The organism is Pseudomonas sp. UBA3149 (assembly GCF_002364655.1).
GTDB lineage: Bacteria > Pseudomonadota > Gammaproteobacteria > Pseudomonadales > Pseudomonadaceae > Chryseomonas > Chryseomonas luteola.
Window position 1 is genome coordinate 57,407 of the sequence record NZ_DEYV01000013.1, and the last position, 57,671, is coordinate 115,077.

Consider the following 57,671-nt stretch of genomic DNA (forward strand, 5'->3'; position numbering starts at 1 on the left):
GGCCGAGCGCTCCCGGGAACAGATCGGTCAACTGTCCCTGGAGCAGCCAGAGATCACTATTGAAGATGCCTATGCCATCCAGCGCGCCTGGGTCGAAAAAAAGATCGCGGATGGTCGCAAACTGGTTGGCCACAAGATAGGCCTCACCTCCCGCGCCATGCAGGTGTCATCCAATATCACAGAGCCGGACTATGGCGCTCTGCTCGACGACATGTTTTTCGAAGAAGGAACCGACATTCCCTTCAATCGATTTATCGTGCCACGCGTGGAAGTCGAGCTGGCCTTCGTCCTGGGCAAGCCACTGAAGGGTCCGAATTGCTCGATTTTCGATGTGCTCGATGCCACCGAGTATGTCATTCCGGCGCTTGAGATCATCGATGCGCGTATCCAACAGATCGACCCCCATACTAAGGCTACGCGCAAGGTCTTCGACACCATCTCCGACAATGCCGCCAATGCCGGCGTCGTCATGGGCGGCAAGCCGATTCGCCCTCACGCTATCGATCTGCGGCGCGTACCGGCCATTCTTTACCGCAACGGGGTGATCGAAGAATCGGGTGTCTCCGCAGCGGTGCTTAATCACCCGGCCAAGGGCGTTGCCTGGCTGGCCAATAAACTGGCCGCCTATGACGTCACGCTGGAGGCGGGCCAAATCATCCTGGGCGGCTCATTTACACGCCCCGTGCACGCAAGCCCGGGCGATACTTTCCATGTGGATTACGACCAGCTCGGCAGCATCGCCTGCCGCTTCGTCTAAGACCGGTTTGGCCTGCGGCAGCGTGCTCATGCCCAGGCCAACCTCCCGCCGTGAGGATTTACCATGCAGCTTCCTATCAACACCTTCAAACAGCGCCTCAAAGGCGGTGACCCGCTGATTGGCCTCTGGATTGGCCTCGCCAATGCCTACAGCGCTGAATTAGCCGCCAACGCCGGTTTCGACTGGCTGCTGCTTGATGGCGAGCATGCGCCCAATGATGTCCGCAGCCTACTCGCTCAACTACAGGCCGTTGCGCCGTATGCCACCCACCCGATTATACGGCCGCCCATTGGCGATCCTGTGCTTATCAAACAGCTTCTGGATATTGGCGCCCAGACACTGCTTGTGCCGATGGTCGAATCCGCTGATCAGGCCAGAGAATTGGTAAAGGCCATGCGCTATCCGCCGGAGGGTATTCGCGGTGTAGGCAGCGCCCTGGCACGCGCCTCACGCTGGAACACGATCCCCGGCTACCTGGATCATGCTGATGAACAGATGTGTCTTCTAGTCCAGATCGAGAACCGAACCGGCCTGGATAATCTGGATGCCATTCTGGAGGTCAATGGAGTGGACGGAGTGTTCATCGGTCCTGCTGACCTGTCTGCCGCACTGGGGCATCGTGGCAATCCAGGCCACCCAGAGGTTCAAGCCGTAATTGAAGAGGCGATTGTTCGTATTGCTAAAGCCGGCAAGGCGGCAGGTATTCTTTCAGCCGATCAGAAGCTCGCCCAGCGTTATATCGAGCTGGGCGCAGTCTTTGTAGCGGTGGGGGTCGACACGACGGTGCTGATGAAAGGCCTTCAAACGCTGCTAGGCCATTTCAAGCACAACACTCCAAAGCCCACACATGGTGGCGGTGTCTATTAAGGTATGAGGCACCGAGCCTGAACTGAACCAGCGGCCCTTGGGCCGCTTTACCTGCCCAGCTGATCAACTGTCATCCCGATCGGGATAGACAAGGCGCTCTTCGTCGTCATCCTCCGAGCCAGGCCGCACCTGTTTGAGCTCTTCCAGCAAGGCGATTAGCGTCTTGAGCTTTTCCTCACCAAATTGCTCCTGGATGCGCTGGTAGTTGGTCTCCATACCCGTGGCCATGGATTCGAAGCACGCCCGGCCACGATCCGTCAGGCTCACGTAAACACGTCGCTGATCCTTGGGTGTTTTCCAGCGCTGCACGTACCCGTCACGCTCCATGCGAGACAATACACCGGTCATGCTGGGCTTGAGAATGCAGGCCTGCTTTGCCAGCTGATGGCTCTCCATCTCGCCCCGCTGCCAGAGTATCCGAATGATGCGCCATTGCTGTTCGGTAAGGCCGTGCTCATTCAACAACGGACGGAAAAACCCCATGGCCGCTTCGCGGGCCTGCAACAAGGTAAGCGTAAGAGAAGGACGCGGTTTCAGCATGACAATTAGTCACCAGGAGCCATGAAAGATATCGTTGCACGGGCCGGACGCCAGCCCAATGAATAGATTGGCAGATATACCGCCATTTACCAACGGAGCGGGACCATCGCATATAATTAACATATTAATCAACCATTCTGAATTCCTCTTCGTCCCTCACCCTATTCAAATCGATTGGTGCGTTCACGGCAGCGCAAGCCGCCTTGCCTCATCACACCGGGTGATGCCTTGCGGGTGGCAGAGAAGATCAAACCCTGCGGCAGCGACATGCAAGCTCTCTTGATTGACGACTCCTAAGCTCTGGACATGAAGCCTCACCGCTTGCCTTAGAGCCTTGAGAATAGCCAGGAATCCCTTATGTCTACTGCCGAACTCATTACGCCCCTCGAGACTGTTACCCGTTTTCTGTCGCTTACGCATTCCAGCTTCGTGGATGGCCAGCCCAGCACCGCTTCTCGCGGCGATGTCATTGCGGTAAACGATCCCGCTTCGGCCCAGGCCATTTCACAGGTAAGGCTGGCCGAGCGGGAGGAAGTAGACCGTATCGTCGAGTCCGCCCGCGCTGCGTTTGTCGCGGGCATCTGGAGCAGGGCTCGACCGGCTGATCGTGAGCGCATCCTCCTGCGCTTTGCTGATCTCGTCGAAGCCCACGGCGAGGAACTGGCGCAACTGGAAACGCTGGAACAAGGTAAATCGATCCATATTGCCCGCGCGATTGAAGTCGGCGGCGCAGTTGAATACATGCGTTACATGGCCGGGTGGGCCACCAAGCTCGAAGGGCAGACGCTCGACGTCTCGATACCTGTTCCAACCGGCGCCCGTTACAACGCTTATACGCGCCGTGAGGCAGTTGGCGTAGTGGCAGGCATCGTCCCCTGGAATTTCCCGCTCATGATCGCCCTGTGGAAAATCATGCCGGCCCTGGCCTGTGGCTGCTCCATCATCATCAAGCCCTCGGAAGAAACACCTCTTACCGTGCTGCGGGTAGCCGAGCTGGCCATAGAGGCCGGCGTTCCGCCCGGTGTATTCAACGTACTGATCGGCCGCGGCTCGGTAGCGGGTGCCGCACTGGTGGCGCACCCCAACGTCAGCAAGGTGTCCTTTACCGGCTCTACGGCCATCGGCAAGCAGATCGGGACTGCCGCCCTGCAAAACATGACACGATTCTCTCTGGAGCTCGGTGGCAAGAACCCTATGGTGCTGCTACAAGACGCCAACCTTGAAAAAGCAGTTGCAGGCGCGCTCATGGGCGGCCTACTCAATCAGGGTCAGGTGTGCGCCGCCGCTTCGCGCATCTACGTGCCGCATGCGCTAAAAGCGGACTATGTCGAAGCGCTTAGCGCCGCGGTAAACGGCATGAAGATCGGGCCGGGGCTGGACCCAACCACACAAATCAACCCGGTCGTTTCACGCCGGCACCAGGGCAGTGTTCTTCAGCATCTAGAGCTGGCACGCCAGCAAGGGGCTACTGTCATGACGGGAGGCAATGCACCCGACCTTCCCGGCTATTACGTTCAGCCTACTGTGCTGGCCAACGTTGAGCACCACATGGCGGCGGCACGCGAAGAGATTTTCGGACCGGTATTGTCCGTTATCGCTTACGACTCACTGGATGAAGCCATCCATATGGTCAACGACAGCCAATACGGTCTCACGGCCAGTCTCTGGACCAATGATCTGACCCGTGCCATGGACCTCATTCCCCGCATCGAGGCGGGCACGGTCTGGGTCAACAGCCACGTACCGGTCGACCCGAACCTGCCTTTTGGGGGCTACAAGCAATCCGGTATCGGACGGGAGTTCGGCCGCGGCGCTGTCGAAGCCTTTACCGAACTCAAATCCGTGTGTATTGCCTACTGAGCCTGATGAACGCGGCCTGAGCGTGCTCAGGCCGTCATCGACTGGCTACGGTAGTCCCGCGGGGACCTTTCGAAATGCTTCTTGAACGTCCGGCTGAAGTGAGCCGAGTCGGTAAAACCCCATTTGAAAGCAATGTCTGTGATCGACTCGTTGACCAGACGCTGATCGAGCAGATCGGCAGCGCTGCGTGCAAGTCGGGCACGCTGGATATAACGGCAGACGCTATCGCCCTCTTCTTCGAATAGCCGATACAGCTGGCGGATGGAAATGCCCAGCTGCGCCGCCAGTTTGGCAGGGCTCAAGGACGCATCGGCCAGCTGGTCGTGGATCAGTTGTTCCACTCCGCTTCGCAGTACGCCGCCCTTGGCCTGGAGCTCAACGGCCATTGTGGGCGCACTGGCTGTCAAGGCGGGTTTCAACAGGCTGATCAGCGAATCCTGGAGCGCCTCCCCTTCATCATCCTGCCATTCCTGTGCCGGCATACCCTCGGCCAGCTGGGTACAGATCAGCCGAAGCAACCGGCCGCTGGCACTGCCTGAATTAAGTTTGCCAAAAATATGCTGTTGATCGGCCAGATGCCTGGACACCGCCTCGCGGGGAAGATGAATCGAGCAATGCTCCATCAAACCAAGCGGAGTGATTTCGCAGGTGCCTGCAGAATCAACCAGCGCCATCTCACCGGGCACCAGATCGATGGTATGCCCATGCTGCGTGATCTGTGCTCGCCCGGATCGCTGCATGACCAGAAAGCAGTATCGATCACCATCTTGATCATGCCCTCGTTTGCGAGCCAGACAGGCCGCGTTGGTCTTGACCATGGCCAGTTCAAGCCCGGCTATACGCCGTTGGGTAAGCTCGCCGATAAACAGCGAACCGGTCAACGAGGGCTGCGCGGTAAAACGGCGGCCACAAAAAGCGCGAATCGTTTCTAGCCAGATCGAAAACGCATCGAGACTTTGGACTTGCATGGCATTTCACCTCGGCTGTCATTCAGCCTGTTGTTCTTGTAGATAGTTAACATGTTACCAATTTACTACGAAACTACAGAGGTGCAAGCCCTGATTCCATATGAGCTGATGACCGACCTCCCATTTCACTATGCCATGTTTCCTGCCACTCGCGGCAGTTTGCGCCCGCCAAAACAGACTAAATGGCGATAACCCGTTAAACTACGCCTTTTTTTGTTTGGATTTTGAAAGTCGAGGGGTGATTTCGAAGGCGAAATACTACTCATGCCAATGAGCACACGCTGCCCTGAGGCCAACGCCCCGAGGCCGTCCTGAATCCACTGCAATACCTCGTCGCATTGCGAAGCGGCGACTGTTTTAGCTTGTACTGAAAGGAAGTAATACCATGGTAATGCACTACTCCACCGGCACTGATCAAGTCGCTTGCGGCCGCAGCAGTCCTAATGTCTCTACCCAGCCTGATCAGGTTACCTGCAAGACATGCCTGCGCTCGGCGGCTTATGCAGCGGCAACAGTAACCGACACTCAGGTTCAGGAGATTGCTGCTCCCGTACCGGCTGCCAAGACACAGCCTGTTGAGCAGTCCGTAACCTACCGTACCCGTAGCGTTGCGTTTGCCGAGTGGCAAAACAAGCTGGCCGATGGCAGCCGCCTGCCTCGCGGTCAGCATTTCAAGGGGCCGCAAAAGAAAACCGCGCTTTAATGCATTGCAGGGCGCCAGCGTAAGGCATGACCTTACCCTGGCGCCTGTATCAGGTGATCGATCCCGGATAACTACTGCCGCCGATAGGCCAAGCCTGCCTGGGTCGTTACACTTGCCATCCTATCCGTTACGAACAGAACACATGACCCATCGCCTCTTCACTGGTTTTATGCTCATGGCAGTCCTGCTACTAAGTGGATGCCAGAGCCGCTCGCTGACACCCGTTGAAACCACCTTGCAGGCGCGTCCCCTCCCGCTTGACCAGGTCAGCCGCCAGTCGGAATGCCGCTCCCTTGCCGAGCTCTACTCCAGTTGCTACGTCGCCCTGGCAACCTGGACATACGCCAAGACCGAGCAGAAGGCCACCCCGGAGGAACTCGAAGCGGCCATGCACGCTGCCAAAGCCCGCGCATTGAAACTAAACTGCCCGACGTTTTGGGAAGAAGACTGACGCCCTGCCTAAAGGCGATTGATCGGAATTTTCAGGAAGGTCGCACCAGACTCATCTGCAGGTGGCATCTCACCCGCCCGGATATTGATCTGGATCGACGGCAGAATAAGCGTCGGCATCGATAGCGTTGCGTCCCGACGGCTGCGCATCTCGACAAAAGCATCTTCGGCAATACCGTCGTGCACGTGGATATTGCTGGACCTTTGCTCAGCGACCGTCGTCTTCCAGCATACCTCTCGCCCAGCGGGTGGATAGTCGTGGCACAGGTACAATATCGTCTCGGCTGGTAGCGCCAGTATCCGCTTGATAGAACGGTACAATTGACGGGCACTGCCTCCGGGAAAATCGCACCGTGCGGTTCCTACGTCAGGCATGAACAATGTGTCGCCTACGAATACCGAATGCTCCGCTACCTGATAGGCCATATCCGCAGGTGTATGCCCTGGAACATGCAGCGCACGCGCCGCTATACGGCCAATGTGAAACAACTCGTCCGGCTCGAAAAGATAATCGAATTGTGAGCCATCCAACCGGAACTCAGGTTCCAGGTTGAAAACATCACGGAAAACGCCCTGAACCTGGCGGATGGGAGCGCCAATGGCAATCTTGCCTCCCAGCATACGTTTCAGGTAAGCCGATGCAGAAAGATGATCGGCGTGGGCATGGGTCTCAAGCAACCATTGCACCTTGAGACTATGCTCCTGAATAAATGCAATGATCCGGTCAGCCCCATGTGTGCTGGTTCGCCCGGCCTTGGCATCGTAATTCAATACCGAATCGATGATGGCGCATTCCGAACCATCCGCCTCGAATACCACATAGCTGATGGTAGCCGTGTCGGCATCGAAAAATGCCTGTACTAAAGGAGTCATGTCTATTACCTCTCCATCGATCTACCTTTTTACAATATATTGAATTATATATTGTATGAAAATAGACTGATTGGACGCATGACGAGGAAGGGACCAATGGCAACTCAGCTTTCTACTACCGAAGTCGCTCTGCTCAGGGCCTCTGCTTCAAAAGCCTGCACGCTGCTGAAAGCGCTGGCCAACGAAGACCGCCTCCTGCTGCTCTGTCAGCTGACCCAGGGTGAGCGCAATGTGGGCGAGCTGGAAGACCTGACGGGTATCCGCCAACCGACGCTTTCTCAACAGCTGAGTGTCCTTCGGGAAGAAGGACTGGTCAATACGCGTCGCGAAGGCAAGTACATCTATTACGCCCTTGCCAGTTTCGAGGTCGTTTCCGTCATGCAGACACTGTCCAGCCTGTACTGCGGTCAGGCCCTGAAAAGCATGCAGTAAAGAGTCATCTCTACGTTCAACCTGTCTGCAATAGCGCCATAGACTTTTTGTTGTTTCCTACGCTGTCTGGAGTTGCCCATGGACTACCCCATCAACCGACTCGATGAAACGTTCGCTACGTGCGGACAGCTACAGCTCGATGACTTGCCTGGCATCGCTCAGCAAGGCTACCGCAGCATCATCTGCAATCGACCGGATCATGAAGGTGGACCAGAACAGCCTCTTAGCGAACAACTTCGGCGCCAGGCCGAAGCATTGGGCCTGAGCTTTGTCTATCTCCCTGTCATACCCAGCACCATTCATGAGGGGCAGGCCCAGCAGTTACAGGCGTTACTCAGCACGCTCCCCCATCCGATTCTGGCGTTCTGTCGCACAGGTAACCGCTCTACTCAGCTGTACCGAATGGCGTGCGAGAACGAAGCGGCAAGTAGCCAATACGACGTCGTCATCATGGGCGGTGGGTCAGCTGGTATCGGCGTCGCTGCAAGCCTGCTGCGCCGTGCCCCTGAGCTGAAACTCGCCGTGGTCGAGCCCAGCGATCATCATTACTATCAGCCCGCCTGGACGCTTGTAGGGGGTGGAGCCTACGACGCAGCGGACACGGTTCGCCCGATGGCCAGCGTCATGCCGCACGGTGTCACTTGGATTCAGGCATCGGTCAGCGCGTTCGCCCCGGAGCGCCAGAGCGTGCTGCTCAGCAACGGTAAGCAACTGGGTTATCAGCAACTGATCATCTGTCCCGGTCTGCAACTGGCGTGGGAGCGCATCACTGGGCTGGAAGACACGCTGGGCCAACATGGTGTGACGTCCAATTACCGGTATGACCTGGCCCCTTACACCTGGGAGCTGGTCCGAAACCTGAGGCATGGGAAGGCGCTATTCACTCAACCGGGGATGCCGATCAAATGTGCCGGTGCGCCCCAAAAAGCCATGTACCTATCCTGCGATCACTGGCTGCGACAAGGGGTGCTGAAGAACATCCAGGTCGAATTCAACCTGGCAGGCGCAGCGCTGTTTGGCGTACCGGCCTTTGTCCCACCTCTGATGGCGTATGTAGAGAAATATCAGGCATCACTGGCTTTTCAGTCCAATCTGGTCGCTGTCGACGGCCCTGGCAAAACCGCCTGGTTCGAAGTTACCGCCGATGACGGTAGCGTGAGCCGTCAAGCCAAAGCGTTCGACCTGCTGCATGTGGTGCCACCGCAACAGGCCCCTGATGTAGTTCGGCGTAGTACGCTGGCCGATGCGGCGGGCTGGCTTGAGGTCGATCCGGCCACCCTTCAGCATCCTCGTCATCCAGACATATTTGCCTTGGGTGATGTGTGCGGTACCAGCAACGCCAAGACGGCGGCAGCGGCACGCAAGCAGATCGTAGTCGTAGCAGAAAATCTGCTGGCCTTGCGCAAGGGGCACCCCTTGCCAAGCCGATATGATGGTTACGGCTCCTGCCCACTTACCGTCGAAAAAGGCAAGGTGATCCTGGCCGAGTTTGGTTATGGTGGAAAGCTTTTGCCGACCTTTCCCTTTGATCCCAAGGTGCCGCGTAAATCCGCCTGGTTGCTGAAGGCCAGCGTACTGCCCCGCTTCTACTGGAACGGCATGCTCAAGGGCCGCGAGTGGCTTACCCGCTGCGCCCAGAATTAAGGGAACCCGCTTCGTGCTGCTGGCCTCTCTTCTCGGAATCGGTATCGGCCTTGTGTTAGGCCTGACAGGCGCAGGCGGAGGTATCCTGGCGATCCCGGCATTGACGCTTGGTCTGGGCTGGGCCCTCTCTCAGGCTGCTCCCGTTGCGCTGCTTGCAATCGGCACCGCGGCGACCCTGGGTGCGGTGGACGGGCTGCGCAAAGGTCTGGTGCGATATCGGGCGGCGCTACTCATGGCCGCGTTGGGACTTTGCTTTTCGCCCCTTGGAAGTCAGCTGGCGCATCACTTGCCCAATCGTACCCTCATGCTTTGCTTCTGCCTGATCATGTTGTTTGTTGCCATCCGCATGCTGCTTCAGAGTCGGGCTACGGTAGATCAAGCCTGTACGACTCACGGCCCGCTTCAAAAAAATTGCATGCTGGATCCAACGACCGGACGCCTGCATTGGAATGGCCGATGCCTGGCTACGCTTTCGATCATCGGAAGCCTGTCGGGCCTGTTGACCGGTATGCTCGGTGTGGGGGGCGGCTTTCTGATCGTCCCGGCCTTGCGCCAATGCAGCGATATCCGCATGCAGGGCATCGTGGCCACTTCGCTGATGATGGTGGCGCTGATTTCCCTGGGTACCGCAGCCGGTGCGCTTTATCGCGGCGTCACGCTTGGCTTGCAGGCAGAGCTTTTCATAGGTGCCACGCTTGTAGGCATGCTTGCCGGGCGCCTGCTGTGCAAGCATTTACCGGCCCACCTCTTGCAGCGGTCGTTTGCGGTGCTTTGCCTGGGTGTCTGCGTTTACCTGTTCATGACTGTTTTCTAATCAGCTCCGATTAATCTGGTCCTTTAACCGCAAGAGAGGATTCAGTCGATCAAACTGATCTGGGTTTCAGACAGACCCTTACTACCGTAAGACTACGGGAACGCTTAGTACAGCAGACGACTATCTTAGCCAGCACACTTCCACGCTTCACCCATCATTGAGAGCAATAGTTGGCACCAGTAGGATCGATTTCACGCATAGTAGGCGTGTGCGATTCAATGACCTCATCGAAACCAACCACCCCATCGAAGAGGTCATTATCATGAAATACGCCATTGCTACTGCCCTGCTTGCCTCAGCCTTCGCTACCGGCGCGTTTGCTGCAGACTCTCGTTCAGCACAGGACAATATTCCGGTGGAACAGTATCACTACGGCATGAAGATTGATGTCGCCAAAGTCATTTCGATCGAAAAGGCCGACACGAACGACCTCAACAACGCCGAACCTGCCACCATGGTGTATCAGGATCATCAAGGCAACGTGCATAAATTGCAGTACCTGGAAAGCGTTGAACGGCAAAATACGAATGGTTGATACGACTAGTACAAAGCCCCGGCCACGCGGGGCTTTGAGACTTGGCCTGCACCAGCAGCACTCCCCGCTCCCGACTAAGCGCAACGTCCCTATCACACCTCCAGAGCAGATTTTCGGGCGGCTCTGACCTCTCGATCCGGCCATCGGACATCCGATGCTCATCCGCATGGCATAGCGCTGCGCCCCTTGCGAGTACACACCGCAGCACGATCAACTTGACAGACCTCCCCACCACACCAAAGATTACACAGAACGTAATCGATTTACGATTTCGACTGATATTTTGATTGATCTCCAGAACTGCCTTTCTCTGACCGCTAGTTGATCCGCGCGCCCATTTTGCCTGCACAAATAAAAACAAAAGGTATTGGCAATGCAGAACCAAATAACCAGCTTTCGCGATGCTCTCGATTCACATCCCGTATCACGCTATCAATGGCAGATACTGGCGCTGCTGGCGCTCTTGCTCATCAGTGACGGTTATGACGCTCAGCTACTGGGCTACGTGGTGCCATCTATCGCCCAGGAATGGGGACTGGAGAAATCGGCCTTTGGACCGGTCTTCAGTGCAAACCTGATCGGCCTGACCGTTGGCTCTCTGCTCGTTACACCACTTGCGGACCGCGTAGGTATCCGGCGAGTGCTCATGAGCTGCGTTCTGCTGTATGCCTGCCTTACCTTCGTCACCGTCTATATCGACTCGTTGCAGGGCCTGGCGATACTGCGCTTTTTTTGTGGCCTGGGGATGGGCGGCGCTATGCCCAGCGCAATGGCACTGATGTCGGACTACTCACCACCCAGGTTGCGTACCCTAATGGTCACATTGGCCGCCTGTGGGTTCTCGTTTGGCGGCGCAGCGGGCGGCTTCGTAGCAGTGGCGTTCATGGATCGTTTCGGCTGGCATGCCGTATTCGTCATAGGAAGTGTAGCCCCGCTGCTGCTCTTACCTTTCCTGCTCATGCTGCTACCTGAGTCTCTGCCACGTCTGCTAAGGGATGCCCCGCCCTACGCCCGGCTGACCGCTGTCACGTCCCGCATGGTTGCCGGCTGGCAGCCGCCAGCACCAACCGTTGATAGTCAACAGGAGCCTGCCTCTGCCATAGCCGTGGTGGATCTCTTTCGCAACGGATACGCGAGACCTACCCTGTTTCTCTGGGCGACGTTTTTTGTCAGCCTGATCCTGCTGTATTTCATGATCAGCTGGTTGCCCTCTCTCCTTCAGGAAAGCGGTATGCAGCGAAACTCGGCAAACCTTGCCACGTCGATGTTTTTGTTTGCCGGTACATTGGGTGCCATGCTCCTGGCATACTTCATGGACCGGGTGGCCAGCAAGGTTCGCTTGCTGAGCTGTATTCTGGCGGGCGCAGCCGCATTTACCGTACTGCTTGGGCTGACCCATCAGTATCAGGCACTGCTGTTGGTATTCGTATTTGCCGCAGGCTTTTGCACCATAGGCGGTCAACTGACCTTGAATGCCTTCGCAAGCAATTTCTACCCCGCGCAGGTACGCGCAACTGGCGCAGGTTGGGCGTTGGGCATTGGCCGCTTTGGCTCGATTCTCGGGCCTCTCCTGGGTAGTCTGCTGCTCGGCCTGCATTTGCCAGCCCAAACCATCATTGTGCTGGCTGCTATTCCGGCCATCCTGGCCGCCTTGCTGATTCTCAACGTTAAAACCCCCTCACATAACGCGACGCCCATTAGGCAACATGACCATGGTTCCTCACACGGGCCCATCCAGCGCTCCAGTGATCAACCGCCGGCGCTCAAAGGTGAGGCGCCTCTGTAATCGATCACCTCAAGTTCCGCTGGGGCAGACGACCAACGTCCTGCCCCGCCTGACTTCAGAAAGGCCTTCTCCCCTTAATCCTTGAGTAAAAATCAAAAGTATTCTGAGGATTAAGGGCTTATTCAGATGATATCAACCGATCACACTGAGCTCCGAACCCTTTGCTTGGGACGCAGCCGTGTCCCTCCAATCCTTTCGGAGAGCCCGTTATGAGTATTCCTTCCTTTGGCCTTGGCACCTTCCGCCTCACAGGACAGACCGTCATCAACTCGGTACGCCACGCTCTTGACTTGGGCTATCGTGCAATCGATACCGCACAGATCTACAACAACGAAGCAGACATTGGGCAAGCGATTGCCGAAAGCGGTATCGCACGCGACCAACTCTTTATCACGACGAAAATCTGGGTAGACCACTACGCCAAGGACAAACTGATTCCCAGCCTGCAGGAAAGCCTGAAAAAACTCCGGACCGACTTCGTGGATCTGACGTTGATCCACTGGCCCGCACCGGGTAATGGTGTGGGGCTACCCGAATTTATGGAGGCATTGGCCCAGGCGCAGCACCAGGGCCTGACACGCCAGATCGGTATCTCCAACTTCAACATCGAACTGACCCGACAAGCCATCGACATTGTTGGTACAGATGCCATTGCCACCAACCAGATTGAGCTTAGCCCTTACCTGCAGAACCGTAAGCTTGTTCAATATTTGCAGGAGCAGAATATTCCAGTGACCTCCTATATGACTCTGGCCTACGGGAAGGTACTCAAGGACCCTGTCATTAAGGCCATTGCCCATAAGCATCAGGCAACGCCAGCGCAGGTTACCCTCTCTTGGGCGTTACAGCAGGGATATGCAGTCATCCCTTCCTCGACCAAGTTAGAGAATCTGGCCAGCAATCTGTTAGCCCAAGAGCTGCGTCTGGATCAGGAGGACATGGCAAAAATCGCCTTACTTGAGCGAAACGCTCGTGAGGTCAGCCCTGAAGGGCTTGCACCCGCTTGGGATTAATCACCTGCATGACCGTAACGTACGGTACTCTTCGAATGCCGTTCTATTGTCTTCAGGCCGTATGCTGACCTGCCCTGTTTCTTTCATGCTAGGAGAATCGCTGTGACCAACGCCTATGCTTCGATCGAGATCAATGTGGATGCTGAGCAGATATGGCAACTTATGGGAGGCTTCGGCTCCCTGCCTGACTGGCTGCCGTTTGTAGTCGAAAGTCAGCTGAGTGAAGGGGGTCGGGTCCGGCATCTGAAGGATATCGAAGGTAACGTCATCATTGAGCGGCTGTTAAGCTTTAACGAGGCTGAAAAAAGCTACCGTTACACCATCATCGAAGGACCTGCCCCGATCAAGGACTACGACTCTACGCTGCGTGTACTCACGGATGTATCAGGAAAGAGCGCCAAGGTTGAATGGTTCTGTACCTTTACAGCGACCCATATCAGCCAGGCGGAGGCTGAAAGTCTATTCACGCAGTTCTACCAAGATGGGCTGACGGCGCTCAAGCAGGCAGTCGAGGCTCGGTAGCCGCTTGAAAACATAAAAGCAACGATACGCCTGCTTTTGCAACCTCACGGCGGCCCTTCGAGGCCTGCCGTGATAAACCTAAACGGCCCGCTACTCCGCTTCGCTGAACTGCATTTCCGGCGGCTGAGTACGAAACCCGTGCGTGAGTTTGCCCAGGTAGATAACTCCGAGTGCGAGCCAGCTCAACCCTAATAGAATGGCCATCGAGTCCAGGCTGATCATGAGATAGAGATCTGCGCTGAGCCCCAGCAACGGGCAGATGAGAAACAACAGGATTTCACGTATACCGCGCTGAGTCGCACCGAGATAAAAGTGAAAGATTACCGCAAGGTTCACCAGGCTGAACGCTAGAAATGCGCCGAAGTTGATGAACGAGGTCGATGTCGCTACATCCAGCTTCAATGCCAGTAACGCAACAACGCCACACAGGAACAGATTGTTGACTGGCGTACCGAAACGCCTTGAAAGCTGACCGAAAAACGACTGGGGAAGCACACCGTCACGGCCCATGGCAAACAGTAGCCGTGAGACGCTGGCCTGCGCAGCCATACCAGACGTGAACTGCCCCACAATCAGCCCCATCAGAAACAGCGAAACAAAGATATCGCCGCCAATGTTACGGGCAATCTCATAAGCTGCAGAGTCGACATTGGCGAACGCCATGCCTGGGTGTACCCGCTGGACCCAGTAAGATGCCAGGATAAACACCAGTCCGCCGACTAGAGTAACCAGCAGGATTGCCTTGGGTATCGTACGCTCCGCATTCCGGGTTTCCTCCGTCAGAGTACTTACGGCATCGAATCCAAGAAACGAATAGCAGGCTATTGCCGCGCCGCTCATGACCAGCGGCCACTGCAAATGACCGTCCGTAAACGGTGCCAGCGTGAACAACGGCTCGCCAGAGCCCTGTACATAATGGACGCACAGCACCACAAAGGCAGCCAGTACCAGGAATTGAACCAGCATCAAGGCTGTATTAATCGTACTGGCGAGCTTGAGCCCCACTACGTTGATCACCGTAGTAAGTGCGATGAAGCCCAATACCCAAACCGCTTGAGGGATAGCGGGAAATGCGGAACTCAGGTAGGCAGCGCCAATCAGCCAGATCGCCATAGGCAGAAACAGGTAGTCCAGAAGAACCGCCCAGCCGGCGATAAAGCCCAGCTTGGGGCTTATAGCCTTGCGTACATAGGTATACGCGGAACCTGAAACCGGAAACGCCGCCGCCATGCGACCATAACTGATGGCGGTAAACAACATGGCAACCAGCGCTACCAGGTAGGCGGAAGGCACATGCCCACCTGTGTTCTGGGCAAGAACTCCAAACGTGCCGAGCACAATGATGGGCGTCATGTAAGCGATGCCGAACAGCATCACCGCCCCTAACGAAAGGGTGCGTTGCAGATGGGCCATGAACAACTCCGTATAGTGATTGTTGATACCGCGCTTACGCGGTCGGGTGTTGTGGCAGTGCTGAATCAGCAAAAAAGATAATTGTTGTTATACGTTTATTGGCCTAGATAATAAGTTCGCGAATCCCTCCCGGTTGCTCGATCAGCTCTCCCGGCAAACTCAGGCGACGGTCATTGAGATACCGATAATCCTTGCGCACCGCCTGAAGCTGGCTCAGGTCCAGCGATGCGCTCAAGTGCGCCTCTTCCCGACCGGCCTCGACCAGCATGTTTCCAAAGGGATCGACTACCGCACTGCCTCCTGCAAAGGTGAGGTCGCCATCGCCTTCACCCACGCGGTTCACCATCACGGCAAACGCCTGATTTTCGATTGCGCGGGCCATGATCGCGGCTCGGTGTACAGGCCCATAAGGGTCCATGTTGCCGTTGGTTACGATAATGAGCTGTGCACCCAGTTGCGCCAGCGCGCGGGCGGTTTCGGGAAACTCGATGTCATAGCAGATCAGCAGACCGACCCGAACACCGTTCCACAGACAGGTCGCAAAGCGGTCACCAGGCGATAGCACTCCCTGATCCGACGACCACAAGTGCGTCTTCCGGTAACTCAGCGCAATTTCATTCGGGGTAATCAGAAGCGTGGTGTTGTAATAACGCTCGCCATCCGCTTCAGCAAAGCCGATGGCGACCGAGACCTGTCTGGCATGCGCAGCCTGACGAACCCGACTAATCGTCGGGCCATCAATGGGCTCGGCGACATCTGCCACGTTTTCATGGGTTGGAAAACCGCTGAGGTGCGTTTCTGGAAACACAATAAGCTGTGTATCCGGTGCACAGGCTTCGATAGCCGCCAATGCCGTCTGCAGGTTGTAAGCCTTGTCGCCATCACGGCCAGCCACCTGGGCCAGTTCAATCTTCATGAATGCTCCTTGATACATCAGCCGTATCGAACACATTGGTTTGGCAGTATGGTGCCCACGGTTTGGCATGATAATCACGCCGGTGGGTTAACCCTTTTGAGGTAGGCATGGGTATGGAACTAAAGGATATCGCCTGGCATCAGTCGGTTGGTCAACTGATTGATGCGCTCGATGCCCCCAACTTCTGGATCAGGCTGGTACGATTACTGGCGCGCTATCTGCCCTTCGACAGCTGGGTAGCACTGCTTTTCAGTGCTGGCAGGCCCGTTGTACTGGCAGAAAGTCCGACCAGTGATGGCGGACCTGATCCGCTGTTTCAGGACTACATCAACGGCCTGTATCTTCTGGACCCGTTCTACATCGCCTCTCGTGAGGGAGCCCACAATGGCCTGGTTCGGCTTGACGACGTCGCACCAGAATGTTTTGAGCAAACCGATTATTATCGCCTCTACTTCCGACTGAACGTGGTCGCTGACGAAATCCAGATCAACTGCCAGATCGATGCTGATCAGACGCTTTGCCTGTCCCTTGGCTCGCGCCAGCGTTTCAAACCTGACCAGATAGCCCTGCTCGGTCTGATTCAACCCTGGATAATGGGTCTCATGCGTCAGCGCCTACGCTTCGAGCAAGGTTCCACTACGCCCTCTGTTCCAGCGTGGCAACACCGGCTGGAGACAACCAGCCAACGCAGCGAAATGCCGTTGACCACCCGTGAGATGGACGTTGCACGCCTCGTACTGAGTGGCTGCTCCGGCAAGGAAATTGCGCGGAAGCTGGATATTTCTGTCGAGACCGTCAAGGTCCATCGAAAACATATCTATACCAAGCTCAACATCAAATCCCAATCCGAGCTGTTCGCGGTGTTCTTTCAAATCAACTGATGTATACCGGCTGGGTAGCTACCGTGCTGGCAATGCTGAGCCTCATCAACAACCGGCAGGAATTAAGACAGACGTCGTAATTCTGGAGACCTGTACGTATTCTCCACCCAAGGTTACTCCAGGCAGAATTGCTATTGATATGTGCCTTCGGCGCTTTTAAACGTCGAAGTCGTATCAGCCTGAATAGAGTTTTTGCAGAGGGTATTAGGGGGTCAATAAACGTAAGCAGGAGGATTGATTGTACTCAGCCGAGCACGTGACCGGCTCGTTTCGCCCTGCTCCGGTCTGTTTCAATCAACGGTGTGCCAAAGGGCTCTGGCATGCCTCAGACAGCTCACTCTTTTTTCTATTTATTTTCCTCAAGAAAACCAACGCTATACCGATAGCCTTCTAATGAAAGCCTCCAACTGGCAAACCATGAGACGCCAGGAAGGCACTGCACTCGGGTTGAAGTTTCCGGGCGCACATTCTCACTAGAGGCATTCAGGTCTTGGAAAGGCCTGCTCGAACAGAAGGTATAACGACACATGTCCACCTCAGCACTGGCGCTGATGTTTGTCAGCTGCATCCTTTTATTTTTATTCATGGCCTATGTGGACCAGGTTGCAGACCGTTATCAACTGGATAAGGCTCGTCTGCGAGCAGACCTGAATGACCGGATTTACCGTATCGGCACCTTGTCGGAAACCTTTCCAGCCCAGTTCATGACACCTGAACTCAAACAGCTTCTGGTCAGACTAGAACTCAACCTTATTCAGCGCATCGGCCGCCTGGAAAAACCTACCGAAGCCCTGACGGAGCGCGAGTCCCTCCTGCAGGAGCAGGAAAAACTCGGTTTGGACATTTCGATCGAGAATCAACCATGCCCTCTGTCAAGCGAGGCGGCCTTCAAAGAGGTGAGCTTTCAGCTGGAAACCCTTAATAGTCAGGTTCACCGCGCCGTACAGGATGGCCTGCTTACCAAGGCGGATGCTTCCGGCTGGTTCAAGTCAGTCAGATATTGGCTTGCGCTCAGCAATATCGAAATGTTCGATAACATGGCCACCCAAGCGCTTGAGTCAGACCAGCCCCGCCTGGCAAAGCGCGCTTATGAACGTGGCCTTCAATATATTCGCAACCAATCTGATCAAATGGCGTTTCAAGCCCAGCGCGAAGCTTTTGAGAGCGGTATAGAGACCGCTGAGAATGCCATCGAGAAACAGACCCAGGCCGAACAGCAACTCAAGGCGCCTCCTGTTGAAGAAAAGGCACCTGAGCCTGAAGAGGGCAACGAATGGAAAAAGAAGCCGCTCTACGACAAGAGCGAGGTGTGAGCGTTAGGCCAGATATTCGACACAGTCCGCCTCGCTCGGCAGCGGTACTTCCCACCGGCAGAGCATGCGCTGGATATCCTGATTTCGCAATGACGTGTTTCGCCTGGCGTTACGCTGAAGAATGACCCGCTCCGGCTGCTCAAGATAAACGATTCGTATTGAGGCGTTGTATTGGTAGAGCAAATCCAGGGTCTTCTTGCGCATTTGGCCGGACAGATGCGTTGCGTTCCAGACAAAAGCTTCTTTTTTGCGTAACAGCGCCTTGGCGGTATCCACCGCATAATGAGCGACGGCCCCTTCGTTCTTGCCATGGGCAAGCCCCAGTGCGTCCCGTGCATCATCGTAAGAAACGACCGGCAGCCCTGGCAGGTTTTCTGCGACCCATGTGTTCTTGCCACTGGCAGGCAGACCCGCCATGACTACCACATCGGAGCCCTTCTGCTCCCGATAATGACTGAACGCCGGATGAATACGGGCACCGCGAAAATAGCTCATCCGCGTGTAATCATCAGGAAAAGCCTTGGCTGAATACAGGCAGCTTTCTTCCTCCGCCAACTGTTGAAACAACACGATATCATCCAGTACGTGCTGCTTGTTCGGGTAGATACGCCCTTCCATATCCGCGATGGCCATAGCGATCAACATCCAGAGCGGTAGCTCCCAGGACAGGCGATGTGCCAGAAACTCTGGAGAATGTCCTGAGCGATCACCGCTCAACGCCCAGAACGGCACCTGATGCACACTGATGATTCGGCAAATGGTTTCTCGCAACGAGAATGGCACGCCTGCCTTCCAGAGCAATATGCGGGCATCAATTGAGCCACGACGAGAGTGTCCCGGTTGGCCGATACGCCCAGTGACCTCATCTATAACAGTAGTGTCCGGCTTGGCAATGTCGTGCAAAAGTGCCGAGTAGAACAGCACGAAACGCTCTTCAGCACTTGCGCGTTCATAGGCACTTCCACCTACCATGGCTTCAACCACCATACAGGTATGGGTCCAGACATCACCCTCCCCATGATAGGCGGGCTCCTGCGGCGTACTTGCCAACCGAGTCAGTGCCGGTATTGCTTCTACGCACCCCTTGAAGTCGGGCTGCTGGCCTGGTGCAGCAACCAGGCGCTCAAGTGTTTGAAAATCCATATTCCATTTCTCCTTGTTATTGTTTGTTCAAACATTCCCACGTCACGATAGGTACTGGTGCATAGAGATCAACATCGGGCGCAAGCTCATTGGGAATGTAGGGCTGACGCAAGTGATGCTCATTGGCGTCCAGAATGGTCTGCACGAAATCTGGCCTGACCCACTTCATCCGTGCGACTGTTTCGCAGGCTGTCTCGACTTTCAGGTAAAGCCCTTCCATCAGATCAGAGGTATCGCATTGAGACCATGCCTTACTCAGGTCTAGCCCTTCACGCCTCACTGTATCTTCGAACCGCTCTCTCCACCGATCGGTTCGGGCCCAGGACTTGCCAACCAGTGCCAGCAGGTCTTTGAGCCTTACAGGCGCAGGACCCTCATACAGCACAGGTACAGACAGGACAGGCCCGCCGGCTAACAACACGCGGCGCTCAGCGGTTGACAGAAAGATCTGCCTACGACGATCCCAGATGTCGAACTCGAAAAAGACACCCGGCAACTGATCGTAGAAAACCGAATGCTTCTTGCTCATTACCTCGCCAAACATCACGTAGCGATCTTCAAGTCTCTCAAGCAGAAACAGTTCATGGACGCGTGCCCATTGCTTGAACAGGTTGAACTGCTTCTCCCGTGAGCCCCCGATAAGGTAGTGCCCACGTGACTGAAGCAGGAGTTCAGCATTAGCGGAAAAGCTGATTGCTGCATTAGCGCCATCAAGCTTTTCCTCCACCACGATGAATTGCTCTTTCAGCGTGCTCAGCTTTACCTGATCATGGTCGCTATCACCTTCTTGTAGGCGCGACGACTCCAGGTGGGGTGTTCTCGGGTACTTGAATAATTCATGTAATTGCGCATAGACGCGCGGGTCGAGAGTCATGGTCTTCTCCAAACAAACAGGGAAAACCGACAACGCTCAGGACTTACAGATAAGAACTACGCAGTGCGCAAATCAACCGCTTACCGGGACCGTTGTCGGATCAGATGTAAAGGTTGATGCAGGGCACTGGCTTCACCACTTTAGAAAGGAGGGTTAAACGAAGGGCGCGAATTAAGCCTTACTCCCGCCCGTGCTGTCAAACCGGAATCGATCATTCGCGACGTACATCAAACCTCATAAAAAGCCGCCCGAAGGCGGCTTTTCCGTCATGGCGTTACTTAGCGGGTCCTACTGCCGTACAGCTGTTAGAACGCTGTACATACTTTTGCAGCGTGGCCCACTGAGGACGATCCTGGCCATTCAAGGGTTCTACTGAAAGCTTGTAGCTACCCCAGCCCGGACCAGCCGCCCAGTACGTGGCAGGAATACAGTTCTGCTGGAGGTATGAGAACAGATTATCCATCAGTGGCAGCCAGCGAGCATCGTCACCTGGCACGCCAAATTCAGCGATATAGCCCTTCTTCCCGTTCTTTTTCAGCCAATCCACGAAAGGCTTTGCACGATTGACGCCCAGCATCGCGTTGAGCTGGCTGGTATCTTCCGGGCTATAAGTACCGCTGCCGTCCTTGTCCAGATAGACGTGCGCTGCAAAGATGATGTTATTGGCCGAGTCCTTGAGGCTGAGCAGACTGTCATTGTAATAGGGCCATAGCGATGCATTGGACCAGGCATTACCTTCCACAATCACCGGGTGAGTATGATCCACCGTTCGTACGCCATCGATTCCAGACTGGGCAGCCTTGAGCCAGTAACTATCCATGTCATGCGGCTTGGCCATGATGTCATACCCATACAGGGCAGGATGGCTGGCCCAGCGGTAAGCAATTCGGTACATCAGGTCCCAGAAATGGGTGTAGGTAACCGGCCCCGCCCCAATGATATTGCCGTTGTAGCGCCCATTGTTATGTACATCCAGGATAACCTTGATGTTGTATTTCTGGGCCAGGTTCATAGTGGTCTGGATCAAGCCAACCTGGTTGGGATCAAGCATTGTGCTGAGCTTAGGCTGTATACGCTCCCATAGAATAGGAAAGCGGATCAGACGGATCCCTTTCTGATTCCACTGCTTGAAATCCGCCTCTGTGGGATACAGGTAGTCAACACCGTTTTTGCCGGGTACGACGTATGGAGCAAACGCTGCGCCTGACAAATTCAAGCCGACCAGATCTAGCCCGCTGCGGGTGACAGGCGTTACCGGTTGCACGACAGGTTTCGCCGGTTGGCTAGGCGTAGCGGGCTGTGCAGGTGCAGGAGTTGCTGGTTTTGCTGGCATGGCAGGCACGGCTGGTGTAGCAGGTGCAGTCACGGGTTGACTCGGTGTGGCAGGTGTTGTTGTAACAGGCTTACTCGGCGCAGGAGTGGCAGGTTTTGATGGAGTAGCAGGCTGCGTAGGAACTGCCGGCTGAGCCGGTTTAGCGGGTTGGCTTGGTGCTGTTGCGTCGGTACCGTTTATAGGTCCAAACGCAGTACATCTGGTGTTATTGACGTACTTTTTGAGAGTAGGCCATTGAGGACGCTCAACACCATTTATAGGCTCCACAGACATGAAATAGTTACCCCAGCCCGGACCTGCCGCCCAATAGGTGGCTGGAATACAATTCTGCGCCAGATATGCCAGCATGTTATCCATGATGGTATTCCAGCGAGAGTCATTGTCCGGGATGCCAAACTCACCGATGTAGCCTTTCTTGCCGTGCTTCTTTAGCCATTCGATAAAGGGCTTGACTCGCTCAACGCCATACATGGGGTCAAGCTTGCTGACGTCAACGGACTCGTAATTGCCGCCCGCATTGTTATCAAAGTAGGTGTGCGCAGAAAAGATAAGGTTATTTGAAGGATCCTTGAGATCGAGTAACGTATTATTCCACTGCTCCCAGCGCGTAGCCTCGGCCCACCCGTTGCCTTCGACAATAATGGGGCGAACGGTATCAACCGCACGTACGCCGTTGATGCCGTATTGAGCTGCCGTGTTCCAATAGTTCAGCGCACCATTAGGCTCATTCATGATGTCGTAGGCATAAAGCGACTTCTGGCTGCTCCAACGCTGCGCGATCTTTGTCATGATCTCCTGATATCGCGCATAAGGCACACCGCTTGTTCCAATGATCTGGCCGCGATATCGAGCATAGTTATGAAGGTCCAGAATGATCTTTACGTTATGCTTTTCTGCATAGCTGAACGTGCTATCGATCAATTGCACATACTTAGCGTCCAGCGCACCGCCAAGCGTAGGCTGCAGCCGCTCCCAGATAATTGGGAAGCGCACCAGTTTTATGCCCTTCTCACTCCACTGCTTGAAGTACAATTCTGTCGGAAATATATAATTGGTTCCGTTGATGCCGGGCAGCACGTGTGATGCGAAGCCAGCCCCAGACAAGTTCAGCCCCACCAGGTCGACCGATGCCACAGCCGAAGACGAAACCAGTAACGCCGCCAATGGTAGCGCGCATTGCCTCATTACTTTGAAAGCCAGACTACGGGAACGCCTGCTTGAGCTTTTCATGAATTTCCCAATAAACCTAAAGTGTCATTTCTGAAGTGCGCACTTAACGGCCGAACCTAAAAGGCTCGTATCAAGACTGTTATCGTTTTGGTCTTCAGGCAGAACTAACTACCTTGCTTGGTGGCCGAGCGTGGCTGTACTACCGGGGGATTGAGAAAAGCGTGCCACTCAAAAAGCAGTGAAATCAATATCAATATGACACTATTGTTTTTCGTCAATACATATAAAATATATTTAAAATCAATAACTTATAAAAATTTTTCTCTATATTAAACAGCTGTTTGTGAAACAGTTGTTTTAGATTTTTCCAAAGAAACACGAATTACTTTCGACAACGTTCACAAAATTTAGGGGTAGAGAAAGCAGTTTTAAAAAATTCATAAAATTTACACGCTTACCAAGCATGAAAGAGTTGACAAAATGCTGTTGGCCAAGCGTAACGGTTTTGGACCAGCAGTGACATTTTTTGTCACAAGGGTCGTGCCTTGAAGACAAATCAGCCTAAGCTGAAGGCGGTCTACCAGAGTCAACGCGTATTGAGACTACTCAGCTAGCGGCGTGCAACAATGCCAAAAAAGGGTGACTCAACATCTGATACGATTTTTTATTAAGAATCTGAATCTGTTTTGCGCACGCCTAGAGCCCTACTGTAGCCACATGGGTAATGCCGGTAGAGAGCTGCTCTAGCAAACACATCCATTCGCTACGATGCCTGTCTCAATGCTTACCCTTCCCTGCTATCGCAAGAGGTTTCAATCATGAGCGACGTATTCTTCATGTCACTGTTTGGCTTTCTGGCCTTCGTTCTACTGGGATGGGGGTTTTACGCTGGCGTACAGCTAAACAAAGATAGAAAGGACGTGCAGAAGAACGACCGCTAATGCATAGAAAGGCCATCAGTGTCTCGACGCAACCGCTTTCAATCTTCTGTTTTAAGTCGTAAGCGCTCGTATAGACACCAATACGGTATAGGCATCAACCACCAGCGCTGCAGCGAAAAGCATGAAACGTTACGAGCGACTTGCTGACGAAATTGCGAACCTGATTCGAACCGGTGTACTTAAGGCGGGTGAAAAAGTCCCATCGGTACGTCATGCCAGTCGTACCTACACGGTCAGCCCTTCGACTGTATTTCAGGCTTATTATCTGCTGGAAGATAAAGGGCTGATCATTGCCCGCGCCCGCTCAGGCTATTACGTACGTGAGCATGCCAAGCGCCCGCTGCATGAGCCTGAAATTACTGGTCACAAGGCTGAAACCACTGAGGTGGATGTCAGCGAACTGGTCTTCTCCATCCTGAACTCTATCAAGGACCCTGCGACCACTCCATTTGGGTCTGCCTTTCCCAGTCCACAATTGTTTCCGCTTCCTCGCCTTGCCCGCAGCATGACCCACGCATTAAGACACCTTTCAACCCAGGCCGCTATTGCAGACATGACGGCAGGCAACAATGAGTTGCGCCGTCAAATAGCCCTTCGTTATAGGGTCAACGGTACTCGTCTCCCGCTTGAGGAGTTGGTTATTACCAACGGGGCGATGGAAGCCTTGAACCTATGCCTGCAAAGTACAACGAGCCCAGGCGACCTGGTTGCAATAGAGGCACCTGCTTTCTATGCGACGCTTCAGGTATTGGAGCGTTTAAAATTGAAGGCCGTCGAGATCCCCGTTCATCCACGGGAAGGTGTTGATCTTGATGTGCTGGAGCACAGCCTCTCTCATCTTCCTATCAAAGTTTGCTGGCTCATGAGCAGCCTGCAAAATCCTTTGGGCGCCAGCATGAGTTTCGAGAAGAAACAGGCGCTGTACACACTCTTGAAGCAGCATCAGGTTCCATTGATTGAAGACGATGTCTATGCCGAATTGAATTTCTCCAACCAACCGTTACGAGCCGTGAAAAGCTTTGATGATGATGGGCTGGTCATGCATTGCGGTTCGTTTTCGAAATGTCTGGCGCCGGGTTATCGAGTGGGCTGGGTTGCTGGCGGACGCTTCACCGAGGCCATTGATCGCCTCAAGCTCATGACGACCATTTCTCCTTCGGTTCCTGCTGTAGCGGCCATTGCAGACTATCTGCAACATGGTGGCTATGACCGACACCTACGAAAATTGCGCCATGCATTGGAAACCCAGCAGAGCGCCATGCTGGACTCAGCCGCACGGCATTTTCCGAGCGAAACCCGCGTAACCCGCCCAACCGGCGGTTATTTCCTATGGTTTGAATTTCCAGAACGGGTCGATACGCTTCAGTTGCTCCGTATGGCCATCGCTCAGGGTATCAGCCTTGCTCCCGGCCCTATCTTCTCGGCCAGCCAACGGTTTGGAAACTGTGCAAGGCTGAATTATGGCCATCCCTGGACGGCTGAGAGTGAGAAGGCAATGGAAACGCTAGGCCGCATGATCGATACGTTCTGAACAACCCAGCGTCCTTTATCCCACTCTTAGCCTCTGCCTGCTGCAACTGAAAGTTCAACTGCAACAGGCCAATCAGGCCAGGCGTTAGCAATGTAACTGGCCGGGCATTAATTCCATTTCAGGACGGCTTTAACGGTGATTCCCTGCTTGGAATCTTCAAATGCCTGATTGATGTCCTTGAAATCATAAAACCTGACAAGCTTGTCGAACGGAAAGCGCCCCGCCTTGTAGTACTCGATCAGCTTGGGAATAAAGAGGCGTGGCACGGCATCACCTTCAATCACACCCATCATGGTCTTTCCTTCCGCCATGATCTCGTTATGAACATCAATGGTCATCTCGGGGGTTACGCCTACAATCGCCGCCTGCCCTAATGGCCGCAGCGCCTGCAGGCATTGGCGAACAACCGGCGGAACCCCTGTAGTTTCAACCGCGTGGTGCGTACCGCCCAAAGAGACAGCCTTGATTTCCCTGACCACATCAACCTGACTACCGTTGAACACATGCGTAGCGCCCAGCTCCTTGGCCAGCTGAAGTCGGCTCTCATGCACATCAACTGCAAAAATCTGAGCACACCCTGCAATCTTTGCCGCCATGATCGCGCTCAAACCCACAGCACCGCAGCCATATACAGCAAGGCTATCGCCAAACCCTGGGCGAAGGCGGTTGAGGACTGTTCCACTACCCGTCTGGATACCACAGCCCAGCGGCCCTAATAACGCCAAGTCCACGTCCTTATCGACCTTGACGACATTACGTGCGCTGGCAATCACGTAGGTGCCAAAGGATGATTGACCAAAAAAGGAAGAGAGCTCGGTATCTCCCTGGCGAAGCCGACAGGTATGGTCCTCCATGCGGCCACCAAAATTAAGCTCGTTGAATACCCTGCATACCGTAGGATGCCCGGTCAGGCAATTTTCGCATTTACCGCAGTGCGCAAACGACAGGACCACATGATCGCCTATCTCCAGATCACTAACATTACGGCCTACCTGCTCGACAATGCCCGCGCCCTCATGACCAAGGACTGCAGGATAAGGCGACAGCCCCAGATCACGCGCGACGGCGTCGGTGTGGCAAACCCCTGTCGCAACGATCCGAATCAGCACTTCGTTGGTGGCAGGGCCTGATAGCGTAACCTCCTCAAGACTAAAAGGCTGTCCTTTGGAGTGCGTAACCGCGGCCATTATTTTCATTGTGGGGCTCCTGGTAAATGTATGAGCAGAGACGGCTCACTCAAAGCATAAAAGCGGCGCTGAACCTTCATTCAACATGGCATTTATGCATAAACTTAACAAGCATAACCATCAGACCTCTCACAGAGAGCCTCACTGACTTAGGCCGCTTAACCCACCAAATGCCAAAGCGACTTATATCTGCCTAAAAACCTGTAAGAACTGGTTCGTGTTTTTGAATAACACCCACCTCACCTCTAGCTACTGCGCAAGATTCTGCCACTGGCTTTCGTTTAGCCTGCGGCCATATCTCTAACCGCCAATCCCGCGCATGGGATTAATTTACGCATCTCCAGAAAAGCGGCACGCCGCCCGCCTGGACATGACTTGTATACCGAGCAGGAAGCAGAGGAACCAGGATGTTCTCCCCAGCCAACGAAACCCAGTTCATACTTGAGATTCCCGGCGTCTCTCATGATTTTCAGGTGCTGGAATTTGCAGGGCGGGAAGCATTGAATACCGCTTTTCGTTTCGATATTGAATTGATCAGCGAAAGACCCGACTTCGATCTTGAATCCTTACTCAACCAGCCTGCCTTCCTGACACTGGACCAGACGGGTACAGGCTTCAATGGCCTGATTCACAGCGCCGAACAAGGCGAGTCCGGTAAACGCATGACGCGCTATCGTGTCACGCTCGTGCCACGCGTTCATTATCTCTGCCATCGGCATAACCAGCGTATCTTCCAGCACCTTAACGTGCCGGACATCATCGCTACCGTTCTGAAAGAGCATGGCATCCTATCCAATGCCTTTCGTTTCCAATTGGGCTCGGCTTACCCAGAACGTGAATACTGTGTTCAGTACGATGAGACCGATCTTCACTTCATCAATCGGCTTTGTGAAGAGGAAGGTATTCATTATCACTTTGAGCATACCCAGGCCGAACACATCATGGTCTTTGGTGATGATCAGACCTGCTTCCCAAAACTGAGCCCTGCGCTTTTCCAGCAAGATACCGGACTGGTTGCAGATCATCAGGTCATACGAAAGTTTGCAGTCCAGGTTGAAACACGGACATCCAAGGTCAGCCGCCGGGACTATAACTTTGAAAAACCCAAGCTCACCATGAAGGCTTCCCAGACTGGCGAGGCGGCGCCAGAGCTGGAAGATTATGACTACCCTGGCGCGTTCATGGACCGTGCCCGCGGCAAGCAGTTAAGCCAGCGTGCCTTGGAAAGGCATCGCTCGGATTACCAGATCGCCCGCGGTAAAAGTGACCTGCCGACGCTTTTCTCTGGTCACTTCATGCCTCTGACCGAACATCCGCGCAGTGAATGGAACGATCTTTGGTTACTCACCGAACTAATACATGAAGGCAAACAACCCCAAGTATTAGAAGAATCCATATCCTCGCATGTAGATGACAAGGATGGCTTTCAGCAGGGCTATCGCAACTTCTTTACGGCAGTGCCCTGGGACACGATCTTCAGACCAGCCCTGAAGCACCCTAAGTCAAAAATCCTGGGTAGCCAGACCGCAATTGTCACCGGCCCCGCTGGAGAAGAAATCTACTGCGATCAATACGGTCGCGTCCGCGTGGAATTCCATTGGGATCGATTGGACCAGATGAACGAGCACAGCAGTTGCTGGCTGCGTGTTGCCAGCAACTGGGCCCATGAAGGCTATGGTGCCGTCACGATTCCCCGAATCGGCATGGAAGTACTGGTCACCTTTCTGGAAGGCGATCCGGACCAGCCGCTTATTACAGGCTGCCTGCATCACGCCGCAAACCTGGTGCCGTACAACCTGCCCGCCAACAAGACCCGGACAGTCTTCAAGACCAGAAGCACGCCTGGCGGCAATGGCTTCAATGAACTGCGAATCGAAGATAAAGCCGGTGCAGAGCAGATCTACGTACACGGTCAGCGCGACATGGACATTGACGTGGGCAATTGTGAAACCCACTCCGTAGGGGTTGACCGAATCAAAACCATTGGTCAGGACGAAACGGTAGTCATTGGTCAGAACCGCATGCGTATCGTCAAGGTGGATGACCAGCTGCTGGTAGGCGGCTCGAAGGTGGATAGCGTCAGCTCAACGTATCTCATTGAGGCAGGTGAAGGTATTCGCCTTGTTTGTGGCGAAAGCGTGTTCGAGATGTACGCCAACGGCCTCGTTAATATTTCCTGTGTTGAATTCAATATCAGCGCCAGCGGCGCAGGCCAGATAAACACTGGCGGCACTCTCGACATCAATGTGCCGGGTAGTAAGGCAGGAGCCTCACCGGAGGGGCAAGGAGTGAAGGCCTCAATCGATGCTCAGATCAATGCTGTATTCCATCCTTCATCAGGTACGAATGGATCAGGTTCTGCCTCCCAGTAATCCAAATTTCGAGAAATCTCATGAGCTATAAGATCAACGAAGGTACTTTAAGGCTACCTGCTGGCTTTCAGGATCGCACCATCAATGTATTCGTTCCGGGAGACACGGCCCCCTTTCCGTTCAGCCTTACGGTTTCCCGAGATACCAAACCCTCGGACGAGGCCCTTGATGATTATGTTGACCGACAGGTTGAGCTGATCGCCGCAAAACTTGCCAAGTACAAACCTTTGGACAGAAAGCTGGCGCAGCTATCCATGAACGTCCCCATTCAGGGTATCCAAATTGATTCTCGGTACAAGGCAAGCGGCAAAGACGTATATCAGCGTCAGGCTGCTTTTCCAATGGCACCCGAGCGCGTTCTTGTTTTTACCGCGAGCGGACAAGCACCGTTTACATCAGAACAGGATGCACTGTGGGTAGAGCTTTTAAGTAATTTTATTCCGTCTCGTTAACTCGTGAAGCGGAATCAATAAGCATCATCAGGTTTGCTTCGCACGGCGAAAGACAATCCGTGTGACAGGGAGAAGTCAAATGTACGAAGCCGCTCGCATTGACGATGAGATCGTCCATACAAGCGCGTTAGGCGGTTTTCTTGCCGGAGCGGCGATAGGTATTGCCCTTGTAGTAGGAGTAGCGGTAGCAACCGCTACTTGCGGCTTTGGTGTTGCCCTGATGGCGGGCGTACTGGCTGGCTTTGGCGGAGCAGCACTGACTGCGCTCGGCGAAACGATCGGACGATCAATGAGTACCCCCGCCGGAGGGATTGTTTCCGGCTCGCCCAATACCTTTATCAACGGTCTAGCGGCTGCGCGTGTTGAGGCGGACACCGGCGTCTGTGAGAAGCATAGCAAGCCCCCGCAAATTGCCCAAGGTTCAGCCAAAGTCTTCATCAACGGTTTTCCCGCTGCCCGTAAAGGAGATCAACTCACCTGTGGTGCAACGATTGACTCGGGTTCTCCTAATGTAAATGTTGGAGCCGAAACTCAGACCTATCTGCCTATAGATGACGAAGTACCGGCATGGTTACGTACCACAGTTGATGTTCTGATGGCACTCGGTGGAGGTTTAGGCAGCCTTGTGAAAATGGCAGCCAAGAATGGCTTGAAAGCCGTTATGCCCTGCGCGCTCAAGTTTGCAGCCACCTTTGCCGCTTCCGAAGCGTTTACACGAGCAGTAGCGGCCCCAGTATTGACGCGTGCTTTCGGCGCACTGTTTGGCCATCCGGTTGACGCGGTAAATGGTCGTAAACTATTGCTGGAAGACAGTGAGATCGATTTTACGCTTCCCGGCCTGCTGCCTATCCATTGGGCACGTTTTTACGCCAGCGACATCGAGCGTGAGGGTATTCTCGGGCGCGGCTGGGTAATGCCCTGGGAGCAAAGCCTAAGGCGCGAGAAGGATCGTCTGGTTTTAAGCGATAACCAGGGCCGGGAAATTCCGCTCGAACTACTAAATCCTAATGAGCGAGTCTTTTATCCAGCGGAGCAGTTTACGATCGTTTGTACTGAGGGCGGCCATTATCTATTGCAGACCCTCGACTGTACATTTCTCTATTTTGGCGACCTACCAGAGGATGGCACGCCCGCTCCGCTCAAACGCATCGAGGATGCTCACGGTAATTACCTGGCGCTTACGTATCGAGAAGGTCGGCTGACCGATATCCACTCAAAGAGTATGGTACGTATCCATCTCTGCTACAACGAAGCGGGTAACCGCTTGGTGCGGGTAGAGCGTATCGAGGATTGCAAGCCGGTAGAAACCCTTGTTCGCTATGCTTACGATGCGCAGGATCAACTCATTGGCGTCACTAATCGCAATGGCGTTACCAGTCGACGCTTTGGCTATGACCACGGCCTCATGGTCATGCATGAAAATGCCCTAGGTTTGGTGTGTCATTATCGGTGGGGCAAACTCCCAGACGGCAGCCTGCGAGTAGCAGAGCATTGGACCAGTGATGGTGAGCGCTACAGCTTCAGCTATGATCTGACCGCTCGTACGACATACATTATTGATGCCTTAAATCGCAAAGCCATTATTCATTACGATGAAAGCCGTCGTGTCACTTTTGCCCAAGACTTTAGCGGTGAGCAATACCACATTGGCTTAGATGAGTCAGGCAACATAACGGGTGTGACGCTGCCCGACAGCAATACGCTAGCGTTCGAGTACGATCAGTTTTCAAGACTAGTCAAAGACACCGATCCTATCGGTCGCTCGACGGTATATACCTATCATCTCAATACTGAATTCCTTACCTCACTGACGAGGCCCGATGGCAGCGCACTTAGCTGGGAATACGATGAGGCAGGTAGCTTGCTGGCTCAGACGGATGAGCTTGGCGCAATCACTCGCTATCTTAGTGCCGATAATGGCCTACCCCATACCGTAACGGATGCCTTAGGCAACAATACTTATTACTGGTGGAACGCCCTTGGCCAAGTTACCCGGTATCAGGAGTGCTCAGGCAACCACACCCACTATGCCTACAGTGAACACTTACATCTTGCGGCAGTAACCGACGCGCTCGGCCAAACCACCCGACTGCATCGCAAACCCGACGGCGAAGTCCTCCGGGTCGAGCATCCTGACGGCAGTATAGATTCCTATACCTATAATGCGCTTGGGCAGCTACTTACCCATACTGATGCTGATAAGCGTACAACAAGCGTCACTCGTAATGCTCGCGGCCTACCCGTAGAGCGCAAGGACGCCAAAGCCCAGCGGGTTCGTTACCACTACGATCAAGCGCTGCGTCTGGCTGCCCTGGTAAACGAGAACGGGGCGGCCTATCGCTTCGCCTATGACTCTGCCGATCGCCTGATAGAAGAAATTCGTATAGACGGACTACGCCGCCGTTTCCGCTACAACGTATCCGGCGCACTGGTCCGCATGGATGAGCATACCGCTGACCAGACGAGACAGAGCCAGACACGCTCAAGCGAATTTGAGCGCGACGCCATAGGTCGTTTACTCAGCAAAATGACCCAGGATGCTCGCCTGGATTACACCTATGACGAACTGGATCGGGTCGTAGCCATTGAACGGCAGCCCAGCGAGCACGGTAAAGCGCTGGGCATACGGCCCGATGCTCTCCGCTTCAGCTACGACAAGGCTGGCCGCTTGGTACAAGAGCAGTCAGCCTTGGGCGCACTAGGTTACACCTACGATGCGCTAGGCAACCTTACTCAGCTTAGCCTGCCGGATGGGCGCACACTCAATCACCTCTATTACGGCAGCGGGCATCTGCACCAACTAAACCTCGACGGCTTGCTGATCAGCGACTTCGAGCGTGACGCCCTACACAGGGAGACCTTGCGTACCCAAGGCAGCCTAACCAGCCGCTTTGGATACGACAGCTTTGGCCGTAAGCGCTGGCAAGCGGCCATTGAGTTGCCGCATGAACAGCTCTCGCAACTCAACGCGCAAAAGAACAGCCTGCTCGGCCATCCTGAACATCCCGCCACGCTCATCCATCGTCGCTATGAGTACAGCAAGGCGGGCGAACTGTTGCGGCAGATTGATAAGCACCGTGGCGCTACGGATTACAAGTACGATGCCATTGGTCAACTGCGCAGCCGCGAACCGCACCACCCCCAGCTCGGTAATGAGGACTTTGGCTACGACCCTGCCGGCAACCTGACCAGCCTCCAGGCCTTGAGCCCAGACAACCGTCTCAAGGCCTGGAAAGACCTGCGCCTCACCTACGACGCCTGGGGTAACGTCAGCGAGCGGCACAGTTCAAATGGTTATCAGCGTTTTACCTACGACTGCGAAAACCGCCTGGTTAAAGCCGAAACCTATCGCGGCCATGACTCGCTCAGCCAGGCCACTTACGAATACGACGGCCTGGGCCGCCGTATTGCCAAGCATGTCTCTGTAGAGAGCAAGACCGAAACCACCCGCTTCCTCTGGCAAGGCCTGCGCATGCTGCAGGAGCAAAAAACAGATCTGCACAGCCTGTATATCTACGAAGCAGGCAGCTACGCCCCACTTGCCCGGTTAGATACTGATCCGGGCCAGCCTGATCAAAAGCCCAAGCGCTATTACTTCCATACCGACCAGATCGGCACTCCGCTTGAGGTCACGGACGATACCGGCGGTATGGTATGGCGCGCCTATTACAAGACATGGGGTGCGTTGGAAGCGCTGGCTCCCAGAGAAATCGAGCAAAACCTACGGTTTCAGGGGCAGTACTGCGACGCCGAGACGGGCCTGCACTACAACACGTTTCGTTATTACGATCCGGTTGTGGGACGGTTTACAACGCAGGATCCGATTGGTTTGTTGGGTGGGGAGAATCTCTATCAGTACGGGAAAAATCCGCAAAGCTGGCTAGACCCTTTAGGCTGGTGCTCAACGAAACTTGGGCAAAATATGGGTGCTAGGTCTGGCGATGGTATGGCAAATCACCATCTTATCCCCGAAGAACTGATGAAGCACAAAGCTTATGAGAAATTATTTTCCAGGCTTAAAGCAATTGGATTCGATGGTGACGGCGCGCCCAATGGCATCTTTTTACCTGGAAGCCAGAGTCTTGCAAAAACCTTAGGTCTTCCAGGACATTGGTCTAGTCATAGACTTTATACAGAGGCTGTTAACAGAAAGCTGACCGACTTGAACAGAGTCTTCTTAGCTGGGAGACTAACCGATACTCAGTTGGCTCTTGGAATAGGTAAAATCCAGAGCTTTGCGCGAGAGGGCTTAGAGTCTGGTAAGTTTGTAATTGATCAAGTGACCTCGAGATTATTATAGATGATTGAAACTAAATTTTATATTCTAAACTATGAAGCTGATGGTTTATCAAATCCCTATATGCTTGGGTCTATCGGGACCCCAGAAAAATGGGAGTGGCAGCTTTATGAGCCATCACCAGAAAAAATTAAAATAAACGAATCTTATACTCTAGATATAACTGAGAGTAATATTGAAAATATAGGGTTCGATTATTATGAAAACCCTGAAGTAATTGTATCAAGTAGGTTCCTAGATATATGTAATAAATTTTCGGTGCCTTACAGAGCGATACCTTTAAAAATAATTAATAAAGGCAAAGAAATAAGTTCATCTTATTTTTACTTTTTACCAGGAAAAAGCATTGAGGCCATGGATAAGAGATACTCAGAATATACTGTTTCTAAAGATGATAGAACCGGAGATTTTTTAAAAAGTGAAATTTGGCCAAACATAGAACTATATGATGAAATCAAAAAATTTGTCCCGAAGTGCGATATTTCTCTAGATCTTTTTAGATGCATCGAGAATTTAAAAATCATCGTTAGCGAAAGATTCAAACTAGAAGCAGAAAAAAATAAAATTATTGGAATAAGCTACGAAACATTGGATGATAGTTATTCTTTCGATATATGGGGCACCTTAAATGACCTCTGATCGATCATGTGCTCTGGCATTATTTTTATCATTATTAAATATAAGTATCCTTAATTTAACCTTCAACTGTTGTTTAATTTTTAAGATCCAGAGATCACTGTAGCGGTAACCGATTGCTCACGTATCCGGTGACTATAGCTGCAGTTGAGTTTAGTAGGTCGCGAGACCAGCCAATTGGATCCTATATAAAGCATGGCAGGCAGCTACGCTCGCTAGACTAGGGTTTGTCTGAAAAGTCGCGTTTGTTAGCCTAATGCCGTTGTGGCAAGCGGAGGCAGACATGACAGGTCGCTACGAGCTTTCGAGTCAGCGCTGGGCATTGATTGAAGACATCGTTTCTCCTCCCCAGATGGGCCGTCCTCGCCGGGATGATCGACAGATGCTCAATGGTATCTTCTGGATCCTTTGCTCCGGCGCTAAACGGCGTGATCTACCCGAACGCTATGGCCCTTGGAAAACGGTCTATCAGCGTTTTCGCCAATGGCGGGACGACGGAACGTTTGAGCACGTATTGACTCGTCTGCATCTGCAGCTTCGCCAAGATGGCTTTATCGATCTGGATACCTGGATGGTGGACTCTACGACCATTCGAACTACCCGTGCCGCGGCAGGAGGCGGAAAAAAAGGGGCCCGGACGAACCTGTAGATCATTGCTTGGGACGCAGCCGGGGTGGGTTAGGTACCAAGATTCACCTGCTTTGCGATGCCAATGGTTATCCGCTGAGCTTTACCCTCTCGCCTGGTCAGCAGGCCGACTCGCGCAACTTTATTCCGTTACTAGATCAGGTGCGTCTTCCTGGCTCTCAGGGCAGACCACGTAAGCGTTGCCGGACAGTGATCGCGGACAAGGGCTACGATAGTGAAGGGTTGCGTCGCTATTGCGACCGCTTCGGTATGCAGCCGGTGATTGCCCAGCGCACGATGCACCGCAAGCCCCTGCCAGGTCTGCCTCGCCTGTTTGATAGGCCTAAGTATCAACAGCGTAACGTGATCGAGCGGCTGTTCAGTTGGTTAAAGGAAAAGCGTCGGCTCTGTACTCGCTTTGACAAGCTGGCTAGCAGCTTCAAGGCCATGGTAACGCTGGCCTGTATCGAGCGATGCATGCGTGCCGACTTTTCAGACAAACCCTAATACCTTTCAAAATTGGCCAAAATAAATGACCGGTTTTAGAGAACCGGCCATTAAGTATTCATCATGTTAACGTTTGGAATCCTGCTATTCTCCAGCCTCCAGCACAATCTTGCCTCGGGTATGGCCTGTCAGGCTTTTCTGTAGCGCGTCAGCTGCGTTGGACAAGAGCATGGTTTCTACTTCCACGTTAAGTGCTCCCCGGTTAAATAAGTCGGCAATCTGTGCCAGTTGCTTACTATCTGAGCGGGTAGCGAAGCGTTTGCCTGTTGCTCTTATGCTACGAGCAGCTTCTTCACTGGGCGCGCTAACAGGCGATACCAGCACACCGCCCTTTTTTAACACCGACCAGGAGCGGGCTTGAGTTTCGCCGCCTACAAGGTCGATTACGATATCTATATCCGAAACGACTTTCTCAAAGGCTTCATGGCGGTAATCAATGAGTTGCGTAGCGCCTAGTGCATGTAGGTAATCATGATTATGGGCAGATGCCGTCGCGATGACTTCAGCGCCAGCTATACGAGCCAACTGTACGGCCATGCTGCCAACCCCGCCCGCCGCTCCCTGGATCAGGACACGTTGGCCTGCCTTAATGGCGGCATGCTCATGCAAGGCTTGCCAAGCCGTCAAGGCTGCCGCCGGCACACCGCTTGCCTCTAGCAATGAAAGGCTGTTGGGGTTTAAGACCAAACGGTCGGCATCCGCTACGGCCTGGGTGGCGTACCCACCTGTAATACCGATAAAGCCAAAAACCTCGTCGCCCAGGCTGAATGTGTCTACGCCTTCACCTAATGCGATAACCGTTCCTGCGACTTCAACCCCTGGCGTATAGGGTAACGGTAAGGGGATAAACTGCTTCATGGCACCGGAGAGGACTTTCCAGTCGATTGGATTTATTCCGCTGCCAGCTACCTGGATCAACACTTGTCCTTTACTCGGCGTCAGATCAGCTACTTCTTCAAGGCGGAGTACGTCGGGGTTCCCATATTGCTGTGCACGTATGGCTTTCATGATGATTTCTCTAGCGAAGGGTTGCAAGTTATGCCAGGCCGCTAGCCTGGCATCTGCCATCAGCTACGACGGGCGTCCAGGCTGTACTGGCCAGCCCCAAGAACCACTACTTGAAGAAGCCCACCGGCCATGGCGATATTCTTGAAGAAATGAATGAACTGATTTTGATCAGCCAGATTGTTATGGAAGGCCAGTGCGGTCACTACGCTAAACAAGGCCAGGAACGCAGCCACTGCTCGTGTCTGATAGCCGAGGACCAACGCAATACCGCCTACCACTTCAACCAACACGGCAACTCCGAGGGCGACGGCAGGAAACGGCAAACCGACCGACTCGATATAACCCATGATCATGGCAGGCGCAGTAATTTTGGAAATGCCTGAAAGGATGAAGATTGCGCTGATCAATATCCGGCCCAGCAATGCAGTTGTAGCTGCTGAAGCATTGGAAGCGGCTGTATGCGGAGCAGTTTGAACAAGGTTGGCTGACTGTGACATGAGTAGATCCTCATTTAGGACGCATCACCATGATGTGTCTCGATGGAGAGAAGTCTGCCTGTGGTTTGCTATTCGCAATAGCCGATTAATTTAGACCATTAGATTCGATTTAATCGAACATAATCTGTAGGCCTAACTCTTCTGAGCTTCAAGGTGTGAAGCTCAGAAGATAGCGGGGGCTAGTAGTCTCTGAGTAGGCTCAGAAAAGACAATGCCCGCTCCGAATGGCATCCGGGCGGGCATTAGGATAATGCGATGATGTTTACACGCCGGCTTTTAGACGGATTCGCGTTTCCGGTAACGGGATGAATTCATGCTCTCCAGGTACGCCTGGAAAACGCTGTAAACACCAGTCTTCGGCAGCTTGCTCGATGCGCTCACGGCGGCTCGATACAAAATTCCAGAAGATATGTCTCTTTTCAGGAAGCGGCTCCCCTCCCAGCAAGATCAACCGAGTCAGTCCCATTGCACTTAGTACAATCTCGGTTTCTGGTTTGAAGATAACCAGCTGGTCCCGGCCGAAGCGACCATCCTGCCCACTCACCGTAACCTCACCGCTTACGACGTAGATGGCCCTTTCGACATGTTATTTATGGATGCGATAGCGCGCTCCGGCCTCCAGTACCACGTCGGCGTAGAACAGATCAGAAAACGTGCGTGTAGGTGCCTGTTTATCATGCAACGCGCCAGCTAGTACCCTGACGGTAACCCCCTCGTCCTCTATTACAGGAATCTCTCCTGCGCTGACATGTTGAAAGCCTGGGTCAGCCTCTTCATGGGCTACTGGTAGGGCTAGCCATGACTGAAAGCCGAATACCGTACCGCCTGTTTGGCGGACCGCGTCGGTGCTGCGCTCGGAGTGAACAATTCCTTTACCTGCCGTCATCAGGTTGATTTCGCCCGGCCGTATGGTCTGGACATAGTGCTCGCTGTCGCGATGCAGCATCTCGCCGTCCAGCAGGTAAGTCATGGTCGACAAACCAATATGCGGATGGGGCCGTGTATCAAGCCCCTCGCCTGCCTTGAAAATGGTTGGTCCAAAGCTGTCCAGAAAAATGAAGGGGCCTACGGTACGTCGCTGTGCAGAAGGTAAGGCGCGGCGTACTTTAAAGCCATCACCCAAGTCTCTCACGGCTGGCAGGATGAGATGCTCAATAGCGGATGCAGAATTCGATAACGTCATGGTTGCGGGCCTCGCAGGGCATAGGTGCAATCGGCGGATTGCAGGCAAAAGACCTCACTCGGAAGTGATTACCAGGCCAGACTAAAACAGATGGGCGTTCAGCAAAATCCAGATAATATGCATTAAAACGTTCGAGGAATTCGAAATGATGTCTGATCCCGGTACGCCTACGCTGGACCAGTTGCGTGTCTTTCTTACTGTTGTTGAGGTGGGGAGTTTTGCCGGGGCTGCTCGTAAGCTACACCGGGCTACGTCTGTTATCAGCTATACCATTGCTAACCTTGAGATGCAGTTGGGCGTGACTCTTTTTGATCGCAAAACTACTCGTAAACCTCAGCTGACAGACGCGGGGCGAACGGTATTAGCCGAAGCGCGCATGGTATATAGCGGCATCAATGGACTGCGTGCCAAGGTAAAAGGACTCCTGCAAGGTCTTGAAGCCGAGATCCATCTGGTGCTGGATGTCATGTTGCCCAGTGCGCGGGTAGTAGATGCTTTGAAGGTATTTCGAGAAACCTTTCCCACGGTTTCTCTCCACCTTCATATAGAAGCATTAGGCGCCGTCACGCAACGGGTACTGAATCGAGGCGCCGCGTTGGGTGTCAGCGGTCCTTTGATTACTAACCTTGACGGTCTGGAGCGGATTGCAGTGGGCAGCGTTGACCTGGTGCCGGTTGCAGCACCCAGCCATCCGTTAGCTTCAGCCAGCGCCAACGCTCCTGGCGCTACCCGAGAGCATGTTCAGCTGGTCCTGACGGACCGCTCCACACTGACCGAGGGGCAGGAATACGCCGTTATGAGCGCCCGCACCTGGCGTCTGGCTGACCTGGGCTCCAAACACATGCTACTCAAGGAAGGTATTGGCTGGGGAAACATGCCGCAGCCCATGGTAGAGAGTGATATTGCCGAAAGAAGGCTGGTATTACTGGATTTGCCAGATTGCCCTGGGGGCACGTATGACTTTACCGTGATTTATCGTACCGATTCACCGCCTGGCCCTGCTGCCACATGGTTAATAGATCGCTTCAAGGCACAGGCCGCACAAAATCTCTAATTGCCACTATTCTATTTTATCGAACAAACCGGTCGATATTAGCTGGCTATTTTCGAATCTTGAGCCATGCGAAAGTTTCTCCACTGCGGCACTGGCCGCTTATTCCAAACAGGAGACGTCACATGGCTAAGGTTCTGGTTCTGTATTACTCCTCTTACGGTCATATCGAGACCATGGCTGAAGCCGTAGCCGAAGGCGCGCGTGCGGCAGGCGCTGACGTAGATATCAAACGTGTCCCTGAAACGGTACCGGAAGAGATCGCCAGGAGCGCGCATTTCAAGCTTGGCCAAGCAGCACCGGTAGCGACCGTTGCCGATCTTGAGCATTACGATGCGATCATTGTGGGCACAGGGACCCGCTTTGGCCGGATGAGCAGCCAGATGGCCGCGTTTCTGGATCAAGCAGGCGGCTTATGGGCACGCGGTGTATTAAATGGCAAAGTGGGCGGTGCCTTTACGGCCTCAGCTACACAGCACGGCGGCCAGGAAACGACCCTTTTCTCCATCATCACCAACTTGTTGCACTTCGGCATGACGATTGTGGGACTCCCCTACAGCCATCAAGGGCAAATGGGTGTTACAGAGGTGGTAGGTGGCGCACCATATGGCGCTACTACCATCACAGCGGGAGACGGCTCACGTCTGCCGAGCGAAACAGAGCTTGAGGGTGCGCGGCACCAAGGTGAGTTAACGGCAACAACCGCTATCAAGCTGTTCGGCTGAGCAGCGCTTTTGTTCTTCACTTACATAATCAGGAGACCGCAATGCGCACTGCAACCGAACTGCTGCAACAACACTTCGACACATTCGTAGCCAATCAGCCCCAATGGCAAACCTTGATTGCGGATAATCTTTTATGGGAGCTTCCCTTTGCCCCGTCACTAGGGCATCCCGCACAACTGGCGGGGCGTGAAGCGGTGCTTCATCACGTAGGCTGGTTCGTGGGTGCGGTAGAGCAGTTCCGCTTTTATGACCTTAAAATTCATGCCTCGGATAGTCCCGATGAAGCGAGTGCGGAAGTAAAGGCGGAAGGTATCATCACAGCGACTGGCCGGACCTATCACCAGGACTATGTGCTGTTCATCCGCGTAAAAGACGGAAAAATTGCATTCATTCGCGAGTACTTTGATCCGGTCAGAGCTGCACTTGCACTTGAGGCTCCCATACCGGGTTTTGAGGTGATCAGTGCTGATTAAAGAGCCTTTGCGTTCATAGTGCTTCCGTACGCTGTGCTTTTCAGGCAGACCTACCAGACAGGATGCTTACCATGCGTGGTCAGAATTATGCGGAACTCCAGGCATTCGTGGCGATTGCTGAACGTGGCAGTTTCGTTCGGGCTGCTGAAGAGTTGCAGGTATCCCCTTCTGCACTTAGCCAGACGATACGTAGTTTGGAAGAGCGCATGGGGGTGCGCCTCTTCAATCGCACGACACGCAGCGTAAGTCTGACCATTGCCGGCGAGCACCTGCTTGAACGGCTTAGACCTGCGTTGCAGGAGGTGGCCGACGCGGTAGAGCACGCGTGCTTGTTTGGCGAAAGGCCTGCCGGCCGCTTGCGTGTTCATGCGTTACGGCTGGCCTCGCGTGTATTCCTCGAGCCTATCTTCCAACCTTTCTCGGAGGCCTATCCCGAGATTGAACTGGATGTCGTGCTGGACGATCGACCCGTGGACATCGTCACAGAGGGATTCGATGCTACCTTGCGCCTGGGCGAGCTGATCGAGCAGGACATGGTAGGGATCAAGCTGGGGCCAGAACTCCGGCAGATTCCAGCCGCCTCGCCGAGTTATCTTGAGCGGTACGGGTATCCGGAAACGCCGTATGACCTGGAAAATCACCGCTGTATCAACTGGCGCTGGCCGGGCCAGATTCATCCTTATCGCTGGGAGTTCAAGCGTGATACTGAGTGGTTCGCGATAGCCGTCAAAGGTCCGCTCATTGTCAACGATCAGCGTGTTGCCATTGAGGCTGCCGTCAATGGTGTAGGCATCGCCTTCTGGTTGGAAGACCAGATGGAGCCCTTTATCCAAGCTGGAACATTGGTCCCGCTACTGCAGGAATGGTGCGCGCCGTTTGATGGTTTTTATCTGAGCTACCCTCGTCAGCGCCAACAGCTGGCCTCGCTACGGGCATTTATCGATTTTCTGAAAAAAGACTCCGCGCGCAGGCGTTGACGAGCCAACACATGATAATTCGCGGCCAGTAAAGCCCTTATCAGCATTTGGATTTAGCTAACCGACACTAACGCTTGTTATGTCTGCCGTAGAAGCGGCCGTCCTATGCGTCCCTTTCATCCCTGCCCTATTTACCTCTCGATTATTTAGCCTTCCTTCATAAGGCATGAAGAAACGCGGCGATTATCACGCCGGGCAAACTCGATATCGTGATCTCGACTTCAACAACAGCCGCTTGCGGCATTTGAACATTTGAGGAGAGACATGATGACTACCACTCCCATTCAAGAACTTGAAGGTAAAGTTGCCATTGTGACCGGTGCAGCCGGTGGGATTGGCGAAGCTGTGGCCACACTGTTTGCCGAGCGTGGCGCGTATGTCGTCGCTGAAGATATCAAGCCATCCGTCGTCGAGCTTGAGCAACGATCAGAGCGCATCGCTGCGCTGGTAGGCGACGTAGCCGAAGAATCCACCGCGCAGCGTGCGGTTGCCCTTGCCATGGAGCGCTTTGGCAGGGTTGATATTCTGGTCAACAATGCTGCGGTCATTCTCAATGTAAATGTGACCGATATGTCCATCGAGCAATGGGACAAGGTCATGAATATCAACGCACGCGGCATGTTCCTGCATTCCCGTGAAGCGATGCGTGTTATGGTCGATAACAAGCGCGGCGCCATCGTCAATGTAGGCTCTTATGCCTGCCAAGTGGCATTTCCCACTATCGGCGCCTATGCCGCATCGAAAGGGGCTGTCGCCCAGCTGACCAAGGTTCTGGCGCTTGAAGGCGCGCCGCATAATATTCGCGCGAATGTCGTCGCGCCTGGCGATGTAGAGACCGGCATTCTGGATGACATCATGCCCGACGGTCGCGCCTTTCTGCGTGAACATGCCACCCGTGCTCCGATTGGGCGAGTCGCCCAGCCCAGGGAGATTGCCGAAGTGATTGCGTTTGTCGCTTCCGATCGCGCCAGCTTCATGACCGGCTCGGTTGTCATGGCAGATGGTGGCTATACCACCGTTTGAGTCCTTTCGTACACCTGCTGCTCTATCAGGGCAGCAGGCCCCGGATGACTACGGAGACCTCCCTATGTCTCAGTTTACTAATATCGCTTTCATTCGCGCCCGGTCGGGTAAGACAGAGGTGCTGGGCCAGCAGCTGATGTCATTAATAGCACCCTCACGCCATGAACCGGGTTGCCTCGCCTATATGGTTCATCAAGGTCGCGACGAGCCGAACGAGTGGTTTATCCACGAGGTCTGGCGCTCTCCAGAAGACCTCGCCGCTCACCTTGAGCGGCCTTATGTAAAAGCCTTTCTGGCGCAGCTCCCAGCACTTATGGACGGTGAGATTGACATGCGGGCTTTTCAGTTGATCGATCTGGAGCCTGCATAACCCCGTTATCAACATGACAGGAGAGATCCTATGAATCAGACAGCACACTCCCCCGTATGGTTTGTAACAGGCTGCTCCACTGGGTTTGGCCGTCACATTGCGGAATACGTACTGGCTCAGGGTTACCGCGTAGTGGTAACGGCACGCAAGCCCGAGCAGTTAAAGGACCTTCAGAATAAAGGTGAGGCGCTGGTACTGCCGCTGGATGTTACAGACCCGCGTCAAGCAAAGATCGCCATCGAGTCAGCCGAAGCTGCTTTCGGCGCTGTAGATGTGCTGGTGAATAATGCCGGCGTTGGGTATTTCGCTTCAGTGGAGGAAAGCGATCTCAACCAGGTACGCCAGATGATGGATGTTAACTTTTATGGTGTTGCGAATATGCTTCAAGCCGCTTTGCCTGGTATGCGCCAACGGCGGCAGGGCATCATCGTCAATCTGACCTCCATCGGCGGGCTCTGCGGCTTTCCTGCGGTAGGATACTACTGCGCCAGCAAATTCGCCGTTGAAGGATTATCAGAAACACTTCGCCAGGAAGTGGCGCCGTTAGGCATTCATGTCATGACGGTAGAGCCCAGTGCGTTTCGTACGGAGTGGGCAGGGTCAGCGCATGAAACGCCGCACACCCATGAAGACTATGCACCAACAGCCGGTGCAGCTATCGAAGCCTATCACCAGTCGATTGGCAGGCAACCGGGCGATCCTGCCCGAGCCGCCGCAGCCATTTTTAAAGCAGTAGAAAGCCAGGAAAAACCGGCACGCTTACTACTGGGCAATAGCGCATTCGAGTGCGCCTTAGGCAAGTTAGATGAACTTGCCCGAGATTTTGGAGACTGGGAAGCCGTTTCGCGCGGTGCCGACTATCCCGGCTGATAAATGACCTTTTGTTTGTTCACCCTGCGAGGAATGAACCATGAATCGATTTGACAAAAAAGTCATTGTTATTACAGGCGGAGGCTCTGGCATCGGCGAAGCAGCGGCCCGCCGCTTTCTTTCAGAGGGCGCTTCGGTTGTTCTCTCTGGACGAAACGCTGAACGCCTTGAAGCGGTAGCCGATGGATTTTCTTCTGACCGGGTGATGACCGATGTGGCAGATGTGTCGCAACGCGAAGCATGCGACCGGCTGGTCGATCATACTGTGGAACGGTTTGGTCAGCTAGACGCAGTTATTAATGCGGCAGGTATGAATCTGGTCGGCAGCATCAGCGAAACCAGTGATCATCATTGGCGAGCCTGTATGGGCACGGATCTGGATAGCGTGTTTTATATCAGCCGTCGTGCAGTGCCACATCTGGCTCGTGCAAAGGGGGTCATCATCAATGTTGGGTCCGTTTCTTCATTGGGTGGCGGCTGGTCGCATGCTGCCTACTGTGCAGCCAAAGCAGCCGTAGCCAACCTTACACGCTCCATCGCCTGTGATTATGGCAAATATGGAGTCCGGGCTAACACGGTGTGTCCCGGTCTTACCCTTACCGGCATGGTAGAAAAGATCATGGATGACGAGGCCTTGCTTGAAAAGGCGTGGGAGCGTATTCCCTTGCGCCGTGCAGCGAAACCGGAAGAAATTGCCGCCGCCATTGCCTTCCTGGCCAGCGAAGAGGCCGCTTACATTACAGGCGTAACGCTACCTGTGGATGGAGGACAAACCGCCACCGATGGTGGGCCTGAATGGGGCAAGTAATCACTATTAAAAAGGCATCATGCTCTGAAGTCATTAACCTCCTTCAGAGTATGATGCCAAAACATTTAACTGGCTTTCCAGACCTAAAAGTCCCTAGTCGGGATAGCATCATATTGATACCAAAGCGGATTATGCCTTTCGCCTGAATTGCCCAATGTGCTTGGCCGGCGATACGCCAAAAAAGCGGCTGTATTCCCGGCTGAACTGCGAGGGACTCTCATAGCCCACTCTGTAACAGGTGCTGGTCACATCCAGACCTTCGGACATCATCAGCCGATGCGCTTCGTTCAAGCGTAACTGCTTCTGATACTGCAAGGGACTCATGGCGGTAACCGCCTTGAAACGATGGTGAAACGCAGATGTACTAAGGTTTACGTGCTTGGCTAAGGCATCGATACTGAGCGGCTCGCAAAAGTGGTTATTCAACCAATCAATCGCACGCGCCACCCGCTGGGCCTGGCTATCCCCAAACGCCACTTCATACAGGCGATGCCCATGCTTACCTTTAAGCAATCGATAGTAGACTTCCTTTATCGCCATGGGCGCAAGCATGGGAATGTCATCTGGAGACTCCAGCAACCGCAACAGGCGCAGCATGGTGTCCAGAATGGACGGATCAATCTGGTCCAGAAACAACCCGCGCTCCGCCGGGCGATCAGGGACGCCGATCGGACTGGCATCTGAAACCAGCTGAGCGATTTCGCAAGGGTCGAGATCGAGACGAAGACACAGATACGGTTTATCGCTGGTCGCTTCGATCACCTTGCCTGCCAGCGGCAGGGTAACGGAAACCACCAGGTAGTGAAGCGGATCGTAGCGGTAGCATTCTTCCGCCAGCTGAACTTCTTTTGCTCCTTGCACAATGATGCAAAGACCTGGCTTATGAACAGTATGGATGGTCTGTGTCGGCTGATCGCTACGAATCAGATGCAGTGGCTGAATGGCAGTTGGGTGGACACCAAAGTCAGGAGCAAAGCGCTCAACGATACGGACCAGCTCAACGCGACGGGACGTCATAGAGTCCAACGCTTCAGCGTACTCGCTTGCAAGGCTCGTCATCTTGCGGTTCTCCTGCGCAGTAGCCAGTCAGGGATTTAGCCGAAATCAGGTATGTATGTTTTAGCAGCCTGCGCATCGCGAGGAAAGTAATCACTGCTCAGCGTTCGGTATGGGCACCATCACCACGTGGCTACACGCCTCAAATCGTTACGCTCAGGTTAACGATTTGACGGTGAGGTTGATTGAAGGTCCGCCTGCGGAGGTCTAGCGTGAGACCACGACAGCGGACTTCGTGGAGTCATCATGACAATAACCTCTCCTCCACCTCAATGGTCGCGGCGGCGCACCGAAAAGCAGCGGCGAGTCGCCAAGGCAAGTGCCTATGCCGAAGGCGCGGTCATCCGAACCGATCGCATCGTTGAAGCCCTTGAGGTGCTGATTGCCCCCGGTGATCGCGTGGTGCTGGAAGGCAATAATCAGAAACAGGCTGACTTTCTGTCTCGCTCATTGGTAAAGGCCGATCCTGGCAAGCTCCATGATCTGCACATGATCATGCCAAGCGTAGGGCGCGCCGAACACCTGGATCTGTTTGAGCGCGGTATCGCCCATAAACTGGACTTCTCCTTTGCCGGCACACAGAGTCTGCGTATCAGTCAGCTGCTCGAAGACGGACTGTTGGAAGTTGGCGCTATCCATACCTATATCGAGCTCTACTCACGGCTGTTGGTGGACTTGATTCCCAACGTTGTGTTGTCCGCTGGCTTCAAGGCAGATCGCCACGGGAATATTTATACCGGCGCCAGCACCGAGGACACACCCGCCCTTATCGAAGCAGGTGCCTTTAGCGATGGCATCGTCATCGTTCAGGTCAACGAATTGGTGGACGACACAAGTGATCTGCCCCGCGTGGATATCCCTGCCTCGTGGGTCGACTTTGTAGTGGTGGCGGACAAGCCCTTTTACATCGAACCTCTGTTTACCCGAGACCCTCGTCATATCAAACCCGTCCATGTGCTCATGGCAATGATGGCAATTCGTGGGATCTACGAGAAGCATAACGTGCAATCGCTCAATCACGGGATTGGCTTCAATACGGCTGCGATTGAACTGATCCTGCCTACATACGGTGAACGCCTGGGTCTCAAGGGTAAGATCTGTCGTAACTGGACGCTCAATCCGCATCCCACGCTTATTCCAGCGATTGAAAGTGGCTGGGTGGAAAGCGTTCATTGCTTTGGCACCGAACTGGGCATGGAAAACTACATCGCAGCCCGACCGGACGTGTTTTTCACCGGACGTGACGGCTCCATGCGCTCTAATCGAATGATGTGCCAGCTGGCAGGGCAATACGCCGTCGACCTGTTTATCGGCGCAACGCTGCAAGTGGATGGTGATGGACACTCCTCCACCGTAACACGTGGACGTTTGGCCGGTTTTGGGGGCGCACCCAACATGGGACATGATCCTCATGGCCGTCGCCACGGCACACCCGCATGGCTCGACATGCGAGTGGAGGAAGGTCCGACCGCCATGCTTGAGCGTGGCCGTAAACTGGTGGTGCAGATGGTCGAGACCTTTCAGGAAGGTGGCAAACCCACGTTCGTCGATAGGCTCGATGCCGTCGATGTAGCCAAGAAAAGCGGTATGCCGCTGGCGCCTGTGATGATCTATGGCGATGACGTCACGCATCTGCTCACAGAGGAAGGAATTGCCTACCTGTACAAGGCCCGCTCTCAAGAGGAGCGTCGAGCATTGATTGCGGCGGTTGCAGGTGTGACTGATATCGGTTTACGCCACGATCCTAAACGAACCGAGCAGATGCGCCGTGAGGGCCTGCTGGCTCTGCCGGAAGACTTGGGTATTCGCCGTACCGACGCTACACGTGAGCTCCTGGCAGCCAAGAGCATTGCCGATCTTGTCGAGTGGTCAGGCGGCCTCTACAACCCTCCAGCCAAATTCAGGAGTTGGTAATGCGTGCCTTGATCGCGGTACCCCTTCCCTCCTCCATCGCCGGGCAGCTGGCGGATCTGGCGGTGCACGTCCTTATCGACGAGGCAGATCTTTCGCCCAAGCCTGGTTTGGTCGATCGCCGCAGTAATGGCGCGCATACAGATCTGAACCTAGGGCTGATGCACAGCTCGGCCTATGCACTGCGGCAAACCTTTCAAGACATAGCGGAAGCCGCCAGTGCTGCGAAGGACTTGGACCAGTCCTTGCGCGAGACGCTGGGTCAGCTGGGCCGCAAGGGCGAAAGTGTCATGTTGGAAACCACTGGTGGAGTCAATACGCACCGTGGCGCGATCTGGGCCCTGGGCCTGCTGACTGCTGCTGCGGCATTTAAGCCGGAACACTGTTCTCCTGCGGACGTGGCTCACCGCGCTGCTCTGCTGGCGCGGCTGCCTGACCGGTTTGCGCCTAAGGCACAGAACAGTCATGGTCTCAGAGCCTGCGCCCGATACGGTCTTCCCGGCGCCCGTGAACAGGCGCAAGCGGGCTTTCCCGCTGTGGTAAGGCACGGTTTGCCACAGCTGTTGAAAAGCCGGACGGAAGGCTCTGGAGAGCAAAATGCGCGGCTGGATGCCCTTATCGCCATCATGGCCGTTTTACCGGATACCTGCGTCCTGCATCGGGCGGGCCTTGAGGGCTTGGATGCACTTCAACAAGGCGCGCAGGCATTCCTTGCGCAAGGTGGCAGCGCAACCCTGGCTGGGAGACGCGCGTTGCGCCAGCTGGACGACGCGTTACTACGCCTGAATGCGTCCCCAGGTGGCGCGGCCGATCTGCTGGCCGCCACACTGTTTCTTGATCGCCTGGAATTCCGCCTGCAGAGGAGCGCTTTCTCATGGAAACCTTAACGTTTGAATTTCCGGCCGGCCAGCCCTCTCAGGGTAAAGCCCTAGTGGGCTGTGTTGGCTCGGGAGACCTAGAGGTGCTGCTGGAGCCCGGTGAGGCTGGCACGCTCACGTTGAATGTCGTGACATCGGTAAATGGCAGTGCGGCATGTTGGCAAAACCTGTTCGAGCGGATGTTTCGTGAGCAGACGCCACCGGCGTTAAATATCGAAATCCACGACTTTGGCGCTACGCCCGGCGTCGTGCGCTTGCGTCTTGAGCAGGGATTGGAAGAACTACAGCTGGAAGGAGCGCGCCATGACTGATACCGCACGCCTACTCCAACCTCGTAGTTTCATTGAATTAGGTGCCCGGCAGCGGGCTCGCGCCCTGCTCGATGAGGGCAGCTTCCGCGAATTGATCGGCCCGTTTGAACGCATGATGTCGCCTTGGTTACCCAAGCAGGACATCGTGACGCAAGCGGATGATGGCGTAGTCATTGCCAAGGGTACGATTGACGGCCAGCCTGCTGTAATTGCTGCCATTGAAGGCGCTTTCCAGGGTGGAAGCATGGGTGAAGTGGGCGGAGCCAAGATTGCTGGTGCTCTGGAGCTGGCGGCTGAAGACAACCGTAACGGTATCCCAACCCGCGCCGTGCTTTTGCTGGAGACCGGTGGCGTACGTCTGCAGGAAGCCAACCTGGGACTGGCCGCTATTGCTGAAATCCAGGCGGCTATCGTCGATCTCCGAGAGTATCAACCGGTCGTGGCCGTTATCGCCGGCCCCGTTGGTTGTTTTGGTGGTATGTCCATCGCTGCCGGACTGTGCAGCTATCTGATCGTGACGCAAGAAGCACGGCTGGGCCTTAATGGTCCTCAAGTCATCGAGCAGGAAGCGGGAATCGACGAATATGACTCTCGGGATCGCCCCTTCATCTGGAGCCTGACCGGGGGTGAGCAGCGCCACGTAACGGGTCTTGTGGACGCCTATGTGCCCGATGATACCGAGACGATTCATGCGCAGATTCGTACCTGTTTCAGACAGGGTAAGCCTGCGCTCGAACGCAGCCGACGGTACGCCTGGTTTCTTGACCGCCTACACCGTCTTGAACCCGAACAACCCATCGAGGCGGTAACCGTCCGCAACCTATATGCCGCGGGCGATGAAGGAGGTGTGAAATGAACCTCTCTACACGTGGACTGATCTGGTTCAACGCACTTTCACCTAATGCGAAATCCTTTGAGAGTTTGCCCGCCTCGTTGAAGGTTGGCGATACAACACTGGGCAGCTTACCGGCTCGCGTGATTGCAGTGGTCCCCGATGAGCAAAACCCCTTTCCCCGCGCTCGCCGCGGTGAGGTGGGGCTGCTCGAAGGCTGGGGCCTGGGTCAGATCATTGATGAAGTTATAGAGGCCGACCGCGATCACGACACCAAACGCGCACTGGTCGCCATCATTGACGTACCAAGCCAGGCGTATGGCCGCCGTGAGGAAGCACTGGGTATCCACCAGGCCCTAGCAGGTGCAGTGGATGCGTATGCACGCGCTCGGCTCGCAGGCCATCCGGTAGTGGGTCTGATTGTGGGCAAGGCGATGTCCGGTGCGTTTCTTGCTCATGGCTATCAGGCCAATCGTCTTATTGCGCTGCGCGATCCCGGTGTTGAGGTGCATGCAATGGGCAAAGCATCAGCAGCACGCATCACCCTGCGCAGCGTCGACGAGCTGGAAGCGTTGGCGGCAAACATTCCACCCATGGCATACGACCTCGATAACTATGCCTCGCTGGGTCTCCTATGGGAGACGCTATCGGTCGAGCGCATCGAACGTCCTACCGAAGGCGATATCAATCGGGTAAGCGAATGCCTGCAACAGGCCATGGCCGATATTGCGGCAGGATCGCATGATTTGCGTGGCCGCCTGGACGCCCCCAATCGCAGCGCATCACGACAGGTGCGGGAAAAGTTGCTGGAGCAATGGTGACTCTAATTGATTATGGAGGCTTTATGAAGCCAGCCCCTCGCCCACATGATCTGCTCTGGGGATTTACCCCGGAGCAGCTGCCTACCACAGCACCGCAATGGGCCTTCGCGGCAGTCGCGGGTGGGGAGCCAGTCGTTGTTCGTCGAGCCGAGGGCAAACCCGGCGTTGTGGCCATAGGTATACGCGGCCGTGGGCGCGAAGAGCGTTTCGGCACCTGGATGGCTTTGGACCATGTCGTTCGTAGCCGGTCACCCGAACAACTGGTTGCGGCCGTCAGCAGTCACCCGATTGATCTACCTGCCATGACAGCCCTGGTATGGGCCAAACCTTGCCTGGATGCTACCGGTCTCGTCTGGGGGGTGACCGGCAGTGCGGGTTTCCAGCTTGCGACGGGTATCCGCACGTTACACGCTGAAAGCGATCTCGATCTGCTCATACGTGCACCCGCACCTCTTTCCCGGTCACAGGCATTAGCCCTGCTGAATAAGCTGGACAAGGCACCGTGCCGCCTGGACATTCAACTGGAAACCCCCCAGGGAGGCGTTGCCTTGCGTGAGTGGGCGCAGTCAAGCAGCCGTGTCCTGCTCAAGCGAGCCAGTGGAGCCTGTCTGGTCACTGATCCCTGGCACTTGGCGGAGATCGCTGCGTGAGCAGCCTTTTCCTGTTCCCCGGCCAAGGTGCGCAGCAGCCAGGCATGCTACACGCGCTGCCAGACGAGCCGGTTGTGCGAGACGCCTTGCAGGAAGCTGAAGCCATCCTCAATGTGTCGCTCGACATGCTGGATACCGCTGAGGCCTTGCAATCGACACATGCTGTTCAGCTCTGCCTGTTGATTGCAGGCGTTGCCAGTGCACGTCTGTTGTTGGAACAGGCCCCTGCCCCGGACTATGTCGCTGGCCTCTCCATTGGTGCCTACCCAGCCGCCGTTATAGCTAACGCGCTCGACTATACCGATGCGTTAAGGCTGGTGGATCTGCGCGGCAAGCTGATGCAAGAGGCGTTTCCCAACGGGTATGGAATGCTGGCGATGCTGGGGCTACAGCGTCATGAGGCTGAATGCCTGATAGAGGCTACCTCGACCGCAGATGCGCCTGTCTTTCTAGCCAACAGCAATGCCGAACAACAGTTTATCGCGTCCGGCTCGGACGTTGCGCTGGCAGCCCTGGCCGAAAAGGTTCGCTCAGGCGGTACCGGCGTTACACGCCGCCTGGCCGTCAGCGTACCCTCCCATTGCGCTTTATTGACCGAGCCGGCCAATCGGCTCGCCGCCACGTTCCAGTCGATAACCTTGCACCGCCCTCAGATACGCTACCTGAGCAGTAGCTCCGCCCGGCTCATCATGGACCCGGCGCGTCTTGCTGATGATCTGGCCTTCAATATGTGCCGCACCGTGGAGTGGCACGCGACCTTACGCAATGCTCAGGAACGCGGCGTGCAACTTACCGTTGAGTTGGCGCCCGGCACGGTGCTGACCACGCTTGCCAAACGCGTCATTAACCCCGGAACCGCAGTAACGTTTCAAGGTACACGGACCGACACCATTACTGCGCTGCTGCGCGAGGAGGCCAATCGCGACCGATAGAGAGATCGCCTAGTGTTTCGAAGCACAAGAACAAGAACTTCGACCCAGAGGACAATAACAATGATTATCTACGGTGTGGCTCTACTCTCCATCTGCACGCTGACCGGCATCTTTATCGGTGAAGTGCTCGGCAAACTAATCGGTGTCCCTGCAAACGTGGGCGGTGTTGGCATCGCCATGCTGATGCTCATCTTTCTAAGTAGCTGGATCGGCAAGCACGGCAAGTTTCATCCCAAGACCGAACAAGGCGTAGAGTTCTGGAGCGCGATCTACATTCCCATCGTCGTGGCCATGGCGGCCCAGCAAAATGTGGCTGGTGCACTCAAGGGCGGCCCGGCGGCTATTCTTGCCGGCTTTCTAGCCATTGCCATCGCGTTTGCCCTGGTGCCAGTACTGAACAAAGTGGGCCGAAAAAAAACGGTAGCACCTGCCCTTGATCAGCTGGCCAGCGTACAACGGTGACTGACATGATTATTGAATCACTGACCAAGGTCACCCAGGCGTACGGCATGATCAGCGCCTTTGCCCTGATAGGCGTTACCATGTGGGTTTCTTATTGGCTCAGCGCCAAGCTGACCAAGGGCCGCCTGCACGGCTCCGCCATTGCAATCTTTTTTGGACTGCTATTGGCTTATATCGGTGGGGTCACGACGGGCGGCCAGAAGGGACTGGTAGATATTCCGCTGCTTTCCGGCCTGGGCATACTGGGCGGCGCCATGCTCAGGGATTTTGCCATTGCCGCCACTGCCTTCGGCGTTAACGTGGACGAGCTCAAGGAGGCGGGTCTTGCCGGCGTGCTGTCACTGTTTGTAGGGGTAGGGACGTCGTTCATTGCAGGGGTTGCCGTGGCGCTTGCCTTTGGCTATACCGACGCCGTAAGCCTGACCACAATTGGCGCCGGTGCCGTCACCTATATCGTTGGTCCTGTCACCGGAGCCGCGATTGGTGCCAGTTCGGAAGTCATGGCGCTTTCCATTGCGGCAGGCCTGGTCAAGGCCATCGTGGCCATGGTCGCGACCCCGTTTGTGGCGCGCTATATTGGCCTGGACAACCCACGCACGGCTGTCATCTTTGGTGGGCTTGTCGGAACGTCTAGCGGCGTGGCTGGGGGACTGGCTGCAACCGACCCGAAACTTGTGCCCTATGGCTGTCTGACGGCCGCATTTTATACAGCGATCGGTTGCCTGCTCGGACCTTCGCTACTCTTTCTCGTCACACGTGCAATCTTTGGCTGAGCGTGATGCGGAGCCTTATGGCTCCGCATTCATCTTGCGTGCATACATCCGGCATTCAGCAAGAAACGCCAGCAGGTTTGGATCACGCTCCTTGCTACGCAAGAACACTACGCCAATTCGTTGTTGCAAGCGGTACTGAGGGGCTAGCGGCACCAGACGAATGCGGTTTTCATACACCGCCTCGACCCGCCCCGGCAGTAACGCGTAGCCCACGCCCGAACTGACCATACTCATGAGCGAGAAGATATCGTTGACCTGCATGATGACCTCCGGCTCGAACCCGGCTTGATGAAACACCTGCCGTCCATCCCTAAAGGTGGCAAAACCTTCAGTCAACGTCACGAAGGGCACTCCATGCAGATCACGCAAATCGACCACATCCTGATGAGTGAACGGTGAGTCTGCAGGCGCGGCCAGATAGATGTCATCGCGAAAGAGTTCAACGCTCTCGCAATCGGGATCAGCCATTCCGTCATCCAGCGCGATGAGCATCGCATCCAGCTTCATGTTCCTGAGCCGGTAGGTCAGGTCGGCATTGGAGCCCAGAATCAGGTCGATATTGAGTTCGCTACGTCGAAGCTTGAGCCCCATGATCAGCTGGGGCACGGTCTTGACTGTAAGCGAATACAACGCACCCAGGCGGAAACGGTCGGATGAGAAACCGGCTGCCAGACGCGTCAGCCGTATGGTCTCGGTTAGATCCTGCATGAGCTGTTGTGCCCGTGCTTCCAGAACGAAGGCCCCATCCAGTGGCGTGAGGTTGCGCCCTTCATGCTTGAACAGTGGGCAGCGCAGCGCACTCTCCAGCGAGTGGATAGCCCGGTGGACACTGACATTGCTCGTTCCGAGCTCGGCTGCGGCCCGCCCCAGGTTGCCGCTGCGCATGAATGCCAGAAAGATCTCCAGCTTTTTCAGAGTCAGTTCTTCATCGATCGCCATGAAACGCCTTATCGTTCATTGACAGGGATGGTCCCATTGTTTCACGTCGCAACCGGGCTATGCTGGTACTTGTTTCCTGCCAGGCTATTGCCCTGAATCCACCTCGACTTTTACGCATTGGGGTGCCATTGGATATAGCTCGCAATCAGGCATTACGGCATTTTCCTTATGCGGAGTGCCGGATGGGGCCCAGTCGTAGTTTACCGCCTCTGCCCGGTACACGCGGTTGGTCACATAGCGATCCGTTGGGGCCGACTTGCCAGTGTACGGGCTGATATATTCCCAGACGATCTCCCCCGCGGGCGTGATCTGGAAGAGACGGCCATTCTGACCTTCATTGATAAGAGTGTTGCCGTTAGGCAGGCGGCGGGCATTACTGATAAATGCACTGAAAAAGGTCCAGGGTGCGCGGCCAGACTGTACGGCTGTATATTGCCATACGATTTTGCGGGTCACGGGATCGATCTCGAGAATACGGGACGCTGAAAAAATGCCCTTGCGTGCAGGAGGAAAACCGGCACTGCCCTGATTATCGAACAGCAGGAGGTTGCCAGCATCCGGCAAACCTTCAGGAATGAGGTGGGTGTCGTGCTGGCCTACGATCTGGTCCACAGGTCGTGGCACCGGACCGGCCAGCTTTACCTCAGGATAATCCGGCCCAAGCCGCCATACGACCTTGCCGGTCTTGCGCTCTACGATAAAGACCACATTGGCGTCGCGAGCGCTAACCATGATGTTGTCAGGCGCAAAGCGAGAATCGCCCTGCTGGTGCCAATGGTTGGCGCCAAGGGGTGCTGCCGTATTGAGATGCAGAAAATCCGGATCATCCGACTCACGAATCAGCGAGAGCTGCTCGGGTGTAAATCCCAGCTCATCCAGGTGATCCGATACCCGCCATTGCCAGACCTGTTTTCCAGTTTGATCAATTTGTCGGATCAGATTATCAATCACTTGCGGCGCCGAAAAACCGGCCAACGGGGTCAGTTCACTGGTCAGCATCAAGGTATCGCCATTCGCCAGACGGCGTATGTCATGATGTTGATAGGCTGGGGCTTCACGGCTTCCCCACTGCCAGCGCACCTGTCCATCCCAGCTCACTTCCCCTACTACCTGGTTGTAGAGTCCATTCCCTGATGATGCCAGGGAAACCGGTTTGTCCAGGTTTCCCAACTGCACAAGTACGTGCCCTTTTTCTCCACCAGCCTGCTCCGGCGTCAGCGCAACCGACGGAAAGCCAGGATAACGCCACTGTTTTACCTCATTGCCATTCATATCGATCAAGTGGGTACGCTGGTCGCTACCATCAAACAGCACAAAGCTGCCATACGCCTTTTCGGGATCATAAAACGTCGTGCCGGTTGGTACCGAACTGGACATGGCTGATGCAGAGCCGCAAGCCAGCAGGCCAGCTAGAAGCAGAGACGATATCTTCGAGCGTATAGTCATTAAACCCTCATCCTTTTCACGTTCGCCACTAAATGGCTCGCCTGTGGATGCATTAGAGAGCAACGCAAGGGTAAGTGCACTGCACGCGCAAGGATGATCGGGAGATAGGCACCTGTGTTGAAGAGGTGAGACCGACTACTGACTCAGCACACGACCAATCATATGGGATAGCCACGCCCGGGCTATGGTATCGTTCACCTTTGAAAGACAGCGCTGTGGAGCTGCAATGAAATTCGTACACCAGCGCGAGCACCTTAACGAAGGTGATATGGTCGTTATCGACTGCTCGCAGACCTGCAATATTCGCCTCATGAACGACGCCAACTTTCGCAGTTTCAAAAACGGCGGTCGGCATACCTATCACGGCGGCGCGTTTGACCGGTTCCCCGCCAAGATCAAGGTTCCAAGCACAGGCTTCTGGAACATTACGCTTGATGTCGTGACGCGGCGCCCAATCAGCGTAACCCGCAAGCCGACGTTTACCCACTCCATTAAGATCGTCCGGAAATCCCCTTCCGATTTTCGTTAGGCAATGACCCTCCGCCTGCTCTGTAGCACGAGCAGGCGATTCGTGGGCTTTCGGGCCCGCCAGCAGGTGACTAACACTGGCTGACGTGCACCGGGCTCAACGATCAAACAGACTTTGAAACCAGTCCCAGATACCAAAGGAAAAGTCCGGGAAAAAGTCGATATTCAGAGCTGACTTGAGAATGTAAAGGCAGAAAGTCAGCAGAATGGAGGCGACGGTGAACCAGATCAGCATCAACGAGCCTTTGACAAAGGCCTTGGCAAATAACGAAAGCTCCGATGTTCTTTTTTGCTCGTCTGCATGACCTTTGCCAGCCACCATTACAAAGTAGTAACGACTACGAAAGAATTTGAACGTAGTCCGGACATCGACCGGGTGTTTGCTCCAGGGGCGAGTACCGAAGGCCAGCTTCAATGAGGCCAGTTGCTCGGCGGTAAAGGTATCCCGCGTCTCGGCGGGTAGCCGCTCTTTAAGTCCCCGAATAAAGGCGTCTTGATGAATGGTCTTCTGGGTATTGACTGCGTCTTCTTTGCTGACGTAATCACTTAATCCCTGAACAAATGACTCAGGTTGTACGATTGTTTCCTGCATCGCCTTAATCCTTTTAAGTTGCGTATGCCTATCCCACGCTGCATTCCAGCGACTTCTTTAACTGCCAGATTTCTTCCTTACCATGCAGGTACTACTGCTGGGCTTTACGTTGAGCCTCCTCTTGTTCAGATATGACCCTTCTCCATGGGGATGATGAAGCGTCTTGTAACGGCACGCCTGCGTTAGCAGATGCAATACCTCGTTACGAAGAGCTACTTCACGAAATAGCATCAATGTGCCATGTAGACAAATCAATGCTATTTAGTTCATGCCAGAAACTTTATTTAGCCCATGTGCAGGCAGTCACAGGCGACATGTGCGGCACGTTTTGGGAGAAATGAGACGAGGTACTTTTTCTCAAGGCGGTTCGCAGCCTGACCTTTCTCATGAGGTCATCAGGGCTAGCCCTTCCAAGGCTTCAGGAATTCCAGCAATAGCTCATTAACGCGCTCGGGTCTCTCCTCATGGGGTAAATGACCACACTGGTCGATGGCAACGGTCTTTAGGTCTGTGGCCAGCTCTGCCCATACGGACGGCATATCGAACAACTTGCCTACTGCTTCGAAATTAGCGCCCCAGAGTGACAATGTCGGACAGCTGATTTTCACGTCCGCATCTTCATTATCCTGCGCTAGGTCTTCAGCATTAGCCCGGTAATCGGCCATGGCACCTCGGACCGCACCTGGCATTTGATAAGCCCGGACATAATGGTCAAAGGCTTCGCCCGTAATCGTCGTGGGGTCGTAGCACCAATCGGAAAAGAAATGTCGAAGCCATATGTCCTCCTTGCCTGAAATGAGACGTTCTGGAAGATCAGGCACCAGATGAAACATGAAGAACCAATAGTGCTTTGCAATGATTGCATTCATCTGGGTGGAAACCGTTCGTGTTGGAACATTGTCCATAACGACCAGACGTTCGAGCCGCTGCGGATGATCCTTGGCAAAGCGCGTAGCAACACGTGCACCGCGGTCATGGCCTACCAGAGCTATACGCTCTATCCCAAGACTATCCAACAGGGCACACAGGTCATTGGCCATGGTGCGCTTGTCATAGCCTGTCGACGGCTTTTCAGTCTCACCATAACCTCTTAGATCAGGCGCAATAACGCGATAGTGCTGCGCCAGCACCGGGATCTGTTGGCGCCAAGCGTAGGAAGTTTCAGGAAAGCCGTGCAACAGCACGACGGGCGCCCCGC

The 57,671-nt window shown here is 54.6% G+C and carries 56 protein-coding genes and 1 pseudogene (2 of these 57 running past the window's edge); 39 read left to right on the top strand and 18 right to left on the bottom strand.

The features are described 5' to 3' along the window. Both hpaH and hpaI read left to right on the top strand, forming a co-directional pair. Positions 1-757, top strand: the 3' portion of a protein-coding gene (gene hpaH, locus B3729_RS11530) for a 2-oxo-hept-4-ene-1,7-dioate hydratase (protein WP_286787952.1). Its footprint begins 47 nt before the window's first position; 757 of the gene's 804 nt are visible here — the last part of the coding sequence; the start codon falls outside the window, past its left edge; the stop codon is at positions 755-757. 63 nt (positions 758-820) lie between these two features. Further along, a complete protein-coding gene (hpaI, locus tag B3729_RS11535; RefSeq protein WP_286787953.1) occupies positions 821-1,624 on the top strand; it encodes a 4-hydroxy-2-oxoheptanedioate aldolase in 804 nt (267 codons plus the stop codon). A 63-nt stretch (positions 1,625-1,687) separates the two neighbouring features. On the opposite strand, the gene hpaR is transcribed toward hpaI, so the two are convergent. Further along, positions 1,688-2,164: a homoprotocatechuate degradation operon regulator HpaR gene (gene hpaR / locus B3729_RS11540; RefSeq protein ID WP_010799021.1), complete on the bottom strand. Its 477-nt coding sequence runs from the start codon at positions 2,162-2,164 to the stop codon at positions 1,688-1,690. 357 nt (positions 2,165-2,521) lie between these two features. On the opposite strand from hpaR, the gene B3729_RS11545 reads away from it, so the two are divergent. Next, positions 2,522-4,024, top strand: a complete 1,503-nt coding sequence (locus tag B3729_RS11545; RefSeq protein ID WP_286787954.1) for an aldehyde dehydrogenase family protein — start codon at positions 2,522-2,524, stop codon at positions 4,022-4,024. A 26-nt stretch (positions 4,025-4,050) separates the two neighbouring features. On the opposite strand, the gene feaR is transcribed toward B3729_RS11545, so the two are convergent. Continuing rightward, positions 4,051-4,992: a transcriptional regulator FeaR gene (gene feaR / locus B3729_RS11550; RefSeq protein ID WP_286787955.1), complete on the bottom strand. Its 942-nt coding sequence runs from the start codon at positions 4,990-4,992 to the stop codon at positions 4,051-4,053. A gap of 385 nt (positions 4,993-5,377) precedes the next feature. Between feaR and B3729_RS11555 the strand changes: the two genes are divergently transcribed. Together B3729_RS11555 and B3729_RS11560 are read left to right on the top strand one after the other, a co-directional pair. Continuing rightward, positions 5,378-5,695 carry a hypothetical protein gene (locus tag B3729_RS11555; RefSeq protein ID WP_150346141.1) on the top strand — a complete coding sequence of 106 codons (318 nt, stop codon included), beginning with the start codon at positions 5,378-5,380 and terminating at the stop codon, positions 5,693-5,695. A gap of 142 nt (positions 5,696-5,837) precedes the next feature. Continuing rightward, a complete protein-coding gene (locus B3729_RS11560) occupies positions 5,838-6,146 on the top strand; it encodes a hypothetical protein (protein WP_010799017.1) in 309 nt (102 codons plus the stop codon). Between the two features lie 8 nt (positions 6,147-6,154). On the opposite strand, the gene B3729_RS11565 is transcribed toward B3729_RS11560, so the two are convergent. Continuing rightward, entirely contained in the window at positions 6,155-7,018 is an 864-nt protein-coding gene (locus tag B3729_RS11565) for an MBL fold metallo-hydrolase (protein ID WP_286787956.1), read from the bottom strand. A 96-nt stretch (positions 7,019-7,114) separates the two neighbouring features. Between B3729_RS11565 and B3729_RS11570 the strand changes: the two genes are divergently transcribed. From B3729_RS11570 to B3729_RS11600, 7 genes are all read left to right on the top strand, one after another. Next, positions 7,115-7,450, top strand: a complete 336-nt coding sequence (locus B3729_RS11570; RefSeq protein ID WP_286787957.1) for an ArsR/SmtB family transcription factor — start codon at positions 7,115-7,117, stop codon at positions 7,448-7,450. Positions 7,451-7,528: 78 nt separating this feature from the next. Next, on the top strand, positions 7,529-9,094 hold the full coding sequence (locus tag B3729_RS11575; protein ID WP_286787958.1) for a bifunctional protein tyrosine phosphatase family protein/NAD(P)/FAD-dependent oxidoreductase: 1,566 nt from the start codon (positions 7,529-7,531) through the stop codon (positions 9,092-9,094). A 13-nt stretch (positions 9,095-9,107) separates the two neighbouring features. Then, positions 9,108-9,908 (top strand): sulfite exporter TauE/SafE family protein, encoded by an 801-nt coding sequence (locus B3729_RS11580; protein WP_286787959.1) that lies wholly within the window; start codon positions 9,108-9,110, stop codon positions 9,906-9,908. A 262-nt stretch (positions 9,909-10,170) separates the two neighbouring features. Further along, positions 10,171-10,443, top strand: coding sequence for a DUF2790 domain-containing protein (locus B3729_RS11585; RefSeq protein ID WP_010799012.1), 273 nt, complete (start codon positions 10,171-10,173; stop codon positions 10,441-10,443). A gap of 373 nt (positions 10,444-10,816) precedes the next feature. Beyond that, positions 10,817-12,229 carry an MFS transporter gene (locus tag B3729_RS11590; RefSeq protein ID WP_019366227.1) on the top strand — a complete coding sequence of 471 codons (1,413 nt, stop codon included), beginning with the start codon at positions 10,817-10,819 and terminating at the stop codon, positions 12,227-12,229. A 209-nt stretch (positions 12,230-12,438) separates the two neighbouring features. Further along, a complete protein-coding gene (dkgB, locus tag B3729_RS11595) occupies positions 12,439-13,242 on the top strand; it encodes a 2,5-didehydrogluconate reductase DkgB (RefSeq protein WP_286787960.1) in 804 nt (267 codons plus the stop codon). 102 nt (positions 13,243-13,344) lie between these two features. Beyond that, positions 13,345-13,764: an SRPBCC family protein gene (locus B3729_RS11600; protein WP_286787961.1), complete on the top strand. Its 420-nt coding sequence runs from the start codon at positions 13,345-13,347 to the stop codon at positions 13,762-13,764. 90 nt (positions 13,765-13,854) lie between these two features. Here B3729_RS11600 and B3729_RS11605 read toward each other — a convergent pair whose 3' ends face one another. Then, positions 13,855-15,177, bottom strand: coding sequence for an APC family permease (locus B3729_RS11605; protein WP_286787962.1), 1,323 nt, complete (start codon positions 15,175-15,177; stop codon positions 13,855-13,857). A 103-nt stretch (positions 15,178-15,280) separates the two neighbouring features. Next, the gene (locus tag B3729_RS11610; protein ID WP_010799007.1) at positions 15,281-16,093 is read right to left on the bottom strand and encodes a carbon-nitrogen hydrolase family protein; all 813 of its coding nucleotides are present in this window, start codon (positions 16,091-16,093) and stop codon (positions 15,281-15,283) included. A 107-nt stretch (positions 16,094-16,200) separates the two neighbouring features. Here B3729_RS11610 and B3729_RS11615 point away from each other — a divergent pair, with 107 nt between their 5' ends. Further along, positions 16,201-16,974, top strand: a complete 774-nt coding sequence (locus B3729_RS11615) for a helix-turn-helix transcriptional regulator (protein ID WP_286787963.1) — start codon at positions 16,201-16,203, stop codon at positions 16,972-16,974. Positions 16,975-17,501: 527 nt separating this feature from the next. Beyond that, on the top strand, positions 17,502-18,287 hold the full coding sequence (locus B3729_RS11620) for a hypothetical protein (protein WP_074826117.1): 786 nt from the start codon (positions 17,502-17,504) through the stop codon (positions 18,285-18,287). A gap of 3 nt (positions 18,288-18,290) precedes the next feature. Here B3729_RS11620 and B3729_RS11625 read toward each other — a convergent pair whose 3' ends face one another. From B3729_RS11625 to B3729_RS11635, 3 genes are all read right to left on the bottom strand, one after another. Beyond that, positions 18,291-19,430 carry an AAA family ATPase gene (locus B3729_RS11625; RefSeq protein WP_286787964.1) on the bottom strand — a complete coding sequence of 380 codons (1,140 nt, stop codon included), beginning with the start codon at positions 19,428-19,430 and terminating at the stop codon, positions 18,291-18,293. Between the two features lie 16 nt (positions 19,431-19,446). Beyond that, a complete protein-coding gene (locus tag B3729_RS11630; protein WP_286787965.1) occupies positions 19,447-20,304 on the bottom strand; it encodes an RNA ligase family protein in 858 nt (285 codons plus the stop codon). A 274-nt stretch (positions 20,305-20,578) separates the two neighbouring features. Then, positions 20,579-22,867 carry a cellulase family glycosylhydrolase gene (locus tag B3729_RS11635; RefSeq protein WP_286787966.1) on the bottom strand — a complete coding sequence of 763 codons (2,289 nt, stop codon included), beginning with the start codon at positions 22,865-22,867 and terminating at the stop codon, positions 20,579-20,581. A 758-nt stretch (positions 22,868-23,625) separates the two neighbouring features. Between B3729_RS11635 and B3729_RS11640 the strand changes: the two genes are divergently transcribed. Both B3729_RS11640 and mapR read left to right on the top strand, forming a co-directional pair. After that, positions 23,626-23,748: a hypothetical protein gene (locus B3729_RS11640; protein ID WP_010799001.1), complete on the top strand. Its 123-nt coding sequence runs from the start codon at positions 23,626-23,628 to the stop codon at positions 23,746-23,748. A 121-nt stretch (positions 23,749-23,869) separates the two neighbouring features. Continuing rightward, positions 23,870-25,279: a GntR family transcriptional regulator MpaR gene (mapR, locus tag B3729_RS11645; protein WP_286787967.1), complete on the top strand. Its 1,410-nt coding sequence runs from the start codon at positions 23,870-23,872 to the stop codon at positions 25,277-25,279. 107 nt (positions 25,280-25,386) lie between these two features. On the opposite strand, the gene B3729_RS11650 is transcribed toward mapR, so the two are convergent. Further along, on the bottom strand, positions 25,387-26,475 hold the full coding sequence (locus B3729_RS11650) for an NAD(P)-dependent alcohol dehydrogenase (protein ID WP_286787968.1): 1,089 nt from the start codon (positions 26,473-26,475) through the stop codon (positions 25,387-25,389). Positions 26,476-26,873: 398 nt separating this feature from the next. On the opposite strand from B3729_RS11650, the gene B3729_RS11655 reads away from it, so the two are divergent. The 5 genes from B3729_RS11655 (at position 26,874) to B3729_RS11675 (ending at position 35,357) form a co-directional block, all read left to right on the top strand. Beyond that, entirely contained in the window at positions 26,874-28,838 is a 1,965-nt protein-coding gene (locus B3729_RS11655) for a type VI secretion system tip protein VgrG (RefSeq protein WP_286787969.1), read from the top strand. Between the two features lie 20 nt (positions 28,839-28,858). Continuing rightward, a complete protein-coding gene (locus B3729_RS11660) occupies positions 28,859-29,290 on the top strand; it encodes a DcrB-related protein (RefSeq protein WP_122043811.1) in 432 nt (143 codons plus the stop codon). A 79-nt stretch (positions 29,291-29,369) separates the two neighbouring features. Next, on the top strand, positions 29,370-33,590 hold the full coding sequence (locus B3729_RS11665) for an RHS repeat-associated core domain-containing protein (RefSeq protein ID WP_286787970.1): 4,221 nt from the start codon (positions 29,370-29,372) through the stop codon (positions 33,588-33,590). Next, positions 33,591-34,226, top strand: a complete 636-nt coding sequence (locus tag B3729_RS11670) for an Imm43 family immunity protein (protein ID WP_286787971.1) — start codon at positions 33,591-33,593, stop codon at positions 34,224-34,226. A 280-nt stretch (positions 34,227-34,506) separates the two neighbouring features. After that, positions 34,507-35,357 (top strand): IS5 family transposase gene (locus B3729_RS11675; RefSeq protein WP_286787972.1). Its coding sequence is split into 2 segments (ribosomal slippage): positions 34,507-34,852 and positions 34,852-35,357, totalling 852 coding nucleotides; the frame shifts between segments, so codons are not numbered across the junction. A gap of 84 nt (positions 35,358-35,441) precedes the next feature. On the opposite strand, the gene B3729_RS11680 is transcribed toward B3729_RS11675, so the two are convergent. The 4 genes and pseudogenes from B3729_RS11680 to B3729_RS11695 all read right to left on the bottom strand — a co-directional run bounded on the left by B3729_RS11680 (position 35,442) and on the right by B3729_RS11695 (position 38,045). Then, positions 35,442-36,365: an NADP-dependent oxidoreductase gene (locus tag B3729_RS11680; protein WP_286787973.1), complete on the bottom strand. Its 924-nt coding sequence runs from the start codon at positions 36,363-36,365 to the stop codon at positions 35,442-35,444. A 59-nt stretch (positions 36,366-36,424) separates the two neighbouring features. After that, a complete protein-coding gene (locus B3729_RS11685) occupies positions 36,425-36,862 on the bottom strand; it encodes a DoxX family protein (RefSeq protein ID WP_150346164.1) in 438 nt (145 codons plus the stop codon). 262 nt (positions 36,863-37,124) lie between these two features. After that, positions 37,125-37,436, bottom strand: a pseudogene (locus B3729_RS11690) (pirin-like C-terminal cupin domain-containing protein); the annotation flags it as partial. Between the two features lie 12 nt (positions 37,437-37,448). Continuing rightward, on the bottom strand, positions 37,449-38,045 hold the full coding sequence (locus tag B3729_RS11695; RefSeq protein WP_286787974.1) for a pirin family protein: 597 nt from the start codon (positions 38,043-38,045) through the stop codon (positions 37,449-37,451). Positions 38,046-38,190: 145 nt separating this feature from the next. On the opposite strand from B3729_RS11695, the gene B3729_RS11700 reads away from it, so the two are divergent. The 8 genes from B3729_RS11700 to B3729_RS11735 all read left to right on the top strand — a co-directional run bounded on the left by B3729_RS11700 (position 38,191) and on the right by B3729_RS11735 (position 44,342). Continuing rightward, a complete protein-coding gene (locus tag B3729_RS11700; protein ID WP_286787975.1) occupies positions 38,191-39,099 on the top strand; it encodes a LysR family transcriptional regulator in 909 nt (302 codons plus the stop codon). Between the two features lie 122 nt (positions 39,100-39,221). Then, positions 39,222-39,821 carry an NAD(P)H:quinone oxidoreductase gene (gene wrbA, locus B3729_RS11705; RefSeq protein ID WP_286787976.1) on the top strand — a complete coding sequence of 200 codons (600 nt, stop codon included), beginning with the start codon at positions 39,222-39,224 and terminating at the stop codon, positions 39,819-39,821. A 41-nt stretch (positions 39,822-39,862) separates the two neighbouring features. Next, positions 39,863-40,294 (top strand): nuclear transport factor 2 family protein, encoded by a 432-nt coding sequence (locus B3729_RS11710; protein WP_286787977.1) that lies wholly within the window; start codon positions 39,863-39,865, stop codon positions 40,292-40,294. 71 nt (positions 40,295-40,365) lie between these two features. Further along, positions 40,366-41,271, top strand: a complete 906-nt coding sequence (locus tag B3729_RS11715) for a LysR family transcriptional regulator (RefSeq protein WP_286787978.1) — start codon at positions 40,366-40,368, stop codon at positions 41,269-41,271. Positions 41,272-41,535: 264 nt separating this feature from the next. Next, positions 41,536-42,294, top strand: a complete 759-nt coding sequence (locus B3729_RS11720) for an SDR family NAD(P)-dependent oxidoreductase (protein WP_074828244.1) — start codon at positions 41,536-41,538, stop codon at positions 42,292-42,294. Between the two features lie 64 nt (positions 42,295-42,358). Further along, positions 42,359-42,664 (top strand): putative quinol monooxygenase, encoded by a 306-nt coding sequence (locus B3729_RS11725; RefSeq protein WP_286787979.1) that lies wholly within the window; start codon positions 42,359-42,361, stop codon positions 42,662-42,664. Positions 42,665-42,694: 30 nt separating this feature from the next. Continuing rightward, complete coding sequence (locus B3729_RS11730; RefSeq protein ID WP_286787980.1) at positions 42,695-43,534, top strand: oxidoreductase; 840 nt, start codon at positions 42,695-42,697, stop codon at positions 43,532-43,534. 40 nt (positions 43,535-43,574) lie between these two features. Next, positions 43,575-44,342: an SDR family NAD(P)-dependent oxidoreductase gene (locus B3729_RS11735; protein WP_286787981.1), complete on the top strand. Its 768-nt coding sequence runs from the start codon at positions 43,575-43,577 to the stop codon at positions 44,340-44,342. Between the two features lie 129 nt (positions 44,343-44,471). Here the strand turns inward: B3729_RS11735 and B3729_RS11740 are convergent, their stop codons facing one another. Beyond that, positions 44,472-45,401: an AraC family transcriptional regulator gene (locus B3729_RS11740; protein ID WP_286787982.1), complete on the bottom strand. Its 930-nt coding sequence runs from the start codon at positions 45,399-45,401 to the stop codon at positions 44,472-44,474. 240 nt (positions 45,402-45,641) lie between these two features. Here B3729_RS11740 and mdcA point away from each other — a divergent pair, with 240 nt between their 5' ends. Genes mdcA through madM form a run of 9 tightly spaced genes read left to right on the top strand, consistent with a single transcriptional unit; the run spans position 45,642 to position 52,968 of the window. After that, complete coding sequence (gene mdcA / locus B3729_RS11745; protein WP_150346171.1) at positions 45,642-47,312, top strand: malonate decarboxylase subunit alpha; 1,671 nt, start codon at positions 45,642-45,644, stop codon at positions 47,310-47,312. Further along, positions 47,312-48,196 (top strand): triphosphoribosyl-dephospho-CoA synthase, encoded by an 885-nt coding sequence (locus B3729_RS11750; protein ID WP_286787983.1) that lies wholly within the window; start codon positions 47,312-47,314, stop codon positions 48,194-48,196. The genes mdcA and B3729_RS11750 overlap by 1 nt, the downstream gene beginning before the upstream one ends. After that, positions 48,184-48,498, top strand: coding sequence for a malonate decarboxylase subunit delta (locus tag B3729_RS11755; protein WP_286787984.1), 315 nt, complete (start codon positions 48,184-48,186; stop codon positions 48,496-48,498). The genes B3729_RS11750 and B3729_RS11755 overlap by 13 nt, the downstream gene beginning before the upstream one ends. Then, positions 48,491-49,354, top strand: a complete 864-nt coding sequence (locus B3729_RS11760) for a biotin-independent malonate decarboxylase subunit beta (RefSeq protein WP_150346174.1) — start codon at positions 48,491-48,493, stop codon at positions 49,352-49,354. The genes B3729_RS11755 and B3729_RS11760 overlap by 8 nt, the downstream gene beginning before the upstream one ends. After that, complete coding sequence (mdcE, locus tag B3729_RS11765) at positions 49,351-50,151, top strand: biotin-independent malonate decarboxylase subunit gamma (RefSeq protein WP_286787985.1); 801 nt, start codon at positions 49,351-49,353, stop codon at positions 50,149-50,151. Before B3729_RS11760 ends, mdcE begins: the two co-directional genes overlap by 4 nt. Positions 50,152-50,174: 23 nt before the next feature. Next, positions 50,175-50,801, top strand: a complete 627-nt coding sequence (locus B3729_RS11770) for a malonate decarboxylase holo-ACP synthase (protein ID WP_286787986.1) — start codon at positions 50,175-50,177, stop codon at positions 50,799-50,801. After that, the gene (gene mdcH, locus B3729_RS11775) at positions 50,798-51,733 is read left to right on the top strand and encodes a malonate decarboxylase subunit epsilon (RefSeq protein ID WP_286787987.1); all 936 of its coding nucleotides are present in this window, start codon (positions 50,798-50,800) and stop codon (positions 51,731-51,733) included. Before B3729_RS11770 ends, mdcH begins: the two co-directional genes overlap by 4 nt. Positions 51,734-51,793: 60 nt before the next feature. Further along, the gene (gene madL / locus B3729_RS11780) at positions 51,794-52,195 is read left to right on the top strand and encodes a malonate transporter subunit MadL (protein WP_010798972.1); all 402 of its coding nucleotides are present in this window, start codon (positions 51,794-51,796) and stop codon (positions 52,193-52,195) included. A gap of 8 nt (positions 52,196-52,203) precedes the next feature. Further along, entirely contained in the window at positions 52,204-52,968 is a 765-nt protein-coding gene (gene madM / locus B3729_RS11785; protein WP_026003682.1) for a malonate transporter subunit MadM, read from the top strand. Positions 52,969-52,983: 15 nt separating this feature from the next. On the opposite strand, the gene B3729_RS11790 is transcribed toward madM, so the two are convergent. Together B3729_RS11790 and B3729_RS11795 are read right to left on the bottom strand one after the other, a co-directional pair. Continuing rightward, positions 52,984-53,907 carry a LysR family transcriptional regulator gene (locus B3729_RS11790; protein ID WP_150346178.1) on the bottom strand — a complete coding sequence of 308 codons (924 nt, stop codon included), beginning with the start codon at positions 53,905-53,907 and terminating at the stop codon, positions 52,984-52,986. An 84-nt stretch (positions 53,908-53,991) separates the two neighbouring features. Then, positions 53,992-55,353 carry an aryl-sulfate sulfotransferase gene (locus tag B3729_RS11795; protein WP_286787988.1) on the bottom strand — a complete coding sequence of 454 codons (1,362 nt, stop codon included), beginning with the start codon at positions 55,351-55,353 and terminating at the stop codon, positions 53,992-53,994. 184 nt (positions 55,354-55,537) lie between these two features. On the opposite strand from B3729_RS11795, the gene B3729_RS11800 reads away from it, so the two are divergent. Beyond that, positions 55,538-55,882, top strand: coding sequence for a DUF1883 domain-containing protein (locus B3729_RS11800; protein ID WP_173869118.1), 345 nt, complete (start codon positions 55,538-55,540; stop codon positions 55,880-55,882). A 96-nt stretch (positions 55,883-55,978) separates the two neighbouring features. Here the strand turns inward: B3729_RS11800 and B3729_RS11805 are convergent, their stop codons facing one another. Together B3729_RS11805 and B3729_RS11810 are read right to left on the bottom strand one after the other, a co-directional pair. Continuing rightward, positions 55,979-56,473, bottom strand: a complete 495-nt coding sequence (locus B3729_RS11805) for a hypothetical protein (RefSeq protein WP_010798967.1) — start codon at positions 56,471-56,473, stop codon at positions 55,979-55,981. 401 nt (positions 56,474-56,874) lie between these two features. Further along, a protein-coding gene (locus B3729_RS11810) for an alpha/beta fold hydrolase (RefSeq protein WP_125888829.1) crosses the window boundary here: on the bottom strand, positions 56,875-57,671 show its 3' portion. Its footprint extends 73 nt past the window's final position; only the last 797 of its 870 coding nucleotides appear in the window; its start codon lies off the right edge, out of view — the gene reads right to left on this strand; the stop codon is at positions 56,875-56,877.

Coding starts and splice junctions, on each gene's coding strand:
- mapR (WP_286787967.1), top strand. CDS start 23,870: ATGAAACGTTACGAGCGACTTGCTGACGAAATTGCGAACCTGATTCGA.
- B3729_RS11585 (WP_010799012.1), top strand. CDS start 10,171: ATGAAATACGCCATTGCTACTGCCCTGCTTGCCTCAGCCTTCGCTACC.
- B3729_RS11740 (WP_286787982.1), bottom strand. CDS start 45,401: ATGACGAGCCTTGCAAGCGAGTACGCTGAAGCGTTGGACTCTATGACG.
- B3729_RS11730 (WP_286787980.1), top strand. CDS start 42,695: ATGAATCAGACAGCACACTCCCCCGTATGGTTTGTAACAGGCTGCTCC.
- feaR (WP_286787955.1), bottom strand. CDS start 4,992: ATGCAAGTCCAAAGTCTCGATGCGTTTTCGATCTGGCTAGAAACGATT.
- B3729_RS11685 (WP_150346164.1), bottom strand. CDS start 36,862: ATGTCACAGTCAGCCAACCTTGTTCAAACTGCTCCGCATACAGCCGCT.
- B3729_RS11770 (WP_286787986.1), top strand. CDS start 50,175: ATGAAGCCAGCCCCTCGCCCACATGATCTGCTCTGGGGATTTACCCCG.
- B3729_RS11695 (WP_286787974.1), bottom strand. CDS start 38,045: ATGACGTTATCGAATTCTGCATCCGCTATTGAGCATCTCATCCTGCCA.
- B3729_RS11660 (WP_122043811.1), top strand. CDS start 28,859: ATGAGCTATAAGATCAACGAAGGTACTTTAAGGCTACCTGCTGGCTTT.
- B3729_RS11555 (WP_150346141.1), top strand. CDS start 5,378: ATGGTAATGCACTACTCCACCGGCACTGATCAAGTCGCTTGCGGCCGC.
- B3729_RS11700 (WP_286787975.1), top strand. CDS start 38,191: ATGATGTCTGATCCCGGTACGCCTACGCTGGACCAGTTGCGTGTCTTT.
- B3729_RS11655 (WP_286787969.1), top strand. CDS start 26,874: ATGTTCTCCCCAGCCAACGAAACCCAGTTCATACTTGAGATTCCCGGC.
- B3729_RS11575 (WP_286787958.1), top strand. CDS start 7,529: ATGGACTACCCCATCAACCGACTCGATGAAACGTTCGCTACGTGCGGA.
- hpaI (WP_286787953.1), top strand. CDS start 821: ATGCAGCTTCCTATCAACACCTTCAAACAGCGCCTCAAAGGCGGTGAC.
- B3729_RS11565 (WP_286787956.1), bottom strand. CDS start 7,018: ATGACTCCTTTAGTACAGGCATTTTTCGATGCCGACACGGCTACCATC.
- B3729_RS11615 (WP_286787963.1), top strand. CDS start 16,201: ATGGGTATGGAACTAAAGGATATCGCCTGGCATCAGTCGGTTGGTCAA.
- B3729_RS11715 (WP_286787978.1), top strand. CDS start 40,366: ATGCGTGGTCAGAATTATGCGGAACTCCAGGCATTCGTGGCGATTGCT.
- B3729_RS11760 (WP_150346174.1), top strand. CDS start 48,491: ATGACTGATACCGCACGCCTACTCCAACCTCGTAGTTTCATTGAATTA.
- B3729_RS11750 (WP_286787983.1), top strand. CDS start 47,312: ATGCGTGCCTTGATCGCGGTACCCCTTCCCTCCTCCATCGCCGGGCAG.
- B3729_RS11650 (WP_286787968.1), bottom strand. CDS start 26,475: ATGAAAATAATGGCCGCGGTTACGCACTCCAAAGGACAGCCTTTTAGT.
- B3729_RS11635 (WP_286787966.1), bottom strand. CDS start 22,867: ATGAAAAGCTCAAGCAGGCGTTCCCGTAGTCTGGCTTTCAAAGTAATG.
- mdcE (WP_286787985.1), top strand. CDS start 49,351: ATGAACCTCTCTACACGTGGACTGATCTGGTTCAACGCACTTTCACCT.
- B3729_RS11710 (WP_286787977.1), top strand. CDS start 39,863: ATGCGCACTGCAACCGAACTGCTGCAACAACACTTCGACACATTCGTA.
- B3729_RS11560 (WP_010799017.1), top strand. CDS start 5,838: ATGACCCATCGCCTCTTCACTGGTTTTATGCTCATGGCAGTCCTGCTA.
- hpaR (WP_010799021.1), bottom strand. CDS start 2,164: ATGCTGAAACCGCGTCCTTCTCTTACGCTTACCTTGTTGCAGGCCCGC.
- B3729_RS11720 (WP_074828244.1), top strand. CDS start 41,536: ATGATGACTACCACTCCCATTCAAGAACTTGAAGGTAAAGTTGCCATT.
- B3729_RS11605 (WP_286787962.1), bottom strand. CDS start 15,177: ATGGCCCATCTGCAACGCACCCTTTCGTTAGGGGCGGTGATGCTGTTC.
- B3729_RS11610 (WP_010799007.1), bottom strand. CDS start 16,093: ATGAAGATTGAACTGGCCCAGGTGGCTGGCCGTGATGGCGACAAGGCT.
- B3729_RS11630 (WP_286787965.1), bottom strand. CDS start 20,304: ATGACTCTCGACCCGCGCGTCTATGCGCAATTACATGAATTATTCAAG.
- B3729_RS11795 (WP_286787988.1), bottom strand. CDS start 55,353: ATGACTATACGCTCGAAGATATCGTCTCTGCTTCTAGCTGGCCTGCTG.
- B3729_RS11680 (WP_286787973.1), bottom strand. CDS start 36,365: ATGAAAGCCATACGTGCACAGCAATATGGGAACCCCGACGTACTCCGC.
- B3729_RS11725 (WP_286787979.1), top strand. CDS start 42,359: ATGTCTCAGTTTACTAATATCGCTTTCATTCGCGCCCGGTCGGGTAAG.
- B3729_RS11620 (WP_074826117.1), top strand. CDS start 17,502: ATGTCCACCTCAGCACTGGCGCTGATGTTTGTCAGCTGCATCCTTTTA.
- wrbA (WP_286787976.1), top strand. CDS start 39,222: ATGGCTAAGGTTCTGGTTCTGTATTACTCCTCTTACGGTCATATCGAG.
- madL (WP_010798972.1), top strand. CDS start 51,794: ATGATTATCTACGGTGTGGCTCTACTCTCCATCTGCACGCTGACCGGC.
- B3729_RS11640 (WP_010799001.1), top strand. CDS start 23,626: ATGAGCGACGTATTCTTCATGTCACTGTTTGGCTTTCTGGCCTTCGTT.
- B3729_RS11805 (WP_010798967.1), bottom strand. CDS start 56,473: ATGCAGGAAACAATCGTACAACCTGAGTCATTTGTTCAGGGATTAAGT.
- B3729_RS11755 (WP_286787984.1), top strand. CDS start 48,184: ATGGAAACCTTAACGTTTGAATTTCCGGCCGGCCAGCCCTCTCAGGGT.
- B3729_RS11545 (WP_286787954.1), top strand. CDS start 2,522: ATGTCTACTGCCGAACTCATTACGCCCCTCGAGACTGTTACCCGTTTT.
- dkgB (WP_286787960.1), top strand. CDS start 12,439: ATGAGTATTCCTTCCTTTGGCCTTGGCACCTTCCGCCTCACAGGACAG.
- B3729_RS11790 (WP_150346178.1), bottom strand. CDS start 53,907: ATGGCGATCGATGAAGAACTGACTCTGAAAAAGCTGGAGATCTTTCTG.
- B3729_RS11800 (WP_173869118.1), top strand. CDS start 55,538: ATGGTATCGTTCACCTTTGAAAGACAGCGCTGTGGAGCTGCAATGAAA.
- B3729_RS11735 (WP_286787981.1), top strand. CDS start 43,575: ATGAATCGATTTGACAAAAAAGTCATTGTTATTACAGGCGGAGGCTCT.
- B3729_RS11590 (WP_019366227.1), top strand. CDS start 10,817: ATGCAGAACCAAATAACCAGCTTTCGCGATGCTCTCGATTCACATCCC.
- B3729_RS11570 (WP_286787957.1), top strand. CDS start 7,115: ATGGCAACTCAGCTTTCTACTACCGAAGTCGCTCTGCTCAGGGCCTCT.
- B3729_RS11665 (WP_286787970.1), top strand. CDS start 29,370: ATGTACGAAGCCGCTCGCATTGACGATGAGATCGTCCATACAAGCGCG.
- B3729_RS11670 (WP_286787971.1), top strand. CDS start 33,591: ATGATTGAAACTAAATTTTATATTCTAAACTATGAAGCTGATGGTTTA.
- B3729_RS11625 (WP_286787964.1), bottom strand. CDS start 19,430: ATGGATTTTCAAACACTTGAGCGCCTGGTTGCTGCACCAGGCCAGCAG.